At 68.0% G+C, this 54,096-nt stretch carries 60 protein-coding genes (2 of these 60 cut by a window edge); 44 read left to right on the forward strand and 16 right to left on the reverse strand.

The window, feature by feature from the left end; genetic code table 11:
- On the forward strand, window positions 1-1,093 hold the 3' portion of the coding sequence (locus ACTJI6_RS07725; protein WP_440799306.1) for a malonate--CoA ligase. It extends 419 nt beyond the left edge of the window; the window shows 1,093 of its 1,512 coding nt (coding positions 420-1,512); its start codon lies beyond the left edge, outside the window; the stop codon is at window positions 1,091-1,093.
- A 123-nt stretch (window positions 1,094-1,216) separates the two neighbouring features.
- Window positions 1,217-1,879 carry a metal-binding protein ZinT gene (locus ACTJI6_RS07730; RefSeq protein WP_440799308.1) on the forward strand — a complete coding sequence of 221 codons (663 nt, stop codon included), beginning with the start codon at window positions 1,217-1,219 and terminating at the stop codon, window positions 1,877-1,879.
- Between the two features lie 12 nt (window positions 1,880-1,891).
- On the opposite strand, the gene ACTJI6_RS07735 is transcribed toward ACTJI6_RS07730, so the two are convergent.
- The 4 genes from ACTJI6_RS07735 to ACTJI6_RS07750 all read right to left on the reverse strand — a co-directional run bounded on the left by ACTJI6_RS07735 (window position 1,892) and on the right by ACTJI6_RS07750 (window position 5,845).
- Window positions 1,892-3,472, reverse strand: coding sequence for a glucan biosynthesis protein (locus ACTJI6_RS07735; protein WP_440799310.1), 1,581 nt, complete (start codon window positions 3,470-3,472; stop codon window positions 1,892-1,894).
- Between the two features lie 176 nt (window positions 3,473-3,648).
- Window positions 3,649-4,386: a calcium-binding protein gene (locus ACTJI6_RS07740; protein WP_440799312.1), complete on the reverse strand. Its 738-nt coding sequence runs from the start codon at window positions 4,384-4,386 to the stop codon at window positions 3,649-3,651.
- A gap of 220 nt (window positions 4,387-4,606) precedes the next feature.
- Window positions 4,607-5,308, reverse strand: coding sequence for an anti-sigma factor family protein (locus ACTJI6_RS07745; protein WP_440799314.1), 702 nt, complete (start codon window positions 5,306-5,308; stop codon window positions 4,607-4,609).
- A 45-nt stretch (window positions 5,309-5,353) separates the two neighbouring features.
- A complete protein-coding gene (locus tag ACTJI6_RS07750) occupies window positions 5,354-5,845 on the reverse strand; it encodes an RNA polymerase sigma factor (RefSeq protein WP_440799316.1) in 492 nt (163 codons plus the stop codon).
- A gap of 92 nt (window positions 5,846-5,937) precedes the next feature.
- Here ACTJI6_RS07750 and ACTJI6_RS07755 point away from each other — a divergent pair, with 92 nt between their 5' ends.
- Window positions 5,938-7,218 (forward strand): S8 family serine peptidase, encoded by a 1,281-nt coding sequence (locus ACTJI6_RS07755; protein ID WP_440799318.1) that lies wholly within the window; start codon window positions 5,938-5,940, stop codon window positions 7,216-7,218.
- 40 nt (window positions 7,219-7,258) lie between these two features.
- A complete protein-coding gene (locus tag ACTJI6_RS07760) occupies window positions 7,259-8,299 on the forward strand; it encodes an endonuclease/exonuclease/phosphatase family protein (protein ID WP_440799320.1) in 1,041 nt (346 codons plus the stop codon).
- A 210-nt stretch (window positions 8,300-8,509) separates the two neighbouring features.
- On the opposite strand, the gene ACTJI6_RS07765 is transcribed toward ACTJI6_RS07760, so the two are convergent.
- Genes ACTJI6_RS07765 through ACTJI6_RS07805 form a run of 9 tightly spaced genes read right to left on the reverse strand, consistent with a single transcriptional unit; the run spans window position 8,510 to window position 15,310 of the window.
- Complete coding sequence (locus tag ACTJI6_RS07765) at window positions 8,510-8,878, reverse strand: hypothetical protein (protein WP_126153724.1); 369 nt, start codon at window positions 8,876-8,878, stop codon at window positions 8,510-8,512.
- Window position 8,879: 1 nt separating this feature from the next.
- Window positions 8,880-9,941, reverse strand: coding sequence for a flagellar type III secretion system protein FlhB (gene flhB / locus ACTJI6_RS07770; protein WP_440799322.1), 1,062 nt, complete (start codon window positions 9,939-9,941; stop codon window positions 8,880-8,882).
- Entirely contained in the window at window positions 9,938-10,693 is a 756-nt protein-coding gene (locus ACTJI6_RS07775) for a flagellar biosynthetic protein FliR (protein ID WP_440799325.1), read from the reverse strand. The genes flhB and ACTJI6_RS07775 overlap by 4 nt, the downstream gene beginning before the upstream one ends.
- Window positions 10,693-12,789, reverse strand: coding sequence for a flagellar biosynthesis protein FlhA (locus ACTJI6_RS07780; RefSeq protein ID WP_440799327.1), 2,097 nt, complete (start codon window positions 12,787-12,789; stop codon window positions 10,693-10,695). The genes ACTJI6_RS07775 and ACTJI6_RS07780 overlap by 1 nt, the downstream gene beginning before the upstream one ends.
- Window positions 12,786-13,064, reverse strand: a complete 279-nt coding sequence (locus ACTJI6_RS07785) for a hypothetical protein (RefSeq protein ID WP_126153728.1) — start codon at window positions 13,062-13,064, stop codon at window positions 12,786-12,788. Before ACTJI6_RS07785 ends, ACTJI6_RS07780 begins: the two co-directional genes overlap by 4 nt.
- The gene (gene motA, locus ACTJI6_RS07790; RefSeq protein ID WP_440799329.1) at window positions 13,064-13,930 is read right to left on the reverse strand and encodes a flagellar motor stator protein MotA; all 867 of its coding nucleotides are present in this window, start codon (window positions 13,928-13,930) and stop codon (window positions 13,064-13,066) included. Before motA ends, ACTJI6_RS07785 begins: the two co-directional genes overlap by 1 nt.
- A gap of 12 nt (window positions 13,931-13,942) precedes the next feature.
- Window positions 13,943-14,485 (reverse strand): MotE family protein, encoded by a 543-nt coding sequence (locus ACTJI6_RS07795; protein ID WP_440799331.1) that lies wholly within the window; start codon window positions 14,483-14,485, stop codon window positions 13,943-13,945.
- The gene (locus ACTJI6_RS07800) at window positions 14,478-14,837 is read right to left on the reverse strand and encodes a hypothetical protein (protein WP_126153731.1); all 360 of its coding nucleotides are present in this window, start codon (window positions 14,835-14,837) and stop codon (window positions 14,478-14,480) included. The genes ACTJI6_RS07795 and ACTJI6_RS07800 overlap by 8 nt, the downstream gene beginning before the upstream one ends.
- Window positions 14,834-15,310 carry a flagellar basal body-associated FliL family protein gene (locus ACTJI6_RS07805; RefSeq protein ID WP_440799334.1) on the reverse strand — a complete coding sequence of 159 codons (477 nt, stop codon included), beginning with the start codon at window positions 15,308-15,310 and terminating at the stop codon, window positions 14,834-14,836. Before ACTJI6_RS07805 ends, ACTJI6_RS07800 begins: the two co-directional genes overlap by 4 nt.
- Window positions 15,311-15,437: 127 nt before the next feature.
- On the opposite strand from ACTJI6_RS07805, the gene fliF reads away from it, so the two are divergent.
- The 11 genes from fliF to ACTJI6_RS07860 all read left to right on the forward strand — a co-directional run bounded on the left by fliF (window position 15,438) and on the right by ACTJI6_RS07860 (window position 24,545).
- Window positions 15,438-16,988 carry a flagellar basal-body MS-ring/collar protein FliF gene (fliF, locus tag ACTJI6_RS07810; protein WP_440799792.1) on the forward strand — a complete coding sequence of 517 codons (1,551 nt, stop codon included), beginning with the start codon at window positions 15,438-15,440 and terminating at the stop codon, window positions 16,986-16,988.
- Window positions 16,985-17,575, forward strand: a complete 591-nt coding sequence (locus ACTJI6_RS07815; RefSeq protein ID WP_440799337.1) for a hypothetical protein — start codon at window positions 16,985-16,987, stop codon at window positions 17,573-17,575. The genes fliF and ACTJI6_RS07815 overlap by 4 nt, the downstream gene beginning before the upstream one ends.
- Window positions 17,563-17,820, forward strand: coding sequence for a FliM/FliN family flagellar motor switch protein (locus ACTJI6_RS07820; protein ID WP_126153735.1), 258 nt, complete (start codon window positions 17,563-17,565; stop codon window positions 17,818-17,820). The genes ACTJI6_RS07815 and ACTJI6_RS07820 overlap by 13 nt, the downstream gene beginning before the upstream one ends.
- A complete protein-coding gene (gene fliP / locus ACTJI6_RS07825) occupies window positions 17,817-18,536 on the forward strand; it encodes a flagellar type III secretion system pore protein FliP (protein WP_241232689.1) in 720 nt (239 codons plus the stop codon). The genes ACTJI6_RS07820 and fliP overlap by 4 nt, the downstream gene beginning before the upstream one ends.
- 111 nt (window positions 18,537-18,647) lie before the next feature.
- On the forward strand, window positions 18,648-19,364 hold the full coding sequence (locus ACTJI6_RS07830) for an energy-coupling factor ABC transporter ATP-binding protein (RefSeq protein ID WP_440799341.1): 717 nt from the start codon (window positions 18,648-18,650) through the stop codon (window positions 19,362-19,364).
- Window positions 19,339-19,962, forward strand: a complete 624-nt coding sequence (locus tag ACTJI6_RS07835) for an energy-coupling factor transporter transmembrane component T family protein (protein ID WP_440799344.1) — start codon at window positions 19,339-19,341, stop codon at window positions 19,960-19,962. The genes ACTJI6_RS07830 and ACTJI6_RS07835 overlap by 26 nt, the downstream gene beginning before the upstream one ends.
- Before the next feature lie 3 nt (window positions 19,963-19,965).
- Window positions 19,966-20,511 carry a biotin transporter BioY gene (locus ACTJI6_RS07840; RefSeq protein ID WP_440799347.1) on the forward strand — a complete coding sequence of 182 codons (546 nt, stop codon included), beginning with the start codon at window positions 19,966-19,968 and terminating at the stop codon, window positions 20,509-20,511.
- 118 nt (window positions 20,512-20,629) lie between these two features.
- Window positions 20,630-21,754, forward strand: a complete 1,125-nt coding sequence (locus ACTJI6_RS07845; protein ID WP_440799349.1) for an extracellular solute-binding protein — start codon at window positions 20,630-20,632, stop codon at window positions 21,752-21,754.
- A gap of 52 nt (window positions 21,755-21,806) precedes the next feature.
- On the forward strand, window positions 21,807-22,871 hold the full coding sequence (locus ACTJI6_RS07850) for an ABC transporter ATP-binding protein (protein ID WP_440799352.1): 1,065 nt from the start codon (window positions 21,807-21,809) through the stop codon (window positions 22,869-22,871).
- A complete protein-coding gene (locus tag ACTJI6_RS07855; protein ID WP_440799355.1) occupies window positions 22,864-23,745 on the forward strand; it encodes an ABC transporter permease in 882 nt (293 codons plus the stop codon). The genes ACTJI6_RS07850 and ACTJI6_RS07855 overlap by 8 nt, the downstream gene beginning before the upstream one ends.
- Entirely contained in the window at window positions 23,742-24,545 is an 804-nt protein-coding gene (locus ACTJI6_RS07860) for an ABC transporter permease (protein ID WP_440799358.1), read from the forward strand. Before ACTJI6_RS07855 ends, ACTJI6_RS07860 begins: the two co-directional genes overlap by 4 nt.
- Here ACTJI6_RS07860 and ACTJI6_RS07865 read toward each other — a convergent pair.
- Window positions 24,523-25,467 carry a LysR family transcriptional regulator gene (locus tag ACTJI6_RS07865; RefSeq protein ID WP_126153743.1) on the reverse strand — a complete coding sequence of 315 codons (945 nt, stop codon included), beginning with the start codon at window positions 25,465-25,467 and terminating at the stop codon, window positions 24,523-24,525. The genes ACTJI6_RS07860 and ACTJI6_RS07865 overlap by 23 nt on opposite strands.
- 122 nt (window positions 25,468-25,589) lie before the next feature.
- Between ACTJI6_RS07865 and chvE (ACTJI6_RS07870) the strand changes: the two genes are divergently transcribed.
- The 25 genes from chvE (ACTJI6_RS07870) (at window position 25,590) to ACTJI6_RS07990 (ending at window position 49,412) form a co-directional block, all read left to right on the forward strand.
- Complete coding sequence (gene chvE, locus ACTJI6_RS07870) at window positions 25,590-26,645, forward strand: multiple monosaccharide ABC transporter substrate-binding protein (protein ID WP_440799361.1); 1,056 nt, start codon at window positions 25,590-25,592, stop codon at window positions 26,643-26,645.
- Window positions 26,646-26,710: 65 nt separating this feature from the next.
- Complete coding sequence (chvE, locus tag ACTJI6_RS07875; protein ID WP_440799364.1) at window positions 26,711-27,772, forward strand: multiple monosaccharide ABC transporter substrate-binding protein; 1,062 nt, start codon at window positions 26,711-26,713, stop codon at window positions 27,770-27,772.
- A gap of 52 nt (window positions 27,773-27,824) precedes the next feature.
- Window positions 27,825-29,357 (forward strand): multiple monosaccharide ABC transporter ATP-binding protein, encoded by a 1,533-nt coding sequence (gene mmsA, locus ACTJI6_RS07880; protein ID WP_440799367.1) that lies wholly within the window; start codon window positions 27,825-27,827, stop codon window positions 29,355-29,357.
- On the forward strand, window positions 29,354-30,562 hold the full coding sequence (mmsB, locus tag ACTJI6_RS07885) for a multiple monosaccharide ABC transporter permease (protein WP_440799370.1): 1,209 nt from the start codon (window positions 29,354-29,356) through the stop codon (window positions 30,560-30,562). The genes mmsA and mmsB overlap by 4 nt, the downstream gene beginning before the upstream one ends.
- A gap of 3 nt (window positions 30,563-30,565) precedes the next feature.
- Window positions 30,566-31,555, forward strand: a complete 990-nt coding sequence (gene araD1 / locus ACTJI6_RS07890; protein WP_440799373.1) for an AraD1 family protein — start codon at window positions 30,566-30,568, stop codon at window positions 31,553-31,555.
- Window positions 31,556-31,562: 7 nt separating this feature from the next.
- Window positions 31,563-33,305 (forward strand): L-arabinonate dehydratase, encoded by a 1,743-nt coding sequence (gene araD, locus ACTJI6_RS07895; protein WP_440799376.1) that lies wholly within the window; start codon window positions 31,563-31,565, stop codon window positions 33,303-33,305.
- Complete coding sequence (locus ACTJI6_RS07900) at window positions 33,305-34,216, forward strand: Gfo/Idh/MocA family protein (protein WP_440799379.1); 912 nt, start codon at window positions 33,305-33,307, stop codon at window positions 34,214-34,216. Before araD ends, ACTJI6_RS07900 begins: the two co-directional genes overlap by 1 nt.
- A gap of 10 nt (window positions 34,217-34,226) precedes the next feature.
- Window positions 34,227-35,741 (forward strand): aldehyde dehydrogenase (NADP(+)), encoded by a 1,515-nt coding sequence (locus tag ACTJI6_RS07905; protein WP_126153751.1) that lies wholly within the window; start codon window positions 34,227-34,229, stop codon window positions 35,739-35,741.
- A gap of 60 nt (window positions 35,742-35,801) precedes the next feature.
- Window positions 35,802-36,761 carry a galactofuranose ABC transporter, galactofuranose-binding protein YtfQ gene (gene ytfQ, locus ACTJI6_RS07910; RefSeq protein ID WP_440799382.1) on the forward strand — a complete coding sequence of 320 codons (960 nt, stop codon included), beginning with the start codon at window positions 35,802-35,804 and terminating at the stop codon, window positions 36,759-36,761.
- A 54-nt stretch (window positions 36,762-36,815) separates the two neighbouring features.
- Window positions 36,816-38,306, forward strand: coding sequence for a sugar ABC transporter ATP-binding protein (locus ACTJI6_RS07915; protein ID WP_440799385.1), 1,491 nt, complete (start codon window positions 36,816-36,818; stop codon window positions 38,304-38,306).
- The gene (locus ACTJI6_RS07920) at window positions 38,306-39,319 is read left to right on the forward strand and encodes an ABC transporter permease (RefSeq protein WP_440799388.1); all 1,014 of its coding nucleotides are present in this window, start codon (window positions 38,306-38,308) and stop codon (window positions 39,317-39,319) included. The genes ACTJI6_RS07915 and ACTJI6_RS07920 overlap by 1 nt, the downstream gene beginning before the upstream one ends.
- Entirely contained in the window at window positions 39,316-40,290 is a 975-nt protein-coding gene (gene yjfF, locus ACTJI6_RS07925) for a galactofuranose ABC transporter, permease protein YjfF (protein WP_440799390.1), read from the forward strand. Before ACTJI6_RS07920 ends, yjfF begins: the two co-directional genes overlap by 4 nt.
- Window positions 40,287-41,129: an SMP-30/gluconolactonase/LRE family protein gene (locus ACTJI6_RS07930; protein ID WP_440799393.1), complete on the forward strand. Its 843-nt coding sequence runs from the start codon at window positions 40,287-40,289 to the stop codon at window positions 41,127-41,129. The genes yjfF and ACTJI6_RS07930 overlap by 4 nt, the downstream gene beginning before the upstream one ends.
- A complete protein-coding gene (locus ACTJI6_RS07935) occupies window positions 41,126-42,094 on the forward strand; it encodes an aldose epimerase family protein (protein ID WP_440799396.1) in 969 nt (322 codons plus the stop codon). The genes ACTJI6_RS07930 and ACTJI6_RS07935 overlap by 4 nt, the downstream gene beginning before the upstream one ends.
- Window positions 42,091-42,969, forward strand: a complete 879-nt coding sequence (locus ACTJI6_RS07940) for a 2-dehydro-3-deoxygalactonokinase (protein ID WP_440799399.1) — start codon at window positions 42,091-42,093, stop codon at window positions 42,967-42,969. Before ACTJI6_RS07935 ends, ACTJI6_RS07940 begins: the two co-directional genes overlap by 4 nt.
- Window positions 42,966-43,598 (forward strand): 2-dehydro-3-deoxy-6-phosphogalactonate aldolase, encoded by a 633-nt coding sequence (locus ACTJI6_RS07945; RefSeq protein ID WP_440799402.1) that lies wholly within the window; start codon window positions 42,966-42,968, stop codon window positions 43,596-43,598. The genes ACTJI6_RS07940 and ACTJI6_RS07945 overlap by 4 nt, the downstream gene beginning before the upstream one ends.
- 93 nt (window positions 43,599-43,691) lie before the next feature.
- A complete protein-coding gene (locus ACTJI6_RS07950; protein ID WP_440799405.1) occupies window positions 43,692-44,249 on the forward strand; it encodes a hypothetical protein in 558 nt (185 codons plus the stop codon).
- Between the two features lie 132 nt (window positions 44,250-44,381).
- A complete protein-coding gene (locus tag ACTJI6_RS07955; protein ID WP_126153760.1) occupies window positions 44,382-44,996 on the forward strand; it encodes a ribonuclease D in 615 nt (204 codons plus the stop codon).
- 72 nt (window positions 44,997-45,068) lie between these two features.
- On the forward strand, window positions 45,069-46,013 hold the full coding sequence (locus tag ACTJI6_RS07960; RefSeq protein WP_440799408.1) for a KpsF/GutQ family sugar-phosphate isomerase: 945 nt from the start codon (window positions 45,069-45,071) through the stop codon (window positions 46,011-46,013).
- Window positions 46,014-46,017: 4 nt separating this feature from the next.
- Window positions 46,018-46,590 carry a hypothetical protein gene (locus tag ACTJI6_RS07965; RefSeq protein ID WP_440799411.1) on the forward strand — a complete coding sequence of 191 codons (573 nt, stop codon included), beginning with the start codon at window positions 46,018-46,020 and terminating at the stop codon, window positions 46,588-46,590.
- 17 nt (window positions 46,591-46,607) lie between these two features.
- Entirely contained in the window at window positions 46,608-47,084 is a 477-nt protein-coding gene (gene lptA / locus ACTJI6_RS07970; RefSeq protein ID WP_440799414.1) for a lipopolysaccharide transport periplasmic protein LptA, read from the forward strand.
- Window positions 47,084-47,833 (forward strand): LPS export ABC transporter ATP-binding protein, encoded by a 750-nt coding sequence (gene lptB / locus ACTJI6_RS07975; protein ID WP_440799417.1) that lies wholly within the window; start codon window positions 47,084-47,086, stop codon window positions 47,831-47,833. The genes lptA and lptB overlap by 1 nt, the downstream gene beginning before the upstream one ends.
- Window positions 47,834-48,031: 198 nt before the next feature.
- Window positions 48,032-48,607, forward strand: a complete 576-nt coding sequence (gene hpf / locus ACTJI6_RS07980; RefSeq protein WP_440799420.1) for a ribosome hibernation-promoting factor, HPF/YfiA family — start codon at window positions 48,032-48,034, stop codon at window positions 48,605-48,607.
- A gap of 91 nt (window positions 48,608-48,698) precedes the next feature.
- Window positions 48,699-49,160, forward strand: coding sequence for a PTS sugar transporter subunit IIA (locus tag ACTJI6_RS07985; RefSeq protein ID WP_126153766.1), 462 nt, complete (start codon window positions 48,699-48,701; stop codon window positions 49,158-49,160).
- Between the two features lie 63 nt (window positions 49,161-49,223).
- Complete coding sequence (locus ACTJI6_RS07990) at window positions 49,224-49,412, forward strand: hypothetical protein (RefSeq protein WP_440799424.1); 189 nt, start codon at window positions 49,224-49,226, stop codon at window positions 49,410-49,412.
- Window positions 49,413-49,643: 231 nt separating this feature from the next.
- Here ACTJI6_RS07990 and ACTJI6_RS07995 read toward each other — a convergent pair whose 3' ends face one another.
- The gene (locus ACTJI6_RS07995) at window positions 49,644-50,513 is read right to left on the reverse strand and encodes a branched-chain amino acid aminotransferase (protein ID WP_126153784.1); all 870 of its coding nucleotides are present in this window, start codon (window positions 50,511-50,513) and stop codon (window positions 49,644-49,646) included.
- A gap of 153 nt (window positions 50,514-50,666) precedes the next feature.
- Here ACTJI6_RS07995 and ACTJI6_RS08000 point away from each other — a divergent pair, with 153 nt between their 5' ends.
- Genes ACTJI6_RS08000 through ACTJI6_RS08010 form a run of 3 tightly spaced genes read left to right on the forward strand, consistent with a single transcriptional unit; the run spans window position 50,667 to window position 52,718 of the window.
- Window positions 50,667-51,179 (forward strand): MarR family winged helix-turn-helix transcriptional regulator, encoded by a 513-nt coding sequence (locus tag ACTJI6_RS08000; protein ID WP_241232692.1) that lies wholly within the window; start codon window positions 50,667-50,669, stop codon window positions 51,177-51,179.
- 10 nt (window positions 51,180-51,189) lie between these two features.
- Window positions 51,190-51,894, forward strand: a complete 705-nt coding sequence (locus tag ACTJI6_RS08005) for a response regulator (RefSeq protein WP_440799429.1) — start codon at window positions 51,190-51,192, stop codon at window positions 51,892-51,894.
- Window positions 51,891-52,718 carry a uracil-DNA glycosylase gene (locus ACTJI6_RS08010; RefSeq protein WP_440799795.1) on the forward strand — a complete coding sequence of 276 codons (828 nt, stop codon included), beginning with the start codon at window positions 51,891-51,893 and terminating at the stop codon, window positions 52,716-52,718. Before ACTJI6_RS08005 ends, ACTJI6_RS08010 begins: the two co-directional genes overlap by 4 nt.
- Here ACTJI6_RS08010 and ACTJI6_RS08015 read toward each other — a convergent pair.
- Window positions 52,715-53,488, reverse strand: a complete 774-nt coding sequence (locus ACTJI6_RS08015; RefSeq protein WP_440799432.1) for a protein-disulfide reductase DsbD domain-containing protein — start codon at window positions 53,486-53,488, stop codon at window positions 52,715-52,717. The genes ACTJI6_RS08010 and ACTJI6_RS08015 overlap by 4 nt on opposite strands.
- Before the next feature lie 103 nt (window positions 53,489-53,591).
- Here ACTJI6_RS08015 and ACTJI6_RS08020 point away from each other — a divergent pair, with 103 nt between their 5' ends.
- Window positions 53,592-54,096, forward strand: partial view of a YqgE/AlgH family protein gene (locus tag ACTJI6_RS08020; protein WP_440799435.1) — the 5' portion only. The gene runs 119 nt beyond the window's last position; 505 of the gene's 624 nt are visible here — the first part of the coding sequence; the start codon lies at window positions 53,592-53,594; the stop codon falls past the right edge of the window.

Raw genomic sequence — 54,096 nt, forward strand, 5'->3', positions numbered from 1 at the left:
AGCCGACGCCCCCGCCGGTTTCGCCACCGTGCCGCGCGATGCCGACGATCTGGCCGCGCTGCTGTATACGTCAGGGACGACGGGGCGGTCCAAGGGCGCGATGCTGACCCATGGCAACCTGGTGTCGAACACTCAGGCGTTGCGGGAGGCGTGGCGCTATACGGCGGATGACGTGCTGATCCACGCGCTGCCGATCTTCCATACCCACGGGCTGTTCGTGGCGACCAACGTCACGCTGTTTTCCGGCGCGTCGATGATCTTCCTGCCCCGGTTCGACCCGGACAGGATCATCGCGCTGATGGACCGGGCGACGGTGCTGATGGGCGTGCCGACCTTCTATGTCCGGCTGTTGCAGGACGACCGGCTGAACCGCGACACGACCGCGCCTATGCGGCTGTTCATTTCGGGGTCCGCGCCGCTGCTGGCCGAAACGCATCGCGAATGGCAGGATCGCACCGGCCACGCCATCCTGGAACGATACGGGATGACGGAAACCAACATGAACGCCTCGAACCCCTATGACGGCGACCGGGTCGCGGGCACCGTCGGCATGCCCCTGCCGGGGGTTCAGATCGTCGTGACCGATCCCGACACCGGCGCGGAACTGCCGCAGGGAGAGATCGGCATGATCGAGGTGCGCGGCCCCAACGTCTTCAAGGGCTATTGGCAGATGCCGGAAAAGACCGCCGCCGAACTGCGCGAGAACGGCTTCTTCATCACCGGCGACCTGGGGAAATTCGATGATCGCGGATATCTGCACATCGTCGGACGCGGCAAGGATCTGATCATCACCGGCGGCTACAACGTCTATCCCAAGGAAATCGAATCCGAGATCGACGCGCTGCCCGGCGTCGTCGAATCCGCCGTGATCGGCCTGCCGCACCGCGATTTCGGCGAGGGCGTGACGGCGGTGGTGGTGCCGGCCGGCGCGGACGCGATCTCCGAAGCCCAGGTGCTGGCGGCGCTGGACGGCCGGCTGGCAAAGTTCAAACAGCCCAAGCGGGTGCTGTTCATCGATGAACTGCCGCGCAACACCATGGGCAAGGTGCAAAAGAACCTGCTGCGCGACCGATACGGCGACCTGTATCGCTGACCGTTCCCACGCGCGGGGCAAGAGGGCGGGCTTCGACCTGCCCTTTGTCGTTTTCGGGCCTTGCCACCGTCAGGGTCGCACAGTAATGAGACGTAATAACATATCAATTACGGAGCGATGACGATGGAACAGATCTGGCAGATGGCGGCTGCGGCCTTTGTGGCGGCCCTGGCGATGGGCAGCCCGGCGATGGCCCATGACCACAAGCATGACCACAGCCACGACCACGCGCATCACCATTCCCAAGCGGAAAAATCGGTCCATGACGGCTATTTCGAGGATGCCCAGGTGCAGGCCCGGCCCCTGTCCGACTGGCAGGGCGACTGGCAGTCGGTCTATCCCTATCTGGCCGACGGGACGCTGGATCTGGTGATGGCGCACAAGGCCGAACACGGCGACAAGACCGCCGAGGAATACCGCGCCTATTACGAGACGGGCTACAAGACCGATGTGGACCGCATCGCCATCGACGGCGACAGCGTGACCTTCCATCGCGGCGATCAGGCCGCGACGGGCCGATACGCCAGCGACGGCCACGAGATCCTGACCTATGCCAAGGGCAATCGCGGCGTCCGCTTCATCTTCAAGAAGGTCGAGGGCGATGACGCCGCGCCGGACTTCATCCAGTTCAGCGACCACCGCATCGCGCCCGAGGCGTCGGACCATTTCCACCTGTATTGGGGCGACGACCGCGCCGCGCTGCTGGACGAGGTGACGAACTGGCCGACCTATTATCCGGCCTCGCTGGACGCGGACGGGATCGTGGCGGAGATGCTGGCTCACTGACCCCGGCAGGGATCAGGGCGTGCTGGCCAGCAGCGCGCGCAGTTGCGACGGGAACAGTTGCAGGATCAGCGTTTCCGTCATGGCCGCGCCCTTGCCGTCCACATAGGCGCGCAGGTCGATCGGATCGTCTCCGGGGCCGAAGGACAGGTCGAACAGCGCCCGCCAGTAATCCGTGCCCACCACCGGATAGACGGCGGTGTTCGACACCTGCGCCTGCGCCGTCGTCGCCGCGACGGTCAGCCCGTCCTCGCGCCCCAAGCCCGCGAGGTTCGGCCCGGCAAAGTCGCAGACGACCTTGACCACGCCCTTGGGGCGCGGCTGGCCCGGCACCCCGCCCGCGCCCAGGCGGACGGCGGTGAAATGGCCGATGGTGCTGACCGCCGGGTTGTCGCGCACCCAGTCCAGCCGATAGGCGAAATCGTGCTGCTGGCCCTTCGCGGTCGGCCCGGCGGGCTGCCAGAAGGCCACGATATTGTCGTGGATCTCGTCATCGGTGCGCAGCTCGGTCAGGACCACCGCGCCATCGCCCCAATCGCCCTGCGGCGTGACCCAGGCGCTGGCGCGGCGGTCGTAGAAAACCCCGTCGTCCTGGTACTGGGCGAAATCCCGTTCCCGCTGCATCAGCCCGAAACCCCTGACCGAGGGCGCGTGGAAGCTGTTCACCCGGGTTCCCGGCGGATTGTTCAGCGGCCGCCAGATGCGCTCGCCATTGCCTGCCAGGATCTCCAGCCCGTCGGAATCGTGGACCTCGGGGCGCCAGTCGGGGGCGATGTGGCGGTCCGTCTTGCCGAACCAGAACATCGAGGTCAGCGGTGCGATGCCCATCCGTTCCACGGCGTTGCGCAGGAACACCGTCGCGGTGATGTCCTGCGACACGCCGTTGCCGCGCCGTGAGACGATGCGATAGGCGCCCGTCGCGCGCGGGCTGTCCAGCAGCGCATAGGCGGTCAGGTCGCCGTTCTCGGCCGGTTCCAGCCAGAAATGGGTGAACAGCGGGAATTCCTCGGGTCCGTCGGGGATCGCGGTATCGATGGCCAGCCCCCGCGCCGACAGCCCGAACTGCCCGCTATAGCCCGAGGTCCGCCAATAGGAGGCGCCCAGGAACGCCATCCAGTCGATCTCGGTCTTGGCGTCCTGGACGCGGAAGCCTGCGAAACCCCTGGTCCGGGTCAGTTGCCGGGCCGGGTTGCCTTCGGGAATGTCGAACAGGTCCAGCGAAAACGGCACCTCGGTCGCCATGCCGTCCTGGACCGTGTGGATGCGCACGGGGTTGCGGAAATACATGCCCGGAAAGAACGGCTGCACCGGAGAGATCCGGCCCTGGCCGCGCCACAGGCTGCGGTCGGCGCGGAAGCGGACCTGGTTGTGGCGGTCGTAATCCACCTGGTCCAGGATGTCGGCATCGGGAATGTCGTCGGGGACATGGGGACGGGTGGCCATGTCGCGGGCCATGTCGCGCAGCCGGTCGAAGGAAAACGGCTGGCCTTCGCCGGATGCGCCTTGCGCGCGGCCCAGATGCGGCAGCAGGAAGAACGCGCCGCCGCCTAGGGCGGATTGCAGCAGGCGGCGGCGGTTGAAACGGTCGATGGTCATGGAAACCCGGATGGCTGGCCTTTGGCGGCATCAAATGTTTGCTTCTGCCGCAAATGCAAGGCCATGCGCGGGGTTCGGCGGTCCCTTGCCGCCGAATTGCCCGATCTGTCGCGCCATTGCCATGGCGATGGCCAGGCCGCGCAAGGCGCCCCGGCCCCCCATGTTGCCAGATGAAGTCACCAGATGAAGTCGTCCGCATCCAGTTCGCGCAGCCGGGTGTCCTGGATCACCAGCGAATGACTGCCCGCGCGGATGACGACATCCGACCCGCTCTGGCTGGCGGCGGCGCGGATGCTGGAAAAGCTGGTGAAGGCGGAAAAGGCCGACAGGTCGATCTGATCGTCGCCGTTCTCGAAATCGGTGATCCGGTCGCGACCGCTGTTGAAGATGAAGCGGTCGGCGCCTTCGCCCCCGGCCATCACGTCGTTACCCCGGCCGCCGTTCAGGATGTCGTTGCCCTCGCCGCCGCTGAGGCCGTCATTGCCCGCCTCGCCCAGCAGCACGTCGTCGCCCTCGCGGCCCCACAGCTTGTCGTGGCCCGCGCCCGAGCGCACGCTGTCATTGCCCTCTCCGGCGTCGATGCTGTCATTGCCCGTCAACGAGACGGCGGAATCGTTGCCCTCGCCCAGGACGATATGGTTGTGCCCTGCGCCGGCGCTGACGATGTCGTTGCCCTCTCCGGCGTTGATGCGGTCGCTGCCGTTGCCGGCCCAGATGCGGTCGTTGCCTTCGCCGCCGCTCAGCACGTTGTTGCCTTCGCCGCCGTGGATCTGGTCGTTGCCCTCGCCGCCGTGGATGGTGTCGTTGCCGCCGCCGCCCGACAGGGTGTCGTCGCCGGACCGGCCATAGATCAGGTCCGCCACGCTGGTCCCGTTATAGCGGTTGTCGCCGTCGTTTCCACGATAGGTCGCCATGTCGTCTTCTCCTGCAAGGGCGGTAAAGGGGAAGGGGCCGCGCCGCCCCGCCCATGGCCGCCGCGCCCGCCAGGCGGGGCGGGGCCGTGTGCCCCTCCGCCTGATGCAGCGTTTACGGGCGGGAGAGGGGGTTATTCCCGGCGGGACGGATCTTTTCCATCGCGGCAGCAAAAAGGCCCCCGAGCCGGGGGCCTTTCGAAGGATGGTGTCGGACAGCGTGCTATTCGGCCAGGGCGGCCGCCTCGTCCTCGGGGGTCAGCGGATCGCCCGCGCCGGTCCGGGCCAGCCAGTCGTCCAGGGCCGCGATGTCGCCCGATGCCGGGACATAGCCGTCGGTCGCCGTCATGACGCTGGCGAATTGCCGCTGCCAGCCGCCGTCGTCGCGGCAGGCGACGCTGACCGTCACGCGGGCGTCCTGGGCGGTTTCGTATTCCCGGCAGAACATCCCTTCGGCCGTGCGATAGGAGGCGATCATCGTCAGGTCGCGCCCATCGTCCAACATCGCCGCTTCGCCCGAGGGCAGGCTGTCCAGGGCCGCGATCTCGGCCTGTTCAAGACCGGCGGGCGCGCCGCCCATCTGCCACCAGCCCAGCCCCACCAGGGCCGCCGTCAGCCCGGCGGCAATGGCCGCCCAGGGCGCGCGGTTCCGGTTGGCCGCCCCCGCCGGAGTTGCCGGGGCAGGGGCCACGGGCGCCTGCGCGGGGATGCTGGCCGCGCGGATTCGCGCGATCAGGTCGTCGTCGCTGCTCTGTCCGGCCGGGGCCGCCGACAGCGCGCGCAGCCGCGCCCGCGTTTCGGTGAACCGGCGCAGCCGGGTCTGGGCTTCGGGATCGTCGGCAATCGCGGCCTGGACGCGCGCGGCTTCGGCCCCGTCCAGCTCTCCGTCCGCCAGGGCCATCAGGGTTTCATCGTCAATCTGCACGGCCGGCTCCTTTCGAACGGGTGTAGGGGGGATACGCCTGGCGCGTCATCTTATTCCCAGCTTTTCCGCAAGCGCCAGCCGGGCGCGGGACAGGCGGCTCATCACCGTGCCCTTGGGGATGTCCAGGACGGCGGCGGCTTCGGCATAGCTGAGTTCCTCGATGCAGATCAGGTGCAGGATCTCGGATTGTTCCGGCGGCAGGGCCTGCATGGCGTCCTGGGTGGCGCGCAGCATCAGCCGCGCCTCGACCGCGCGGTCGCCGTCGTCGGCCAGGGCCTCGGGCATGTCGAAGACATCGACCTGCACGCCTTCGGTGCGCTGCCGCCGCGTCATGTCGATGAAGGCGTTGCGGGTGATGCGGAACAGCCACGGCTCCAGCCGCGCGGCCGGATCATGGCTGTCCGCCGCGCGGATCGCCCGTTCCACGGTGGTCTGCACCAGGTCGTCGGCCAGATCCGGGCGGCGGGCCAGCGACATCGCATAGCGGCGAAGATTGGGCAGAAGCCGGATCAGGGCTTCGCCGAAAGCTGCGTCCATGCCACTCCTCTTGGATTTTTCCTGCGGCGGGGGAATATTTGCGGGTCTGGGGCGTCATTGTCCAGAAACGAACTGCCCAAAGGAAACCGGCCATGCCAAGGCTTCTGCTGTTTCTTGCCGTCATCCTTCTGGCCCTGGCCAGCCATCCGCGCCTTCAGCCCGAAGGCTGGTCGCTGGTCGCCGCCGCCCAGGCGGACGATGACGACGATGATGATGACGACGATGATGATGACGACGACGATGATGACGATGACCGGGTGATCCGCCGCGCCCGCCCCGCCCCGGCGGCCCCCGCGCCCCTGCCGACCCGCGCCGAGAACGAGGTTCTGGCCCGCGGTCTGACCGATGACGATCTGGCCGTCCTTCTGGCCGAGGGGTTCGATCTGCTGCAACGGCGCGACCTGTCGGATGGCGACAGCCTGACGCGGCTGCTGAAGCCTGCATCCCTGACCATGAACCAGGCCCGCGACCGGGTGCGTGGTCTGGTCACCGAGGATCGGGCCGATTTCAACCATTTCTATCGCAGCGAACAGGCCGGTTCGGGGGCGCGCTGCGAGGGCGCCGATTGCCTGGCGCGCGACATGATCGGCTGGCCCGCCGGTCTTGCGGGCTGCGCCGCCCTGCCGCGCATCGGCATGGTCGATACCGGGCTGAACGCCGATCACGCCGCCCTTGCGGGGGCGCGGATCCGCGTCCATCGGATCGACACGCAGGCGCCGCCCTCGGACCTGCTGCACGGGACCGCCGTCGCCGCGCTGCTGGTGGGGAACGGGGACAGCCGCAGCCCCGGCCTGGTTCCGGGGGCCGAGCTGGTCGCCGTCGACGCCTTCCAGAAGGTCGCCCAGGATCAGCGCGCCGACGCCTTCGCGCTGATCGAGGCGCTGGATTACCTGGCCGCTCAGGACGTGCGCATCGTCAACCTGTCGCTGGCCGGGCCGCATAATGCGGCGCTCGACGCCCAGATCGCCGAGATGGCGGCGGCGGATATCCTGCTGATCGCGGCGGCGGGCAATGGCGGACCCCGCGCCGCGCCCGCCTTTCCCGCCGCCCATGACGCCGTGCTGGCGGTCACGGCGGTTGACCGGCGCGGCCAGATCTATCGCCGCGCGAACCGGGGCGACCATATCGACCTGGCGGCGCCGGGGGTGAATGTCTGGACGGCGGCGTCGATCAGCGGCGTGCGCACCAAGACCGGCACCTCCTATGCGGCGCCCTTCGTGACGGCGGCGGCGGCTTTGGCGTGGCAGCGCGATCCGGCGCTGACGGCGGCCGACCTGCGCGGCAGGCTGCGCGCCGCTGCCCGCGACCTGGGACCGGACGGGCCGGACGCGATCTTCGGCGCGGGCCTGATCGCCCCGCCGCCGCCCTGCTGAGGGCTTGGCAAGGCCGTGCGCGCCATGCCACATCTGGCGGATGATCCGTTTTGTCTGGATGATTTTCCTGTGCCTTGCCTGTCCTGCCGCCGCGCGGGATCTGCGCATCGCCACTTATGATCCCGGCCTGTCTCGGTCGGGACCGGGGCTGCTGCTGCGCGACATCCGCCGCGCCGACCCGCAGGTGCTGGCGGCGGCCCAGGTGATCGCGGCGGCGGCACCCGACGCGATCCTGCTGACCGGCTTCGACTGGGATCATGACGGGCTGGCGCTGTCGGCCTTTGCACAGGTGCTGGAACAGGCGGGGCATCCGATGCCGCACCGCTTTGCCGCCCGCCCGAACAGCGGGATGCCGACCGGACTGGATCTGGATGGCGACGGCCGTACCGGCGGGGCCGGGGATGCCCAGGGCTTCGGCCAGTTTTCCGGCCAGAACGCGATGGCGATCCTGTCGCGCCTGCCGCTGGGTCCGGTCACGGATCACACGGCCTTCCTGTGGCGCGACCTGCCCGGCGGCCTGATGCTCGCATCCGTGCCCCAGGGGCAGCGCCTGTCGTCGACCGCGCATTGGGACGTGCCGGTGCTGACGGATCGGGGACCGCTGCACCTGCTGGCCTGGTCCGCGACCCCCCCGGTCTTCGACGGACCCGAGGATCTGAACGGCCGCCGCAACCATGACGAGGCCGCCTTCTGGCTGGACCACCTGCCCGCCACGCCCTTCGTGCTGCTGGGCAATCCGAACCTGGATCTGGCGGACGGAGACGGGCGCGCGCAGGCGATGACGGCCCTGCTGGATCACGCCCAGGATCCGCGGCCCAAGGGGGCTTTCCAGCCGGACCAAGCGGGCGCCAATGCCCGGCAAACGGGCGATCCCGCCCTGGATACGGCGGTCTATGATCCTGCCGGGCCGGGCAATCTGCGCGTCGATTACGCCTGGCCCGCCAAAGGATTGCGCGTGACCGCCAGCGGCGTGATCTGGCCCGCGCCGGGCGATCCGCTGGCCGCCGCGGTCGAGGCTGCGTCGAACCATCGCCTGGTCTGGGTGGATATCGATTTGGACTCGCTGGAAGCCGCGCGCTAGCGTCGCGGGGATCGCTGGCGGGCTGGTCCGCCCTGCTGGATCGGGTGATCCATCGTCGGGGCGGATCCCGGCCGCAGCGCAGGCCGAGGAAACGCCGGTGCATTCTTGTCCCGCCCGGCACCCTGTCATGGCGTGAAGCACGAAGGGCGATCGCCCTTGTCTGATGCAACCATGCCCAGCCCGCAAGGGCAGGATCCCCGGAACGGCTTCTCAGTATCGCGGCGCGTCTTCCTCGGCGCGGTGCAGCGCTGACAGATTCAGCAGCACCTCGGCCCGGCCGAATTCGCGTGCCGCGTCGCGGCGGGCGGCGTCGAAGCGCGGCTGCATCCGTGCGACCTCGGCCTCGGCCTGGTGCAGTTCGCGGGCGCTGCGGCCTGCCTGGGCATTGGCGATCCGCGCCTCGGCCACCGACAGGGGCGCCGTGCTGCGATAGCTTTGGTCAAGCGCGGTGCGCATCGCGTCCGCACGGGTCTGCGCCTGCGTCATATGCACGCTGAAGGCCGCGAACCGCTTGAGTTCGCGTTCCGCCTTGATCCGCGCGATGCGCTCCAGTTGCGCCAGCTTGTCGCTGTCCTTCATGTCACCACCCCGCCCTGGCCTTTTCACGCATCTTTTCCGCGAAGCGGATCGCGGCCGCGACGGCGGCGAACTGTTCGCGGCGGATTTCCTGACCGATCTCGACCGTAGCATGGATGGCGCGGGCGCAGGGCGGATCGGAAAAGATCGGCACCTTGCTGTCGCGCGCGCGTTCTCGGATCCGGGCCGCGACCTCGTCGGTGCCTTTGGCCAGGCAGACCGGCGCCCGGCCACTGCCGCGTTTCCATTGCAGCGCCACGGCATAGTGGGTGGGGTTCACGATCACCACGTCCGCTTTCGCCACATCAGCCAGCATCTGCCTGGTGGCGATTTCCACGGCGCGCTGGCGGCGGGCGGCCTTGAAATGCGGATCTCCTTCGGAATCCTTGTATTCGTCCTCCATCTCCTTGCGGGACATGCGGTTCTTGCGGCGGTGGTCGAACCATTGCCAGCCCATGTCCAGCCCCGCGAACAGGACCGAGATCGCCAGCGCCAGGGCCAGCACCCGGCCCAGCAGCGCGCCCAGATCGGCGATCCAGCGGTCGCCCGCCAGCGGGCTGGCCATCAGATGCCCCAGAAAGCTGCGGAACAGGAACCAGCCGCCCGCGCAGACAAGCGCCACCTTGCCCAGCGAAATCCCGAAATTCACCAGCCCCGACTTGCCGAACTTCTGCCCGGCGGTCTTCATCGGGTTGATCCGGTTCAGGTCGAAGGCCAGTTTCTGCGGCGCAAAGACCAGACCCCGTCCCGCGATCAGCGCCACCAGGATCACCAGCGACGGCACCGCCGCCAGGGCCAGCACCGCCCAGCCCGCGTAATGGCTAAGCGCTTCGGCAATCGCCCCGGTGGCGCCGGGCGCCCAGCCCTCGGCGCCCAGGGCGCGGGTCGCCATCGACAGCCAGGCCTTGACGGCAAAGCCCGCGCCCACGGCAAAGGCCAGCCAGGCGCCCAGATACATCGCCGCCACGTTCAACTCGGCCGAACGCGGGATGTCGCCCTTCTCTCGCGCCTTGCGCAGCTTCTGCTCGGACGCCTCGAAGGGCTTGTCGTCGTTTTCCTCGCTCATGGCGCCCCCGGCAGGACATGGCCCAGGATCGCGTCGGCCCACAGCCCGATCAGCACCGGCGCCAGCAGCGCCAGCGCCGCCAGCGCCAGCATGATCGCGGCAGGAGAGCCGATGAATATCACCGGCAGCGCGGGCATGACGCGGTTGATCACCCCCGACAGCGCCTGGAACATGAAGCCGCCCAGCGTGAAGGGCGCGGCCAGAAGCATGGCGATCCAGAAGCTGCGGGCGATCAGGCGGATCGCCTCGGCGGCCAGGCCGTCGGCGTCGGGCCAGCCGCCGGGAGGCCACAAGGCCAGGCTGTCTGCCATCAGCTGCACCAGCAGGATGGGCAGGCCCAGGGCCATCAGCACCGCCAGCCCGGCCAGATGGATCATGTTGCCGATGGGATGGGGCGCGGCCTCGTTCTGGCCGCCGACCAGCTGCGACAGGGATGCCGTGGCCGCGATGGCCGAGGTGGCGATGTCCAGAGACAGGGCCAGCAGGCGCAGGCCCATCCCGGCCGCCAGACCGATCAGCGTTTCACCGGCCGCCTGGCCCAGCGTCGTCAGCGTGTCGGAGGGCGGCAGGGCGGGCGGCGCCAGACCCGCCAGCATCGGCGTGACGGCCATGGCCGCCGCCGCGCGGACCCGGACCGGGATCACCCGTTCCCCGATGCCCGGCAGGACCAGCATCAGGGCCTGCACGCGCAGATAGACCAGAACCCAGGTCCAGCCGAATCCGGGCAGAAGCTGGGAAAGCTGGTCCCACATCAGCCGACCTCGATGGTGCCGATCAGGCGCAGGTCGGCGCCGGGGTCGATTTCCTCCAGCCCCAGGACCGGCATGGCGATGCCGTTCGATCCCAGGACCGCGCGCAGCATCCGCCGCCGGTGGTCGGGCGCCACCAGCACGGTCTGGAGCGCGGGCTCCACCGCCCCGATGGCGCGGCGCGCGGCGTCCAGCAGCTTGCGCGACAGCGCGGGCGTCATCGCCCCGCCGCCCGCGCGGCCCGTTTCCGCGTCGGCGCGGACGAACTCGGCCTCCCATGCCGGGTGCAGTTGCAGGGCCGAGATGTGGCCTGCGGGATCGCTGTATTGCTGGGTGATCTGGCCGCGCAGCCGCTTGCGGACCAGTTCATAGACCGTTTCCACCGATTCGATGCTGCGGAATTCAGCCATCGCATCGACGATCAGCGGCAGGTTTCGGATCGAGACCTTTTCGTCCAGCAACGCGCGCAGCACCGCCAGCAGCGTCTCGGGCGAGACCTTGTCGGGGATCATGCTGTCGAAATAGCGCCGGTTGCGTTCGGCCCGCGCGCTGTCGGACAGGGTCTTCAGCTCCTCGATCTGGCGCTGCATCGCGCCCAGCGTCAGGAGCGAGGAGAGGTTGGCCCGCACGACCTCCATCAGATGCGTGGACAGGACCTCCATCGGGGTGACGACGGTGGCGCCCTGGGTGGCGGCGTCATCCTGGGCGTCGCGGTCGATCCAGCGGGCGGGGCTGAGATAGACGGGTTCGCGCACCGCGTCGCCCGTCAGGCCTTGCAGCACGGTGTCGGGGCCAAGCGCCAGGATCGCGCCGGGCCGCAAGCTGCCGCGTCCCCGCACGACGCCGTGGATGCGGATCTGATAGTCGCCGGGATGCAGGTCGTCGGTGTCGGTGATGCGCACGTCGGGCAGGATCAGGCCATAGGCGCGGGCGATATGGATGCGCAGGTTGGTGATCCGGCTGCCCAGTCCCCGCGCCTGGTCAAGCGCGATCAGCACCAGGTCCGATCCGATTTCCACGCTGATCTCGTCTGTGTCCAGCACGTCGCCGATGCGGGCGGCGGGGCGCGGGGCGGCGGCCGATTCGGCCGGCAGATCGGGCAGGACGGTGGCGGCCGAAACCGCCTTGCGATGCAGGCTCCAGGCGCCGAAGGCCATGGCGGCGGCGATCACCAGGAACAGCAGGCGCGGCATCCCCGGCACGAAGGACATCAGCAGCATTGCCGCCGCGACCACGGCGGCGGGCTGCCAGCCCCGGATCAGCTGGCTGGACAGAAGCCGCGCCGTCGTGTCGGTCGCGCCCCCCCGCGACAGCAGCAGCGCCGCCGCCATCGAGGTGATGACCGCCGGGATCTGGCCCACCAGCCCGTCGCCGATGGTCAGGTGGGAATAGCTGGCCATCGCCTCGCCCACGGGCATTCCATGGGCGACGATGCCGATGCCTAGGCCCACCAGCAGGTTGACCAGGGTGATGACGATGCCCGCCACCGCGTCGCCCTTGACGAATTTCGACGCCCCGTCCAGCGACCCGAAGAAATTGATCTCCTGCTGGTCGCGGGCGCGGCGGCTCTTGGCCTCCTGGTGGTCGATGGCGCCGGCGTTCAGATCGGCGTCGATGGCCATCTGCTTGCCCGGCAGCGAATCGAGCGCGAAGCGCGCCGCGACCTCGGCCATGCGGCCCGAACCCTTGGTGATGACCATGAAGTTGACGATGGAGATGACGGCGAAGACCGTCAGCCCGACCATCAGCGACCCGCCCGCGACGAAGCTGGCGAAACCGTTGATGATATGGCCCGCCGCGTCCGTGCCGGTATGGCCCTGGGTCAGGATCAGCCGGGTCGAGGACACGTTCAGCGACAGCCGGATCACCAGCGTCATCAGAAGCAGCATCGGGAAGGCCTGGAAGTCGGTGGGCCGTTCCACCAGCGACGCCATGACCAGGATCAGGACCGCCGCCGCGATCGACAGCGCAAAGCCGAAATCCAGGACCGCCGGCGGCAGCGGGATGACCATCGAGATGACGATCAGCACCAGGCCCCCGGTGACAAGCACCGAGGTGTCGAGGGATTTCAGGCGGTTGGTGCGTCGGGCTGCGGTCATTCGGCACCTTCCTGCGCCGGGGCGGGATCGAGGATATCGGACAGCGTCCAAGGCTCGCTGGTCAGCAGCCCGGCCCGGCGCAGGAAGACCAGGGCCTGAAGCCGCGCCTCGGGCGACATGGCCATCAGCCGCGCGCGATAGTCGGCGGGCAGCGATTCGCCCTCCAGCAGCCAGCCTGTCGCCTCGTCGGCCAGGGCCGCAGCGTCGGGCAGCAGGGCCGGATCGGCCGGGGCGCTGCCGGACAGCGCGATCACCATCACCATCGCCCCGATCATCACGCGGCCTTCTTCAGGTCGCGCAGCGCGGCTTCCAGCGTGTTGAAGCTGGGGCGGACATGATCGGGCACGGCCTGGCGCCCGACCTCGACGCACAGGTTGGTGGCGTGCTGGTGCAGGCCCGCGATCAGCACCGACTTGATGACATCGAAAAAGGCCAGATCCTGCTTGACGACGCCGCCCAGGCGGCCTGCGAGGGGCGCCACGAAGCCGTAGGCCAGGAACACCCCCAGGAAGGTGCCGACCAGGGCGCCGCCGATCATGCCCCCCAGCACGGCGGGCGGCTGGTCGATGGCGCTCATGGTCTTGATCACGCCCAGGACGGCGGCGACGATGCCCAGGGCGGGCAGGGCGTCCGCCATGTTCTGCAAGGCATGGGGGACATGCATGGAATCCTCGCGCAGCCCGGCCAGGCGGCGGGCCAGGATCTCCTCGACCTGGTAGGGATCGTCATAGTTCAGGCTGGCCGAACGCAGCGTGTCGGCGATCAGCGAGACGACCTCGTGATCGGCCAAGAGGCGCGGATAGGCGGTGAAGAGCGGCGATTCCGTCGGGTTCTCGATATGCTGCTCCAGGGCGACGGGGTTTTCGCGCGCCACCTTCAGCAACTGGAACATCAGGCACAGCACGTCCTGATGGTCCGATTCCTTCCATTGCGGCCCCTTGAACGCCCGGATGATGCCGCCCGGCGTCTGTTTCAGCGTATGGCCGTCGTTGGTCAGCAGATAGGATCCGATGGCGGCGCCCCCGATCATCATCATCTCGAACGGCAGAGAGTGCGTGATCACACCCATCTTGCCCCCGGCAAGGGTATAGCCGCCGAAGACCATGGCGAAGGTGACGACGATGCCGACGATGCCGAACATGGGCTTTCTCCTTCAGTCGTTCTGGATGCTGCGGGCGCCCATCTGGGCGGTCAGCAGCGCCGCCTGGCGCGGTTCGACCGAGGCGATGATGCGGGCTCCGGTCTCGGGCTGGACGCGCATCAGGATCTCGGCCGCGAAATCGGGGGGCAGGTTGGTCAGCACCGCCGCCGCCTCGGCGGGCTTCATCTGGTCATAGACGGCGACCAGGCGGTCGATATCCTCGCGCACCGCCTGGGATGCGGTGTCGCGCCGCGACTGGATGCCGGATTTCTGCTGGCGCAACTCGGTCGCGCGGGCGCGCAGCGCGGCCTCGGCGGTGGCGATCTCGGCCTTGCGGGTCTCCATCGCCTCCATATAGCGTTCGATCCGCAGGGCGCGGTCGCGCAATTCGGTCGCAAGCGCCACCGCCTCGGGCACGTCGGTGCAGCCTTGCAGCAGGTCGCCCGAACTGGCCGAGGCCGCGAAGAAGCGCGACAGATTCCCGCCCTGCCAGATCGCGGCCCCGGCGGGGACGGCGAAGGCCAGCGTCAGCATGGTCAGGACGGATTTACGCATCGCCGTTCACCACCCGCTTGCGCAGCCTGCGCATGGGAATGACGGGCGCGGGCTGGGCCATGGGCGCCTGGGCTTGGGTGATCTTCTGGCGCAGATCCCACAGCGCGCGTTCCTTGCGCGCCGAGGCGATTTCGGCCGACAGCGCCTCTCCGGCGGCCGTCGCCTCGGCCTTGGCGTCGCGGATGGCGCGGTCCAGGCGGTCCACCTCGGACGCCATCACGGCGATGGCCCCGCCGAGGCCCGTTTCCAGGTCGTTGAGCCTGCGCAGACGGCGCGACAGCATCAGGCAGAACCCCCCAAGGCCCAGCGAGGCCGCCAGCAGCGCGGCCTGAAAGACGTGTTCCAATGTCATTTGAAGCGAAACTCCGTGATGAGCAGATCCTTGATGGCGCTTTCGCCCAGGACATAGCGGGTGCGCGTCAGAAGCTCGGCCCGGATGATTTCCAGGACACCGCGCTTGTCATAGGCCGCGGGGTCGATGCCCGACAGGAAGCTGGTGAACGCGTCCGAGACGCGCGGCATCAGATGCGCGACCTCGGCCTGGTGGGCGCTGTCGGTTTCCAGGCTCGCGGACAGCACCAGGTTGCGGCCCGATCCGCCGGGGATGATCAGGTCGACCGTCGGCACCGTCACGAACACGGCCGAGGGCAGGGCCGGCGCCTCCTCTTTCGCGGCCAGCAGGGCCATGGGCGACCACAGCCCCAGATAGGTCGAGGCGAAGCCGCCCCCGGCCAGCAGGACGGCGGCAAGGATCGGCACCAGCTTCTTCTTGCCGGATGCCTTTTCGGGCGGATCGAGGGCCTGATCGGCGGTCGCATCGGTCATGGTGATTCTCCGTCGTGACAAGACGGAATTAGCACCCCGCGACTAACCAAATCTTAACGCCGCCCATGTCATCAACGGCGGGACGAAGGAACCTGACGCTGATTCGAAAGGGCCGGTTTTGCAAAAATTGCAGGACTACTGGACAGAGCGAAGCTCACAACAGAAAGCCATCCTGGTGGCGGCGTTTCTGGCAACATTCATGGCCATCGCGGGCTTTGCCTGGGTGGCCAACCGCCCCTCGATGAGCCTGCTTTACGGCGGACTGGATTCGGCCCAGGCGGGCGAGGTCGTGGCCGGGATCGAACGCGCGGGGGTGGCCTACGAGGTACGGGGCGATTCGATCTGGGTCGATGCCGCCAGTCGCGACAAGCTGCGCATGGATCTGGCCGCGCAGGGCCTGCCTGCGGCGGGCGGGGCCGGCTACGAACTGCTGGACGGCATGTCGGGCTTCGGCACGACCTCGCAGATGTTCGATGCCGCCTATTGGCGCGCCAAGGAAGGGGAACTGGCGCGGACCATCCTGGCGCTGCCCAACGTCAAGACCGCGCGCGTCCACCTGGCCATCGAGACCGGGCGCGGCTATCGCCGCGACGGCCAGGGCAGTGCGTCGGTGACGATCGGCACCAACGGCCAGGGCGTCAGCCGCGACCAGGCGGCGGCGCTGAAATACCTGATCTCGTCGGGGGTGCCGGGCATGGCGCCCGAATCGGTGACGGTGATCGACACCAAGACCGGAATCGTCGCCTCGGGCGAGGATGAGCCGGGCGCCGATCGCGCCGCCGAGATGAAGCGCAATGTCGAACGCATCCTGGAACCCCATGTCGGCATCGGCAACGCCATCGTAGAACTGAACCTGGATCTGGTCACGGAAAGCGAACAAGTGACCGAACAGCGCTTCGATCCCGACAGCCGGGCGATGATTTCCCAGGTGACCGAGGAAACCACCGATCAGAGCAACAGCACCGGGTCGGGCGCGGTCACGGCGGCCTCGAACCTGCCGGACGGCGATCAGGCGCAGGGCGACCGGACCGAGGCCAATCGCCAGGAAACCCGTCAGCAGGCCAATTACGAGGTGACCCGAGTGACTCGCGAAGTGTCCCGCCAGCCCGGATCGACCCGGCGCCTGACGGTGGCGGTGCTGGTCAACGGCGTGGCCGAGCAAAACGCCCAGGGCGAGACGCAGATGGTGCCGCGCCAGCAGGCCGAACTGGACGTGCTGCGCGAACTGGTGGCCTCGGCCGTGGGCTATGACGAAACGCGGGGCGACCTGATCACCGTCAAGTCGCTGCCCTTCGCGGGCCTGGGCGAGGGCGGGACGGCCGCGGCCCCCGGCTGGATGGACCGGCTGGAGCTGAACGGCCTGGCGCGGATCCTGCTGATCGGGCTGTTCGCCCTGGCGGTGGTGTTCCTGGTGCTGCGTCCGGTCCTGAAGGGCCGCGCCCGTCCGGCGCTGGACACCAGCCGCCCGGCCCTTGACGCGCCCGTTCTCAGCGGGACCGTCCTGCCCGCCGCCGAAGTCCTGCCCGAGCCGATGGCCGCGCCGCCGCGCGCGCCCGAACAGCTTGCGCTGCCCTCGGGCGATCCGGTGGCCCGGCTGCGCAACATGATGAAGGAACGCCATGACGAAAGCGTCAAGATCCTGACCGGCTGGATCGACAACAAGGAGAACGCGCATTGACCCTTGCAGTATTCAAGCTCGAATCCTTCGGCGCGGCGATGGCGGCGCAGGGGGCGGCCCTGACCTTCAGCCGCGAGGCGGTGGACCAGGCCTTCGCCGATGGGCTGGCGGAAGGCATGGCTCGCCAGGCGGACGAACAGGTCCGCACGCTGAATGCCGGACTGGACCGCCTGGCCCGCGCCCTGGCCGATGACGAGGCGCGCCGTGCGGACCTGCGCCGCGAGGCCGTCGAAGCCCTGGCCCCGATCCTGACGCAGATCCTCGATTGCCTGGCCCCGGTTGCCGAATCGCGCCGTCTGGAAGCCGCCCTGACCGAGGAGCTGCTGCGCCTGTCGCGCACCGCCGCGCCGCTGCGCGCCAGCGTCGCCTGCGGACCGGCGCTGCGGGCGATGGTGGACCGCTGCCTGGCCGATTGCGGGCTGGACGGGATCGAGGTCACGACGACCGAATCCGACCGCATTTCCCTGTCCCTGCAAGGCGGCCGGATCGACCTGGATCCAGGCCGTGTGGCCGAGGACATCCGCGCGCTGCTGAGCGAAATCAACCGGCCGAAACCGAACGGAGACGAGGCATCATGGACGCATTGAACCACCTGATCGACACCGACGCCATCCAGGTCGAGGTGACCGTGCGGCTGGGCCGGACCCGCCAGACCGTCGCGCAGCTTTCCTCGCTGCGGGCCGACGACATTCTGCTTCTGGACCAGTCCATCGACGAGGGGGTCGAGATCTGCGTGGGCGACAAGGTGATTGCGCGCGGCGAACTGACCGCCGACGCCAGCGCCGAGGATCGGCTGTGCGTGCGCATCCTGCCCGCCCCCGGCGCGGCATGATCCTGCGCGCAGCGCTGGGGGCGGCGCTGGCCGCGATGCCTGCCGCAGCCCTGGCGCAGGACCAGCTGGGCCAGATCGCCGGGCAGATGGGCGCGGGGCTGGGGCAGAACGCGGTATTGCTGGTCGCGGCGCTGACGGCGCTGTCGCTGGCGCCCGGCATCGCGATCATGGTGACCTGCTTTCCCTTCATCGTCACCGTGCTGTCGATCCTGCGCCAGTCGATCGGGCTGCAATCCTCGCCTCCGAACATGCTGATCGTCAGCCTGGCGATGTTCCTGACCTGGTTCATCATGGATCCGGTATTGCGCGAGGCCTGGGCCGTCGCGGGCGCCCCCTTGCAGGACGGCACCATCACCCTGGGCGAGGCGATCCAGCGCGGCATCGTGCCTTTCCAGGACTTCATGGCTGCGCGCACCGATCCCGACACCCTGGCGGGCCTGGCCGAGATCGCGCCCGGCACAGGCGACCGCTCGGCCCAGTTGTCCGTGCTGATCCCATCCTTCATGCTGTCCGAAATCCAGCGCGCCTTCGAGATCGGCTTCCTGATCGCGCTGCCCTTCCTGATCATCGACCTGGTGGTCTCGGCCGTGCTGATGTCGATGGGCATGATGATGGTGCCGCCGGTGGTCGTGTCGCTGCCCTTCAAGCTGGCCTTCTTCGTCGCGGTGGACGGCTGGTCGATGATCGCGGGGGCCTTGGTGCGCAGCTATCAGTGACGCGCGACTTGCGCGGCGGCGCCGTTCCGGGGCAGATGCGCGCCAGGGCGTCGAGAGGCTTTGCGCGATGGCATCACGATCCGAACGGCACACTGTCGGGACAGGCGGACGATGAGCGTGGACCTGCGCGACATCGGCGTGACGCTGGCCGGACGTCCTGTGCTGCAAGGCGTTTCGGCCCATCTGGCCGAGGGGCGGGTCGGCATTGTCGGGCGCAACGGGTCGGGCAAGACGACGCTGGCGCGGGTGATCGCGGGACTGATCGCACCCGATTCCGGGACCGCCCGGATCGGCGGCATCGACATGGCGCGCAACCGCCGCGCGGCCCTGGCAAGCGTCGGACTCATTTTCCAGAATCCCGATCACCAGATCATCTTCCCGACTGTCCTGGAGGAAATCGCCTTCGGCCTGACCCAGCAGGGCCGCCGCCCCGGCGAGGCGGAGGCCGCGGCCCAGGCCATGCTGGACCGTTTCGGCAAGGGGCACTGGGCGGGCGCGGCGACGCACAGCCTGTCGCAGGGGCAGAAGCAGCTTCTGTGCCTGATGGCGGTGCTGGCGATGCGGCCGGGGGTGGTCGTGATGGACGAGCCGTTCTCGGGCCTGGACATCCCGACGCGGATGCAGCTGATGCGCTATCTGGGCGGGATCGCGGCGCAGGTGGTGATGGTGACGCATGATCCGGGCCAGCTTCGCGGCTTCGACCGGATCCTGTGGCTGGATCAGGGAGGGTTGGTCGCGGACGGCCCGCCGGGCGAGATCCTGCCGCGATTTGAGGCGCAGATGCTGGATTGGGGGCGTCTCGATGATCTCGCTGACCTCACCGACTGAGACCTGGGCGCATCGCCTGCCTGCCGGGACCAAGCTGTTGATCCTGTCTGCGCTGACCGTGGCGCTGTTCCTAGCCGACCGTCCGTGGATGCTGGGGGTGGGCTTGCTGGCCATCGCGGCGCTGTATCTGACGGCGGGCGCGGTCTTCCTGCGGCAGGGGCTGCGCCATCTGCGGATGCTGTGGCCGTTCCTGCTGCTGATCGCGGTCTGGCACGGGCTGACCGGGCAGGTGCAGGCGGGCTTGATCATCGCCCTGCGCCTGCTGGCGGCGCTGGCGCTGGCGAATTTCGTGACCATGACCACGCGGCTGACCGAGATGATCGCGGTGCTGACCTGGCTGCTGGCGCCGCTGCGCCGGATCGGCCTGTCCACCCGCGCGGTGACGCTTGCCATCGCCATGGTGCTGCGCTTCACCCCGATGCTGGTGGAAAACGGCAACAGGCTGTCGATGGCTTGGCGCGCCCGGTCGCACCGGCGGCCGAACTGGCGGATTGTCATGCCGATGGCCGCCTTGGCACTGGACGACGCCGATCATGTCGCCGAAGCTCTGCGCGCGCGGGGCGGGATTCTGCCCGATACCGGATCAGGGAGGGACTGACGGATGGAACGCAACATGACCCGGATCGCGCTGTTCGCCGCGCTGATCGCCGCCCTGGGGCTGATCCCCAGCCTGACGCTGGGCTTCGGCGTGCCGATCAGCGCGCAGAGCATGGGCGTGATGCTGGCGGGCGCGATCCTGGGCGCGCGGCGCGGCGCGCTGGCGGTGCTGCTGCTGATGGCGCTGGTGGCGCTGGGCCTGCCGCTGCTGGCGGGCGGGCGCGGGGGCCTGGGGGCCTTCGTCGCGCCGACCTCGGGCTTCTTCATCGGCTGGCCGGTCGCGGCCTTCGTCACCGGGCTGATCGTCGAACGCTGGCGCGGCGCGCCCCTGGCGGTGACGGCGACGGCGGCCTCGGTCATCGGCGGGATCGTGGTGCTGTATGCCTTCGGCATCGTCGGCATGTCCATCGCGCTGGGCAAGACCTTGGCCGAATGCGCGGTTCTGGTGACGGCCTTCATCCCCGGCGACCTGATCAAGGCGGTGCTGACCGGGCTGATCACCCAGGCCCTGGCGCGGTCGCGCCCCGACAGCCTGCTGTCGCGGCACTGAGGGGGCGGCTGATTTTCGATGAAAGATCAGACAAGTCTTTGACCTGTCACAGGGCCGGTCTATGCTTGGCGCCGATTGACCACCGCCCCGGCGGGGCGGCCTTATCGGGGGACGACACATGACCACATTCCATCGCCGCGGGCTTTTGAAGGGTGCCGCGGCAACCGCGGGCCTGACACTGGCCGCGCCGCTGATCGCGCGGCCGGGATTTGCCCAAGGGTCGGGCACGCTGAACATCTTCGCCTGGGCGGGCTATCTGAACGACGAGATTCTGGGCGCGTTCGAAAAGGCCACCGGGATCAAGCCGCAATACACCCCCTATGCCACCAACGACGAATTGCTGAACCAGTTGCGTGCCAACAACGGCGCGGGCTTCGACCTGATCTGGCCGACCGTGGACCGGGTGCCGAACTATGTCGAATTCGACCTGGTGCAGCCGCTGGACGAAGCGAAGATCGAGGTGGCGAAGGTGCTGCCCTCGGCCTGGGAAAATTCCACGAACCTGGGCGCGGTGGTGGACGGCAAGCGCTATCAGGTGCCGACCGACTGGGGGACCGAGGCGGTGGCCTTCGACCGCGACCAGATGCCGCTGGAATACGGCAGCGCCTCCTATGGCGACATCTGGGGCGAGGCCGCGGCGGGCAAGGCCACCGTGCGCGCCCATTCCGCGCTGGTGGGCCTTGGCCTGTGGCTGGAATCCGAGGGCAAGCTGCCCCGTCCGCTGCTGGACGCCTTCAAGACCCCCGAGGCCCAGGTCGAGATCTTCGACGTGATCGTCGCCGAGGCGATCGCCCGCAAGGGCAACATCATCCAGTTCTGGAACAACGAGAACGAGGCCCAGGGCGCCTTCCGCGTCAACGGCGCGGCCATCGGCCAGACCTGGGATTCGACCGCCGCCGCGCTGGCCAAGGAAGATCTGCCGGTGGGCTTCATCGCGCCCAAGGAAGGCGCGCTGGCCTGGATGGAGGGGCTGTCGATCCCCAAGGGCGCCGCGAACCTGGACGCCGCCTATGCCTTCATCAACTGGTTCCTGACGCCGGAAGCGGGGGCGATGTACAGCAACGCGACCTCGATCAACTCGACCGCCGTGGGATCGGCCGATCTGCTGTCGGATCAGGCCAAGGCCTTCTTCGCCGCCGCCTATCCGGGCGACGCGCTGGACAAGCTGTGGTGGTGGCCGATCCAGGAAAACTGGTATGTGACCAAGCGCAACGAATACCAGGACCGCTTCCTGTCGGCCTGAGGACCAACCGGGACAAGGGAGCCAACCCCTGTCCCTCACCAACGGGGGACGGATGTCGCATTCGGTGGAGCTTGACGGGATCGGGATGCGCTTCGGCACGACGCAGGCGGTCAGCGGCGTGTCCTTCACGGTCCAGCCGGGCGAGTTCTTCTCGATCCTGGGACCGTCGGGCTGCGGCAAGACCACCATCCTGCGGATGATCGCCGGGTTCATCCAGCCGACCGAGGGACGGGTGCTGATCGGCGGCGAGGACATGGCCGGGCTTGGCCCGAACCAGCGGCCGACGGCGATGATCTTCCAATCGCTGGCCCTGTTCCCGCTGATGCCGGTCTGGGAAAACATCGCCTTCGGGCTGGAAGCGCGGGGCATGGGCCGCGCGGAACGCCGCAAGCGGGCGGACGATCTGCTGCGTTTGATCGCATTGGAAGGATACGGCGACAGGATGCCCGGCGAGTTGTCGGGCGGACAGCGCCAGCGGGTCGCCATCGCCCGCGCCCTGGCCGTGGAACCGGGCGTGCTGCTGCTGGACGAGCCGCTGTCGGCGCTGGATCTGAAGCTGCGCCAGCATATGCGGGCGGAACTCCGCAGCCTTCAGAAGCGCACGGGCGTCACTTTCATCTATATCACCCACGATCAGTCCGAGGCGCTGGCCATGTCCGACCGCGTGGCCGTGATGTCGGCGGGTGTGTTGCAGCAGACAGCCACCCCGCGCCAGCTTTACGACAATCCCGCCACGCCCTTCGTCGCGCGTTTCGTGGGTGAAACCAACGCGATCGCCGGCCGGGTCAGCGCCGTGGGCGACGGCATGGCGCGCGTGGATACCGCCCTTGGTCCGCTGCACGGGCGCGCGCAGGGCGCCGTCGCCATCGGCCAGGCCGCCACGCTTTATGTCCGCCCCGAGGCGCTGATGCCCGGCGTCGGCGCCAATACCCTGCGCGCCCGTGTCGGCCGCATGGATTTCGAAGGGGCCTTCGCCCTGATCCACGGCCAGTTTGCCGACGGCGCGGCGCTGACGGCGGCGGTGCCCTCGACCCGGCTGTCGGATGCGCCCGCGCCGGGGACGGATGCCAGCTTTTCCTTTGCGCCGGAACATGCGGTGGTGCTGGCCGATGCGTGATCTTTATGCGCGCTTTGGCGGCGGCCTGGCGACGATCTTTCTGTCGCTGGTGCTGGTCTGGCTTGCGGCGATGGTGCTGGCGCCGAACCTGATGATGATCGACTATGCGCTGCGGCCGAACCTGCCGCCCGCGCAGGTCGGCGGGCCGCAGGACATATGGTCGGCGGACAATTTCCTGTATCTGGCGAACGAAGGCGTGCATCGCGCGATCTTCTTCAAGACGGTCTGGGCCAGCGCGCTTGTGGCCCTGCTGACGCTGGTGGTCTGCTATCCCATCGCCTTCTGGATGGCGCAGCGCGCGACGCCGGGGCAGCTGTCCATCGCGCTGATGCTGGTCATCATCCCCTTCTTCATCAACGAGGTGCTGCGCACGCTGGCCTGGTTCATCCTGCTGGCCTATCGCGGGCCGCTGAACGCGGTCTTGCAGGGGATCGGGTTGATCGACGCGCCGATCCGCTGGCAGGGCGATGGCGGCGTGCTGGCGGGGATGGTCTATGCCTATATCCTGTTCATGCTGCTGCCGATCTATAACGCCATAGAATCCTTGGACAAAGCGCAGCTGGAAGCCGCGCGGGATCTGGGTTCGCCCGCCTGGCGGACGCATTGGCGCATCGTCATCCCGCACGCCAAGGCGGGCATCGCCACCGGCTGCGTCTTCACCTTCATGCTGGCCGCCGGATCCTATGTCGCCCCCGCGCTGCTGGGGTCGCCCGGCAGCCGCTGGTTCACCGAGATCATCTATAACTGGTTCTTCGAGGGCGGCGACTGGAACCGGGGCGCGGCCTATGCGCTGACGCTGCTGGTCCTGTGCCTGGCCGTGGTGCTGGTCACGCTACGCGTCTTCCGCGTGAACCTGACGGACGTGGCGAAATGACGCCTGACCGGATCTTTCGCGGGCTGTTCGTGCTGTATCTGCTGGCCTTCGTGGCCTATCTGTTCATGCCGCTGATCATCATGGGCGCCGCCGCCTTCAACACCAGCCGCTTTCCCACGGTGATCCCCTGGCAGGGCACGACGCTGGACTGGTTTTCGGCGATGTGGGCGGATGCGGCGATGTGGCGGGCGCTGTGGACCTCGGCCATCGTGGCGTTCTTTGTGGTGCTGGTGGCGTTGCCGGTCGGCACCGCCGCAGCCCTGGTGCTGACCACGCTGCATGCGCGGGCGCGCAGCTTCGCCTATGCGGTGATGGTCTCGCCCCTGCTGACGCCGGGGGTGGTGATCGGGATTTCCACGCTGATCCTGTGGCGGCAGGTGGGCGTGGGCGGAGGCATCGCGCTGATCGTGGTGGCGCAGACGACCTTCATCATCTGCTATGTGATGCTGATGGTGATGGCGCGGCTGCAACGCTTCGACCGCACGCAAGAGGAGGCGGCCCTGGGCCTGGGCGCGTCGCGGCTGATGGTGTTCCGCCGGGTGCTGCTGCCCTTCCTGCGGCCCGCGCTGCTGGCATCCGGGGGGCTGGCGGTCCTGCAATCGGTGGAAAACTACAACACCACGCTGTTCGTGCGCGGGTTCGAGACGCCGCTGACCGTGTTCATCGCCACCAAGGTCCGCACCGGCCTGACGCCTGCCGTCAATGCCCTGGCCTTGGTCATCATCGCCGTCACGGTGATCGGCGCGGTGGCATACGAGATCGCCCGGCGCAGGCAACTCAGCGCGCGTCCGCGTTCCTGATCGGGCTGCGCGACATCTGCGCCACCGCGTCGCGCAGGCGTTTTGCCAGCGGCGACAGCGGGCGGCGTTTCAGATCCAGCAGGAAATAGGGCGACACCCGGATCGGCTGCGGCGTCGGGATGATCGTGAACCCGGCCCCGACCGGCGGGCGGATCAGCAGTTCGGCGACCTCTTGGGACACCGGAGTGATCGCATTGGTCTGCGCCAGATAGGCGATGGTCAGCAGCAGCGACGGGCTGTTGACGATGTTGTCGGGTTCCGACAGCCCGACGCCCGCGAAGGCGGCCAGCGTCGCCTCGCGGATCGGGGCGCCGCGCTGCTGCATGATCCATTCCTGCCCGGCCAGTTCGGTCAGCGTGACCAGTCTGGCGCGGGCCAGCGGATGATCGGCCCGCGCCATCAGCGCCACCTTTTCATCCGACATCGGCAGGATGTTGAAGGCGTCGCTGTCGAATTCCGGCAGGATCCGGCCCAGAACGAAATCCATCTCTCCACCCGACAACTGCATCAGCAGATCGCGCGAGGGCATCACGTCCACGGTGATGTCGGCGCCGGGGCTTTCCTCCTTGATCTGGCGGATCGCGCTGACAAGATAGCTGATCGCCGGTCCTGTCACCGCCCCCACCCGCACCGAACCGGCATAGCCGCCGCGCAGGGCGCGCACGTCCGATTCGATGCTGGCCATCTCGCGCAGGATCACGCGGGCGCGGCGCAGCACGGCGGTGCCGATCTCGGTCGGCTCCATCCCCTTGGGCTGGCGGAGGAACAGGGCCGCGCCGACATGGCGTTCCGCCTCGGCCAGCATCCGAGAGGCGGCGGGCTGGGTCATGGCCAGCGCTTCGGCCGCCATCTGCAACTGTCCGTGCAGGGCGATTTCGTGGATCAGGCGCAGTTGCGGCGGCTTCAGGGCGCGTATGGACATATCATTTTCGGTATGAAGATTGCCTATTTTATCATTTTACCGGCATGATAACCGTTTGCTACATCTTTTCTCATCTATTCGGAGGATGCGTGGCCCATGTGCCGCGCAAGGGGAGGATACAGATGAAGTTCAGAACCGCTGCGGTCGCGCTGGCGATCGGGGTCTCGTGGCTGGCGACCGGCGCCATGGCGGAAACCATCGGCATCGCGATGCCCACCAAATCGTCCGCCCGCTGGATCGACGACGGCAACAACATGGTCAAGCAGTTGCAGGAAGCCGGTTACGACACCGATCTGCAATATGCCGAGGACGACATCCCGAACCAGCTGGCCCAGGTGGAAAACATGATCACCAAGGGCGTGAACGTCCTGGTGATCGCCGCCATCGATGGCACCACCCTGTCGAACGCGCTGGAAAACGCCGCCGCCGCCGACATCAAGGTGATCGCCTATGACCGCCTGATCCGCGGGTCCGAGCATGTGGACTATTACGCGACCTTCGACAACTTCAAGGTCGGCGTCCAGCAGGCGACCACGCTGGTCGACGGGCTGAAGGAACGCTTCCCGGACGTGAAGCCCTGGAACGTGGAACTGTTCGGCGGCAGCCCCGACGACAACAACGCTTTCTTCTTCTATGACGGCGCGATGTCGGTTCTTCAGCCGCTGATCGACGATGGTTCCATCGTGATCGGGTCGGGCCAGACCGGCATGGAAAAGGTCGGCACGCTGCGCTGGGATCCGGCGGTGGCGCAGGCGCGGATGGATAACCTTCTGTCCTCGAACTATGGCGACAAGCAGGTCCATGGGGTGCTGTCGCCCTATGACGGGCTGTCCATCGGGATCCTGTCGTCGCTGAAGGGCGTGGGCTATGGGTCGGGCGACATGCAGATGCCCATCGTCACCGGCCAGGACGCCGAGGTGCAGTCGGTGAAATCCATCGAGGCGGGCGAGCAGTATTCGACCATCTTCAAGGACACCCGCGAACTGGCCCGCGTCACCGTGGGCATGGTGGACGCCGTTCTGAAAGGGACCGAGCCGGAAATCAACGACACCGAGACCTATGACAACGGCGTCAAGGTCGTGCCCTCCTATCTGTTGGAGCCGGTGCCGGTGACCAAGGCCAACATCAAGGAGGCTCTGATCGATTCCGGTTACTACACCGAAGATCAGCTGAAGTGATCCTTGCGGGGCGGGCCGAAGGGTTCCGCCCCCAGATCGACCGGCACCTTGGGGAGGGGATGCGAATGACGAAGCTGAGACATATCCTGACTGTCGCGGCCATGGCGATGACGGTCCCGCTGGCCGCAATGGCAGCCGATGAAAAGGTGGGCATCTCGATGCCCGAAAAGATCACCGCGCGCTGGGTCGCAGACGGTGAGAACATGGTCAAGCAGTTCCAGGAGGCCGGGTATCAGACCGACCTGCAATACGCCAATGACGACATCCCGGCGCAGCTGAGCCAGATCGAGAACATGATCACCACGGGCGCGAAGGTGCTGGTGATCGCGGCGCTGGACGGCACGACCCTGTCGAACGCGCTGGAAAACGCCAAGGCGGCGGACATCAAGGTCATCGCCTATGACCGCCTGATCCGCGACACGCCGAATGTCGATTATTACGCGACCTTCGACAACTTCAAGGTCGGCGTCATGCAGGGCACCTCTCTGGTCGAGGGCCTGAAGGAACGCTTCCCGGACCAGAAGCCTTGGAACGTCGAGCTGTTCGGCGGCAGCCCGGACGACAACAACGCCTATTTCTTCTATGATGGCGCGATGAGCGTCCTTCAGCCGCTGATCGACGCGGGCAACATCGTGGTCCCCTCGGGGCAGACGGGCCTCGACAAGGTCGGCACGCTGCGGTGGGACGCGGCCACAGCCCAGTCGCGGATGGACAACATCCTGTCCGCGAATTACGGCGACAAACAGGTTCATGGCGTGCTGTCGGCGAATGACGGGCTGGCCCGCGGCATCATCTCGTCCGTGAAGGGCGTGGGCTACGGATCGGGCGACCTGAAGATGCCGATCATCACCGGGCAGGACGCGGAAATCCCCGGCATCAAGGCGATCATCGACGGCGAACAGTATTCGACGGTCTTCAAGGACACGCGCGAACTGGCCAAGGTCACGGTGGGGATGGTCAACGCCATGCTGGAAGGCAAGGAACCCGAGGTGAACGACACCAAGACCTATGACAACGGCCAGAAGGTCGTGCCGTCCTTCCTGCTGGAGCCGGTCGCGGTCACGGCGGCGAACTGGAAAGAGGTTCTGGTGGATTCGGGTTATTACACCGAAGACCAGTTGAAGTGATCCCCTGCGGTTCCGGCGCAGACCGGGGCTGCTTCACCAAGGGAGGACCGCGATGACCGCCATTCTGGAAATGCAGGGCATCACCAAGACGTTTCCCGGCGTGCGTGCGCTGAGCAACGTCAACCTGTCGGTGCGCGAAGGCGAAATCCACGCCATCTGCGGCGAGAACGGCGCGGGGAAATCGACGCTGATGAAGGTGCTGTCGGGCGTCTATCCCCATGGCAGCTACGAGGGCGAGATCCTGTATGACGGCAAGCCTGCGCGCTTCCGCGACATCCGCGACAGCGAACATGCGGGCATCGTCATCATCCACCAGGAACTGGCCCTGGTGCCGCTGCTTTCGGTGGCCGAGAACCTGTTCCTGGGCAACGAGGTCGCCAGCGGCGGGGTCATCAACTGGCCCTTGGCCTATCAGAAGACCGAGGCGCTGCTGCGCAAGGTCGGCCTGACCGAGGCGCCGACCACCAAGGTGGAAAAGCTGGGCGTGGGCAAGCAGCAGCTTGTGGAAATCGCCAAGGCGCTGGCCAAGAACGTGCGTCTGCTGATCCTGGACGAACCGACCGCCGCGTTGCAGGAAAACGACAGCCAGAAGCTGCTGGACCTGATGCTGGAGCTGAAGGAACAGGGCGTCACCCAGATCATCATCAGCCACAAGCTGAACGAGATCCGCCGCGTCGCCGACCGCGTGACCGTGATCCGCGACGGCTCCACCGTGTCCACCCTGGACCGCAGCGAAATCACCGAGGACCGGATCATCCGCGACATGGTGGGCCGCGACATGGCGCATCGCTATCCCGACCGGACGCCCCGGATCGGCGAGGTGCTGATGGAGGTGCGGAACTGGTCCGTGATGCACCCCGACCAGCCGCGCCAGGTGATCCGGGACGTATCGATGACCGTCCGCAAGGGAGAGATCGTCGGCATCGCCGGCCTGATGGGGTCGGGCCGCACCGAATTCGCCATGAGCCTGTTCGGCCGCAGCTATGGCCGCGACATCCGGGGCGAGGTGACGCTGGGGGGCGCCCGGCCCGACCTGTCCACCGTGTCGCGCGCCATCGACGCGGGGCTGGCTTACGTCACCGAGGACCGCAAGGTCCTGGGCCTGATCCTGGACGAGCCGATCCTGCGCAACATCTCCTTGGCGAATCTGGAAGGCATTGCCAAGGGCGCGGTGCTGTCGCGGGGCCGCGAACAGCAGGTGGCGGAACGATACCGCAAGGCCATGAACATCCGCACGCCCAGCGTGTTTCAGCGGGTCGTGAACCTGTCGGGCGGCAACCAGCAAAAGGTCGTGCTGTCGAAATGGCTGTTCACCGATCCCAAGGTGCTGATCCTGGACGAACCCACGCGCGGCATCGACGTGGGCGCCAAGTTCGAGATCTACAACATCATGAACGACCTGGCGGGCCAGGGGCATGGCGTGGTCATGATCAGTTCGGAAATGCCCGAGCTTTTGGGCATGTGCGACCGCATCTATGTCATGAACGAAGGCCGGATCGCCGGTGAACTGACCCGCGATCAGGCCAGCCAGGAACGGATCATGGCCCTGATCCTGCAAGACGGAATGAAGGGAGAGGCCGCATGAGCACGGCTGACGCGAACAAGCCCGCCACCGCGACGGGCATCGGCGCCCATCTGGGCAGCCACCTGCGGGAAAACGGCATGATGTTGGCCCTGGTCGCCATCGTCCTGTTCTTCTTCGTCATCGTGCGCGCGGTCCAGGGGGTCGATTTCCTGTCGGCGCAGAACATCACCAACCTGTTTTTGCAAAACAGCTATGTCATCATCATGGCCTTGGGGATGCTGCTGGTGATCGTGGCGGGCCATATCGACCTGTCGGTCGGATCGGTCGCGGCCTTCACCGGGGCGGTGGCGTCCATGCTGCTGGTCAAGATGCAACTGCCGATGCTGGTTGTGGTCCCCATGGTGCTGGTCGTGGGCGGGCTGATCGGCGCGGCCCAAGGGTACTGGATCGCCTATTGGCGCATCCCGTCCTTCATCGTCACGCTGGCCGGGATGCTGGTGTTCCGGGGTCTGACCCTGTGGCTGCTGGGCGGCCAGAACATCGGCCCGTTCGAGCGGTCCTTCCAGGCGCTGTCCACCGGCTTCATCCCCGACCTGTTCGGCCCGGACAAGCCCAACTTCACCGCGCTGATCCTGGTCGCCGTGGCCGCCGCCGCCATCGTCTGGGCGGGCATCCGCGGCCGCGCGAGAGAGGCCGAATTCGGCATCGCCCCCGAACCCGCCGGGTTCTTCTGGGCGCGCAACGCGGTGGTGGTGATCGCGCTGTTGTTCGTGGGCTGGAAGCTGGCCAGCTTCCGGGGCCTGCCGAACGTGCTGCTGATCATGTCGGTGCTGATCGTGCTCTATGCCTTTTTCACCGAATCCACGACCACCGGGCGGCGCATCTATGCCCTGGGCGGGAACGAGAAGGCCGCGAAGCTGTCGGGCATCAAGACCGAACGGCTGGTCTTCTTCACCTTCGTCAACATGGGCGTTCTGGCGTCCCTGGCCGGCATGATCGTCACCGCGCGTCTGAACAGCGCCACCCCCAAGGCGGGTGTCGGTTTCGAACTGGACGTGATCGCGGCCGTCTTCATCGGCGGGGCCTCGATGGCCGGGGGGTCGGGACGGATCATCGGCGTGGTGGTCGGCGCGCTGATCATGGGCGTGATGAACAACGGCATGTCGATCATGGGGATCGGCATCGACTATCAGCAGGTGATCAAGGGGCTGGTGCTTCTGGCCGCCGTCATCTTCGACGTTTACAACAAGACCAAGCAGGGCTGACCCATGTTTCTGTCGCAACTGAAAAGCCCCGGCGGCGACCGGGCCGTCGCCGCACGGACCGACGACGGCGCCTGGATCGTGCCCGGCGCGCGGACCACCCGCGATCTGGCCCTTGCCGCCATCGCCGCCGGGCGCGGCCTTGAAGCCGAGGTGACGGCACGGGGCAGGGGCGAAGCGGTCGATCTGGCCGCAGCCCTGGCAGATGGCCGTGTCCTGCTGCCGCTGGACCATGACGACCCGGCGCATCTGCACCTGACCGGCACCGGGCTGACGCATCTGGGCAGCGCCGCCACCCGCAATTCCATGCACGCCAAGGCGGATGCCGAGGCGCTGACCGACAGCATGAAGATGTTCCGCATGGGGCTGGAGGGCGGCAAGCCGCAGGCGGGCGCGGCGGGCGTGCAGCCCGAATGGTTCTACAAGGGCAACGGCGTCAACGCTGTGGCGCCCGGCGCGGCTCTGGTGTCCCCAGGCTTTGCCCTGGACGCGGGCGAGGAACCGGAAATCGCGGGGCTTTACCTGATCGGCCCGGACGGCACGCCCTTCCGGCTGGGCTTTGCCTTGGCGAACGAGTTTTCCGACCATGTGACGGAACGCGGCAACTACCTGTGGCTGGCCCATTCCAAGCTGCGCCCCGCGAGCTTCGGCCCCGAAATGCTGGTCGGCGATCTGCCCCAGCATGTCGAGGGCACCAGCCGGATCCTGCGGGGCGGTGCGGTGATCTGGGAAAAGCCCTTCCTGTCGGGCGAATCCAACATGTCGCACAGCCTTGCGAACCTGGAGCATCACCACTTCAAGTATGCGCTGTTCCGCCAGCCGGGCGACGTGCATGTGCATTTCTTCGGCACCGCCACGCTGTCCTTCGCCGATGGCGTCAAGGCGCAGGCGGGCGATGTCTTCCAGATCGAATCCCCGGCCCTGGGTTTGCCCTTGGCGAACCCGCTGGACCAGCAGCCGGACGGCGGCACCCCCGTCGCCGTCGCCACCCTCTGAGGCTATCATGACGTTCACACCCGCCCCCTGGCTCCGCCAGCTTCGTTCCCAGCATTGGTATGGGGGCACCTCGCGCGATGCGATCTATCACCGCGGCTGGATGAAGAATCAGGGCTATCCGCACGACCTGTTCGACGGCCGCCCGGTGATCGGCATCCTGAACACCTGGTCCGACCTGACCCCCTGCAACGGCCACCTGCGCGAACTTGCCGAAAAGGTGAAGGCCGGCGTCTGGGAGGCAGGCGGCTTCCCGGTCGAGGTGCCGGTCTTCTCCGCATCCGAGAACACCTTCCGCCCGACCGCGATGATGTTCCGCAACCTCGCCGCGCTGGCGATTGAGGAAACCATGCGCGGCCAGCCGATAGACGGCGCGGTGCTGCTGGTCGGCTGCGACAAGACCACACCGTCGCTGCTGATGGCGGCGGCATCGACCGACATCCCCTCCATCGTCGTGACGGGCGGGCCGATGCTGAACGGATATTTCCGGGGCGAACGTGTGGGGTCGGGCACGCATCTGTGGAAGTTCAGCGAAGCCGTGAAGGCCGGCGAGATGACGCAGGACGAGTTCCTGGAGGCCGAGGCGTCGATGTCCCGTTCCACCGGCACCTGCAACACGATGGGCACGGCCTCCACCATGGCGTCCATGGCCGAGGCGCTTGGCATGGCGCTGTCGGGCAATGCCGCGATCCCGGCGGTGGATTCGCGCCGCCGCGTGATGGCGCAGCTTTCGGGGCGGCGGATCGTGCAGATGGTCAAGGACGACCTGAAGCCCAGCGACATCCTGACCAAGCCCGCCTTCGAAAACGCCATCCGCACCAACGGCGCCATCGGCGGGTCCACGAATGCGGTCATTCACCTGCTGGCCATCGCGGGGCGGGTGGGCGTCGATCTGACGCTGGACGACTGGGACCGCTGCGGGCGCGACGTGAAGACCATCGTGAACCTGATGCCCTCGGGCGCGTACCTGATGGAGGAATTCTTCTATGCGGGCGGGCTGCCGGTGGTCCTGAAACGGCTGGGCGAGGCCGGGCAGTTGCACAAGGACGCGCTGACCGTCAGCGGCATGACCATCTGGGACGAGGTTCGCGACGTGGTGAACTGGAACGAGGACGTGATCCTGCCCGCTGACCGCCCGCTGACCGAACAGGGCGGCATCGCCGTGCTGCGCGGCAACCTGGCTCCCAAGGGGGCGGTACTGAAACCCTCGGCCGCCAGCCCGCATCTGCTGGTCCATCGCGGCCGCGCCGTCGTGTTCCAGGATATTGACGACTACAAGGCCCGGATCAACGACGAGGCGCTGGACATCGACGAGACCTGCGTGATGGTGATGAAGAACTGCGGACCCAAGGGCTATCCCGGCATGGCCGAGGTCGGAAACATGGGCCTGCCGCCCAAGGTTCTGCGCAAGGGGATCACCGACATGGTGCGGATTTCCGACGCGCGGATGTCGGGAACGGCCTACGGGACGGTGGTGCTGCACACCTCGCCCGAAGCCGCCGCCGGTGGTCCGCTGGCGGTGGTCCGTGACGGCGATTTCATCGAACTGGACGTGCCGAACCGGCGGCTGCATCTGGACATTCCCGACGCCGAACTGGCCGCGCGACTGGCCGAATGGCGGCCTTTGCCCGACCAGCCGACAAGTGGTTACGCCTGGCTGCATCAGGCCCATGTCGAGGGCGCGGATACCGGAGCGGACCTGGACTTCCTGAAAGGCTGCCGGGGCAATCCGGTCGGAAAGGACAGCCACTGATGAAGATCGCGTTAGTCGGCATCGGCAAGATCGCCCTGGACCAGCATGTGCCCGCGCTTGCTGCCAGCCCGGACTGGGATCTGGCCGCGACCGTCAGCCGCCATGGCAGGGTGGAAGGCGTCGAGGCCTTCACCGACATCCATGCCATGCTGGAGGCGCGGCCCGATATCCCGGTCGTCAGCCTGTGCCTGCCGCCCGTGCCGCGCTTCGAGGCGGCGCTGGCGGTGCTGCGCGCGGGCCGACACCTGATGCTGGAAAAGCCCCCCGGCGCCACCCTGGCCGAGGTGCATATCCTGTCCGATCTGGCGCAGGCGCAGGGCGTCACGATCTTCGCCACCTGGCATTCGCGCATGGCGATGGCGGTGGCCGCCGCCCGCGATTGGCTGGCGGGCCGGACCATCCATTCAGGGCGCATCACCTGGCGCGAGGATGTGCGCAAATGGCATCCAGGCCAGGACTGGATTTTTGAAGCAGGCGGCATGGGCGTCTTCGATCCCGGCATCAACGCCCTGTCGATCCTGACTGAGATCCTGCCCGAACCCCTGCGCCTGCTTTCGGCCGACCTGGACTTTCCCGCCAACCGGCAGGCCCCCATCGCCGCGCGGCTGCAATTCAGCCAGCAGATCGCGGCGGATTTCGATTTCCGCCAGGAAGGCCCGCAGACCTGGGACATGGAATTCCAGACCGATGGCGGCGTGCTGGCGCTGCGGATGGGCGGCAACCGGCTGGAGATCGACGGCCGTCATGTCCAGGGCGCAGACGACATCATGGGCGAATATCCGGCGCTTTATGCGCGCATGGCAGGGCTGATTGCCGCAGGAAAGCGGGAAACGGACCTTGCGCCCATGGTGCTGGTGGCCGATGCCTTCACCCTCGGGCGGCGGAATACCGTCGCGGACTTCCATTTCTGAGGATACAGCAATGACCTTCACCCCCCATGGTAAACATCTGATCGCCGGCGAATGGCTGACCGGAGAGGGGACGTTCCGTTCCGCCCCCGCTCATGGCGCGCCGCACGACTTCAGCGGCGGAACCGTGGATCTGGTGAACCGCGCGGCCGAAGCCGCCGAGGAAGCCTTCGCCGATTATGCCGCCACCTCGCGCGAGGATCGCGCCCTGTTCCTTGAGGCCATCGCCGACCAGATCGAGGCCCGCGCCGAGGCGATCACCGCCATCGGCAGCGCCGAGACCGGCCTGCCCGAGGCGCGGCTGAACGGCGAACGGGGGCGGACCACCGGCCAGTTGCGGCTGTTCGCGGACCATATCCGCAAGGGCGATTACCTGGACCGCCGCCACGACCCGGCGCTGCCCGACCGCCAGCCCCTGCCGCGCCCCGACCTGCGGCTGATGCAGCGGCCCATCGGTCCGGTCGCGGTGTTCGGCGCCTCGAACTTTCCGCTGGCCTTTTCGACGGCGGGGGGCGACACGGCATCCGCGCTGGCCGCGGGCTGTCCGGTGGTGGTCAAGGGCCATCCCGCCCATCCCGGCACCGGCGAGATCGTGGCCCAGGCGATCCACGCCGCCATCCAGGCGACGGGGATGCCCGCCGGGGTGTTCAGCTTCATCCACGGCGACAGCCATGCGGTCGGCGCGGCCCTGGTCCAGCATCCGCTGATCAAGGCGGTGGGCTTCACCGGCAGCCTGCGCGGCGGCCGGGCGCTGTTCGACCTGTGTGCCGCCCGCCCCGAGCCGATTCCCTTCTTCGGCGAACTGGGCAGCATCAATCCCGGTTTCGTCCTGCCCAAGGCGCTTGCCGCGCGCGGCGCCAAGCTGGCCGAGGGCTGGGCGGGCAGCCTGACCATGGGCGCGGGCCAGTTCTGCACCAATCCCGGCCTGATCGTGATGCCCAAGGGGGTGCTGGCCGACGCCTTCGCCACGGCGGCGGGCGACGCTCTGGCCAAGATCGCCCCGCAGGCGATGCTGACCGACGGCATCGCCGAGGCCTATCGCGCGGGCGCCGAACGCGCCGCCGGGGTGGCGACGCCGGTCTTCGAAGGCGTCAGCGAAGGCCGCAACGCGCTGCCCGCCGTCTACAAGACCACGGCCGAGGAGTTCCTGCGCGACCATACCCTGGCCGAAGAGGTGTTCGGCCCGCTGGGCGTGATCGTCACCGTCACGGGCGAGGACCAGATGCTGGAGGTGGCCCAGTCGCTTGAGGGCCAGTTGACCGCCACGCTGCACCTGGACGACGGCGACATGGATCTGGCGCGCCGCCTGATGCCGGTCCTGGAACGCAAGGCGGGCCGGATCCTGGCCAACGGCTGGCCCACCGGGGTCGAGGTCGCGGACGCGATGGTCCATGGCGGGCCTTACCCGGCCTCGACCAACTTCGGCGCGACCAGCGTGGGGACCATGGCGATCCGCCGGTTCCTGCGCCCGGTCAGCTATCAGAACATCCCCGAGGCGCTGTTGCCCGAGGATCTGCGGGGCGTCTGACGCCCCGTACCATCGCCCGGCGGGAGGGCCGGGCGATTTTAACGCAACGGGAGGATTACCATGACCATCAAGACCCTGCTCGGCACCGCCGCGCTTTTGGCGGTGACCGCCACCGGCGCGCTGGCCGAGGGCGAAACCGTCGGATTTTCGCAGATCGGTTCGGAATCGGGCTGGCGGGCGGCGGAAACCACACTGACCCGGCAGCAGGCCGAGGAGCGCGGCATCCAGTTGCAATTCTCGGACGCGCAGCAGAAGCAGGAAAACCAGATCGCCGCGATCCGGTCCTTCATCGCGCAGGGGGTGGACGCGATCCTGCTGGCCCCGGTCGTCGCCACCGGCTGGGATTCCGTCCTTCAAGAGGCGAAAGAGGCCGAGATCCCCGTGGTCCTGCTGGACCGCCAGGTGGACAGCGCCGACGACCTGTATCTGACCGCCGTGGGGTCGAACCTGGTCCATGAAGGCGAGGTCGCGGGCGAATGGCTGGCGAACGAAGTCGGCGACCGCGAATGCCGCATCGTCGAATTGCAGGGCACCACCGGATCCAGCCCCGCCATCGACCGCAAGACCGGCTTTGAAAACGCCATCAAGGACCACCCGAACCTGACCATCGTGCGCAGCCAGACCGGCGATTTCACCCGCGCCCTGGGCAAGGAGGTGATGGAAAGCTTTCTCCAGGCCGAGAACGGCGGCAAGGACATCTGCGCGCTTTACGCCCATAACGACGACATGGCGGTGGGCGCGATCCAGGCCATCAAGGAGGCCGGGCTGAAACCGGGCAGCGACATCCTGGTCGTCTCGATCGACGGCGTGCCCGATCTGTTCCAGGCGATGGCTGCCGGAGAGGCGAATGCCACCGTCGAACTGACGCCCAACATGGCCGGTCCCGCCTTCGACGCCTTGGCGGCCTATTGGAAGGACGGCACCACGCCGCCGAAGTTCATCCAGACGGAATCGAAGCTGTACACCCAGGCCGACGATCCGGCGGGCGAATACGAACGCCGCAAGGGCCTGGGCTACTGATCGCCTGCGCCGGGCCGCATCCGTGGCCCGGCATTCCTGACGAAAGGGGGCGTCATGCTGCTGTCCATCCGGTCGCTGACCAAGACATTTCCGGGCACCCGCGCGCTGGACGGCGTGGATTTCGACCTGCGCGCGGGCGAGGTCCATGCCCTGCTGGGCGAAAACGGCGCGGGCAAGTCGACGCTGATCAAATGCCTGACCGGTGCCTATTGCCGCGACGGCGGCACGATGATGCTGGAGGGCGCGGCCATCGACCCGCGTTCCACCGCCCATGCGCAGGAACTGGGCATCGGCACGGTGTATCAAGAGGTCAACCTGCTGCCCAACCTGACCGTGGCGCAGAACCTGATGTTCGGACGGGAACCGCGCCGGTGGGGCCTGATCCAGACCCGCGCCATGCGGGCGCAGGCGCAAGCGATGCTGGCCGAATACGGGCTGGATCTGGACGTGGACCGCGACCTGGGCGCCTATTCCGTGGCGATCCAGCAGATCGTCGCCATCGCCCGCGCGGTTACCCTGTCGGGCAAGGTGCTGATCCTGGACGAACCCACCGCCAGCCTGGACGCGGCCGAGGTGCGGATGGTCTTCGACGTGGTGCGGGGCCTGCGGGAACGCGGCCTGGGCATCGTCTTCGTGTCGCATTTCCTGGATCAGGTCTTCGACCTGACCGACCGCGTGACGGTGCTGCGCAACGGCCGCAAGATCGTCACCACCGACACTGCCAGCCTGGATAGGGTGCGCCTGATCGAACACATGCTGGGCCGCGAACTGGAAGATGCGACGACCCATCACGCCGCCGCGCGCGGCCCCCGCCCGCCGATGCTGGAGTTCCAGGGCATGACCCGGCGCGGCGTGATCGAACCCTTTGACCTGGCCGTGGGGCAGGGCGAGGTCGTGGGCCTGGCAGGTCTGTTGGGATCGGGCCGGACCGAATCCGCCGAATTGCTGTTCGGTCTGCTGGGCGCGCATTCGGGGCAGGCGCGCGACCAGGAAGGCCCGCTGGACCTGCGCAGCCCGCGCGCGGCCATCGCGGCAGGCTTCGGCTTCGTCCCCGAGGAGCGCAAGACCGACGGCATCGTCGCCGACCTGTCCATCCGCGAGAACATCATCCTGGCCTTGCAGGCCCGGCGCGGCTGGGCGAGGCCGATCCCGCGCGGGGATCAGAACCGGCTGGCCGACGACTATATCCGGCGGCTGGACATCCGCACGGCGGGCCGGGACAAGCGCATCGGCGAATTGTCGGGGGGCAACCAGCAAAAGGTGATCCTCGCCCGCTGGCTGGCGATGAACCCGCGCTTCCTGATCCTGGACGAGCCGACGCGCGGCATCGACGTGGGCGCCCATGCGGAAATCGTCCGGCTGATTCACGACCTGGTGGAACAGGGCATGTCCCTGCTGGTCATCAGTTCGGAAATCGACGAGCTGATCGCGGTGTCCGACCGGGTGATCGTGCTGCGCGACCGCCGCCATGTGGCCGAACTGACCGGCGATGACATCGCCCCCGCCCGCATCGTCCAGGCCATCGCCGCGACCGAGGCCGCGTGATGGAGATGCTGAAACGCCTTGCCCCGCAACTGATCGCCCTGGCCGCCCTGGCCGCCGTGGTGACGGCCTTCTATCCGGGGTTCCTGTCGGTCCAGATGAACGATGGGCGGCTGGTCGGGCCTGTCATCGACGTGCTGAAGCGATCCGCCCCGGTGGCGCTGCTGGCAGTGGGCATGACGCTGGTGATCGCCACGCGCGGCATCGACCTGTCGGTCGGCACGATCATGGCGATCTGCGGCGCGGTCGCGGCATCCGCCGTCGCGGCCGGCTGGGGCCTGCCCGCCGCGATCCTGCTGGCGCTTGGCGCAGGCGTGCTGGCGGGGCTGTGGAACGGCGCGCTTGTCGCGGTCGTCGGCATCCAGCCCTTCGTCGCCACGCTGATCCTGATGACGATGGGGCGCGGCATCGCGCAACTGATCACCGAGGGGCGGATCCTGACCTTCACCGATCCCGGCTTCGGCTGGATCGGGTCGGGCACGGTCGCCGGGCTGCCGGTGCCCGCCTGGATCTGGATCGCCACCGCCATCGCCACGGCGGTGCTGATGCGCCGCACCGCCCTGGGCCTGCTGGTCGAGGCGACCGGCGTCAACCGCCGCGCCAGTGCCCTGGCCGGGGTCAACGCCACGGTGCTGCTGATCGCGGTCTATGCCGCGTCGGGCCTGTGCGCGGCATTGGCCGGGCTGATCGTCACCGCCGACATCCGCGGCGCCGACGCCAACAACGCGGGCCTGTGGCTGGAGCTTGACGCGATCCTCGCCGTGGTCATCGGCGGAAATTCCCTGCTGGGCGGGCGGTTCTCCATCGCCGCGTCGGTGATCGGCGCGCTGATCATCATGACCATCAGCATCGGTATCCGGCTGATCGGCTTTCCGTCCGAGTACAACCTCATCATCAAGGCCGGGCTGGTGCTGGTGATCCTGGTGCTGCAATCGCCGCGCGTCAGCGCCGAATGGCGGCTGTGGCGCGACAGCCACCGCGCCAGCCGCGAAGCCAGCTTGCGGAGACAGGCATGAACACCCGCGCGCTGCCCCTGTATGTCACCATCGGCATCTTCCTGCTGGCCTATCTGGTCTTCTGGCTGCAATTCCCGAACATCCTGTCCACCCGCGTCATCGGCAACCTGCTGACCGACAACGCCTATCTGGGGATCGTCGCGGTCGGCATGACGCTGGTGATCCTGTCGGGCGGCATCGATCTGTCGGTCGGATCGGTGATCGCCTTTTCCGGCGTGTTCATCGCCGTGCTGCTGCGCGACACGTCGCTGCATCCGCTGGCGGTCTTCGCGATCCTGCTGGCGCTGACCACGGCCTTCGGGGCGGGCATGGGCTTTCTGATCGACCGGCTGGCGATGCCCGCCTTCATCGTCACGCTGGCGGGCATGTTCCTGGCACGCGGCGCGGCCTATATCCTGTCCATCGATTCCGTGCCGATCCAGCATCCGTTCTATGACTGGCTGCAATCGCTGTATTGGCTGATGCCGGGCAAGGGGCGGCTGCGGCTGATCGGCATGGTGATGGTCGCCACCTTCATCCTGGGCATGATCGTGGCGCACAAGACCCGCTTCGGCGCATCCGTCTATGCCCTGGGCGGGGGCGAGGCCACAGCGCGGCTGATGGGCGTCCGGCAGGGGCGGACCACGGTGCTGGTCTATGCGTTTTCCGGCGCGATGGCGGGGCTGTCGGGGATCGTCTTTTCGATCTATACCGGGTCGGGCTATTCGCTGGCGACGGTGGGGACCGAACTGACCGCCATCGCCGCCGTGGTGATCGGCGGCACGCTGCTGACCGGGGGGGCGGGATACATGTTCGGCACCTTCGTCGGCGTGCTGACCATGGGGCTGATCCAGACCTATATCGTCTTCGACGGCAGCCTGTCGTCCTGGTGGACGAAGATCGTCATCGGCGTCCTTCTGCTGGCCTTCATCCTGCTGCAAAAGGCCCTGCTGAAACTGTCGCGGATGCGGCTTGCGAAAGGGATATCATGATCCACGACCACCGCCGTTGCGAACTGGGCGAGGGGGCGTTGTGGCACCCCGAACGCCGGCAGTTCTTCTGGTTCGACATCCTGGGCATGCGGCTGCTGTCGCAGGACGCGGATGGCACGCCGCTGGAATGGCCGCTGGGCCGCATCGCTTCGGCGGCGGGCTGGATCGACCGCGACCGGCTGCTGGTCGCCACGGAAACGGGGCTGGCGGTGCTGTCGCTGGCCGATGGCAGGCTGACCGATGTCGCGGCCGTCGAGGCCGACAACCCGGACACCCGGTCGAACGACGGGCGCGCCGACCGGCAGGGCGGGTTCTGGTTCGGCACCATGGGCAAGAAGGCCGAAAAGGGCGCGGGCGCGATCTATCGTTTTTATCGGGGCGAGGTGCGCAAGCTGGTGGATCCGATCACCATCCCGAACTCGATCTGTTTTTCGCCCGACGGGGGAACGGTGCATTATTCGGACACCGACCGCAGCATCGTCTGGCGACAGGATCTGGATGCGGACGGCTGGCCCGTGGGGGAACCGCAGATCTATCTGGATCTGTCCGCGCAAGGCTGGTCGCCCGATGGCGCGGTGATCGACGCCGGGGGCGGCTTCTGCTGCGCGGTCTGGGGGCAGGGGGCGGTGATGCGCTTCGATGCGGATGGTCAACGGACCCATGACTGGAAGGTCGGCGGGCGGCATTCGTCCTGCCCTGCCTTCGGCGGACCGGATCTGTCGCATCTGCTGGTCACGACCGCGCGCGACGGGATCGAGGCGCCCGACGACGCGCAGGGCAAGACCTATCGCCTTGAACCGGGCCTGACCGGCCTGGCCGAACCCCGTGTGATCCTGTGACCTGGACCCTGCCCGACGGACGCCGCGTGGACCAGCTGACGCTGACCGGCGGCGGGCTGACCGCGCAGGTGCTGACCCTGGGCGCGACGGTGCAGGATCTGCGGCTGGAGGGCATCGGGCATCCGCTGGTTCTGGGCTGCCCCGATCCGGCGGATTATCTGGACAGGGGCCTTTATCTGGGCGCCATCGTCGGGCGGTTCGCCAACCGTATCGGCGGGGCGCGGTTCACGCTGGACGGAAAGGAATACCGTACCGACCCGAATTTCCGCGGCCGCCACACCCTGCATGGCGGATCTTGCGGGACGAACCGGCATGTCTGGACGGTCGAGGATGCGCAGGACGACAGCGCTACCCTGATGCTTTGCCTGCCGGACGGGGACATGGGCTTTCCCGGCACCATGACCATCCGCGCCGAGATTGCCCTGCGCAATGGCGCGCTGGTCTTCGACCTGTCGGCCACCTCGGATGCGCCGACGCCCTGCAACCTGGCGCATCACGGCTATTTCGACCTGGACGGCAGCGGCGATGTGCGCGGCCACCGGCTGCGGATCGCGGCGGATCGTTACCTGCCGGTGGACGGCGATCTGATCCCGCTGCCGGGCAAGGCGCCGGTCCAGGGCACGCGTTTCGATTTCCGGCAGGCGCGGCCCATCGCGCCGGGGGAATACGACCATAATTTCTGCCTGTCGGATGGTCCGGTTGCCCGACGTGTCGTGGCCGAGCTGACCGGGCAAACGGGGCTGCGGATGCAGATCGAAACCGACCGACCCGGATTGCAGCTTTACGATGGCGTGCATTTCGACGGACTGCCGGGGCTGGATGGCCGCCGCTATGGCCGCTTTGCCGGGGTGGCGCTGGAAACCCAAGGCTGGCCCGATGCGCCGAACCGGCCGGATTTCCCCGACGCGATCCTGCGGCCCGGCCAGACCTATCGCCACCATGTCGCCTACAGGTTCAGCCAATGACCGCGCTGATCGGCATCGACTGGGGCACGACCTCGTTCCGCGCCTGGCGGATGGGCGCGGGGGGTAAGGTGTTGGAAGCCGTCGGCGATGGCCCCGGCATCCTGGCGGCAGGCGCCCTGCCGGGCGGGTTCCGCCAGGCCCTGCAAGACCGGATCGGCGGCTGGCTGGACGGCGCGCCGGCCATCGCCTCGGGCATGATCACCAGCCGCAACGGCTGGGTGGAAACGCCTTACCTGCCCTTGCCGCTGGACGCCGCCGCGCTGGCCGACAGCCTGACCCTGCATGACGGCATCCATTTCGTGACCGGCGCGGTCAGCGACCCGGACGGCCCCGCCCCCGACGTGATGCGCGGCGAGGAAACCGAGATCATCGGCCATCTGGCGGGCGGGGGCGCCGACGGGCTGTTCGTCCTGCCCGGCACCCACAGCAAATGGGCGCGGGCACGGGGCGGGCGGATCACCGCCTTTCGCACCGTCATGACCGGCGAAGTCTTCGCGGTCCTGCGCGACCATTCGATCCTGGGCCGGCTGATCCAGCCGGGACCGGGCAATGAGGACGCCTTCCGCCGTGGGGTCGAGGCGGGGTGGCAGGATGGCGCGCTGCTGGGGCGCATCTTCAGCGCCCGGACGCTGGCGCTGCTGGACCGGCTGGCGCCCCAGGACATCGCCGATTACCTGTCGGGCCTGCTGATCGGGGACGAGGTCGCCCAGGGTGCGCGGGACGCGGGCGGCCCGGTCACGATCATCGGGCGGGGCGATCTGGCCGCGCGATATCGCATCGCGCTTGACATGATGGGCATCGCCGCCGTGATCGCGCCGCCGGGCATGGCGCGGCGGGGACTGTGGGAAATTGCCCGGATCAAGGGGCTTTCATGACCGATTTCGATACCGCCTTCGCCGCGAACCCGCTGATCGCGATCCTGCGCGGGCTGCGCCCGGACGAGGCCGCCGCGACCGCCGCCGCGTTGATCGGCGCAGGCTTCACGATCCTGGAGGTGCCGCTGAACTCTCCCCAACCGCTGGACAGCATCGCCCGGATGGCCGACGCGGCCCCCGATGCGATCATCGGTGCGGGCACGGTGCTGCGGCCCGAACAGGTCGGCGCGGTGGCCGAGGCCGGGGGCCGGATCATCATCGCCCCGAACTTCGACCCTCGCGTCGCGTCCGAGGCGCGGCGGCTGGGCCTGGCCTATTGCCCCGGCGTCGGGACCGTGACCGAGGCTTTCGCCGCGCTTGAGGCCGGGGCCGCCGCCCTGAAGCTGTTCCCGGCCGAGATGATCCCCCCCGCCGCTGTCAAGGCAATGCGCGCCGTGCTGCCGCGAGACGCCCGGCTGTTGCCGGTGGGCGGCATAGACCCGGCGGCGATGGCAGGATACCGCATGGCGGGGGCGGATGGCTTCGGCCTGGGATCGGCGCTGTATCGGCCCGGCCAGGACGCGGCCGTCACCGGCGACCGGGCCTGCGGCTTCATGGCGGCCTGGCAGGCCCTGCTGGCCATGACATAAGTTAAGCCGGTCGGGCTTGGGGGAACATTGCCGGAAGGGGCGCGTTTCGGGCGATGCGCCGGTGGGAGGCGTATCACATTCCGGGAGGATCAGATGAAAGCCACATTCACTTGGGTGGCCGGCGGCGCATTCCTGGCGTTGACGGCGGTTTCCGCGCAGGCCGACTGCGCCGCCGAACTGGCGCGCCTGACCGAGGGCGGCGCGGCGGCGGAAGGAATCTCGAAGGACGGTTCGCTTGCGCCGCTGGAAGGGGCGCCGGACGCGGCGACCGGCTCGGATGCCGCCGCGACCGAGGCTGCGGATACGGCCGAGGCCGCGGGCATGAACAGCGCGGCGCCGACGCCCGAGGGCGCGGCTGACGGCGCGGCATCCACCGATACTGCCGGGGCCGACGGGGGCGAGGGGATCGCCAAGGACGGAACCCATGTGCCGCTGGAGGACGCGTCGGGCCAGCAGGCAGGCGTGGCCATGTCGGGCGCCGATGCCCAGGCCCAGCAGGAGGGCCAGCCCACCGCAGCCGAACAGGCCAGCGGCGGCGCCACCATGGACCATTCCGGCCGCGACGCCCATATCCAGGCCGCGCGCGACGCGCTTGCCGCCGGGAACGAGGACGCCTGCATGGAAGCGGTGAAGGCCGCTCAGTCGTCCTGAGCTCTGTTTGGCCGGGGCCAGCGTCCCCGGCCATCCGCCGCGTTGCCGCCGGGCATGCGAAAAGACTGGAATGCCGCGCCGCTTTCTGGTGAGAGAGGCGCCATCACAGCCTGGCCCCGGATGGACGACGCGATGAGCATACATCTTTACCCCAACGACCTGCCCGACGACCTGACCCTTGGCCCGGTCGTCGCCATCGACACGGAAACGATGGGGCTGGATCCCCGGCGCGACCGGCTGTGCCTGGTGCAGTTGTCGTCGGGCGACGGCGATGCGCATCTGGTCCAGATCGAACGCGGCCAGACCGAGGCGCCGAACCTGTGCCGGATGCTGACCGATCCCAAGGTTCTGAAGCTGTTCCATTTCGGCCGCTTCGACATCGCCGCCCTGGAAAACGCCTTCGGCGTGGTGACGGCGCCGGTCTGGTGCACCAAGATCGCCTCGAAGCTGGTGCGCACCTATACCGACCGACACGGGTTGAAATACCTGCTGAGCGAACTGGTCGGCGTGGATGTCTCCAAGCAGCAGCAGACCAGCGACTGGGGCGCGGCCGACCTGACCGATGCGCAGCTGGAATATGCGGCATCCGACGTGCTGCATCTGCACAAGCTGAAAGAGGCTCTGGAAGACCGGCTGCGGCGCGAGAACCGCATGGGGCTGGCCCAGGCCTGCTTCGACTTCCTGCCCGCCCGCGCCCATCTGGATTTGCTGGGCTGGGGGGATGAAAACGACATCTTCCGGCACTAGATGTCGGGCAGCCGGGGGCTTCGCGCCCCCGGACCCCCGCGGGATATTTGGACCAAGGCAAAGGCAGGCGGTTTGAACGATTATCTGGAAACGGCGCGGCGTGTCATCCTGGCCGAGGCGCAGGGGCTGGCCCTTCTGGCCGAGGGGCTGAACGGCGATTTCGCCCGCGCGGTGGATCTGATCCTGGGGGCGCGGGGCCGGGTGATCGTGTCGGGCATGGGCAAGTCGGGCCATGTCGGGCGCAAGATCGCGGCCACCTTCGCATCCACCGGGACGCCCGCGCAATTCGTCCATCCGGCCGAGGCCAGCCATGGCGACCTGGGCATGGTCACGCAGGCCGACGTGGCCCTGGTCTTGTCCAACAGCGGCGAGACGCCGGAACTGGCCGACCTGATCGCCCATACCCGCCGGTTTGGGATTCCGCTGATCGGCGTCGCGTCGCGCCCCGAATCCACGCTGCTGCGCCAGGCGGATGTGGCGTTGGTTCTGCCCGCCGCGCCCGAGGCCTGCGGCAGCGGCATCGTGCCGACGACTTCAACCACCATGACGCTGGCGCTTGGCGATGCCCTGGCCATTGCGCTGATGGAGCATCGGAAGTTCACCCCCGAGCATTTCCGCACCTTCCATCCCGGCGGCAAGCTGGGCGCGCGGCTGGCCAAGGTGGGCGACCTGATGCACCGCGACATGCCTCTGGTGCCCGAGGATGCGCCGATGACGGACGCGCTGCTGGTCATCAGCCAGAAGGGGTATGGCGTGACCGGCGTGACCGACCGGGCAGGGCATCTGGTCGGCATCATCACCGACGGCGACCTGCGGCGGCACATGCAGGGCCTGCTGGATCGCCGCGCGGCCGAGGTGATGACCCCCGGTCCCCGCGTGATCGCGCCCGACGCCCTGGCGGAAACCGCGTTGGCGCAGATGCAGGACCGCAAGATCACCTGCCTGTTCGCGGTGGCCGAGGGGATGCCGCAGGGCATCCTGCATATCCACGACTGCCTGCGGGCCGGGATCGTCTAGGGCGATGAACCGCACCCGGATCGTCCGCTGGCTGCGTGTCCTGCTGCCCCTGACGGCGCTGGCGATGCTGTCGGTGCTGTTCCTGTTCTCGCGCCAGGGCGACGGGGAATCGCAGATCCCCTATGCCGATGTGGACGCGCAGTCGATGGCCCGCGACCCGCGGCTGGTGGCCCCCGAATATGCGGGCGTGACGGCGGATGGGGCGCAGCTGGTCCTGCGCGCGACCGAGGCCGCGCCGGCCGGGGGAAGCGGCGGCAAGGCTCGCGATCTGCAACTGGACTGGCAGCGCCCAGACGGCCTGCGCGCCGATCTGACCGCGCCCCAGGCCGGGGTGGACGGTGGCGCGATCCGGCTGGGCGGGGGGGTCAGGATGACCACATCCTCGGGCTGGACGGTCGATGCGCCCAGCGTCGAGGCCGCGACCGACCGATCCCGGATCGCCGCCGAGGACGGCGTGCAGGCCCAGGCGCCCTTCGGCAGCCTGTCCGCCCGGCGGATGGAGCTTGCGCCGGACGCGGCGGGGGACGCTTCGATCTTGAATTTCTCGGGCGATGTCCGTCTGATATACCAGCCCTGACCCAAAGGACCGAACCGATGCTGCGCCCCCTGCTGACAGCCCTGATCCTTGCCGCCACCCCGGCTGTCGCGCAGAACGTCGCCTTCGGGGGGATGCGCGCCGATATCACCGCCCCGGTCGAGGTCCGGGCCGACAATCTGTCCGTCAACCAGGCTGACGGCAGCGCGGTTCTGACCGGCAATGTCGTGATCGGCCAAGGCGGCATGCGGCTGTCCGCCGACAGGGTGACGATCATCTATGCCGAAGGGGACCAGAACCGCATCCGGTCGCTGGACGCCGTCGGCAATGTGACGCTGGTGTCCGGTCCCGACGCGGCCGAGGCCCAGGCCGCCACCTATGACGTGGCCGGGGGCAATGTCACGCTGACCGGCGACGTGGTGCTGACGCAGGGGCAGAACGTGCTGACCGGCGACACGATGCAGGTGAACCTGGGCACCGGACAGGCCCAGGTCCAGGGCCGGGTGCGGTCGGTGCTGCAACCGGGCGGCAACTGATGCGGGGCGCGGCGGGACGGTCGGGCGACGGGCTGCGGGTCCGGGGGCTGCGCAAATCCTATCGCAACCGTCCGGTGATCCGCGACGTGTCGGTCGATCTGGCGCGCGGAGAGGTCGTGGCCCTGCTGGGGCCGAACGGATCGGGCAAGACCACCTGCTTTTACTGCATCGCCGGGCTTGTGCCGCCCGATGCCGGGCAGGTTCTGATCGACGGGCGGGACGCTACGCGCCTGCCGATGTTCCGCCGCGCGCGGATGGGCATCGGCTATCTGCCGCAGGAGATGTCGATCTTCCGTGGCCTGACGGTCGAACAGAACATCATGGCCGTGCTGGAGGTCGTGCACGAGGATCCCCGCCACCGCCGCGACCGGCTTGAGGAGTTGCTGGGCGACTTTTCCATCGAGCATCTGCGCGCCGCCCCCGCCCTGGCCCTGTCGGGCGGCGAACGCCGCCGGGCCGAGATCGCGCGCTGCCTGGCCTCGGATCCCAGCTTCCTGCTGCTGGACGAGCCCTTCGCGGGCGTCGATCCCATCGCCGTGGGCGAGATTCGCGGCCTGGTCCATGACCTGAAATCGCGCGGCATCGGCGTGCTGATCACCGATCACAACGTGCGCGAGACGCTGGGCATCGTCGACCGTGCCTATATCCTGCATGACGGGCATGTGCTGATGTCCGGCACCACCGACCAGATCGTCGCCGATCCCAAGGTGCGCGAGGTCTATCTGGGCGAAGGCTTCCGCATGGCGTGACAGATCGCCGCGTGGCCTTGCGGAACCGTCGCGGTGAAATCGGTTGCCGCCGACCCGCACCCCGTTGACAGAAGCGATCCGCTGTCACCAGATTGATAGATGCGGGTGCGGCAGGAACCGCATCCCGCCATCCCCGTTTCCGCCCTGTGCCGGCAGACGGGCCGGCGCATGGAAGACGGGCAACCGAGAGGAAAGACGATGCGCTATACCATCAGCGGAAAACAGATCGATGTCGGCGATGCGCTTTCGACGCATGTGAAGACGCAAGTGGGCGAAACGGTCGGCAAGTATTCGCAGCGCCCCACGGATGCGACGGTCACCTTTTCCAAGGATGCCCATCAGTTCCTGTGCGACGCCGTGGTGCATCTGTCCACCGGGCTGAACGTGACGGCCCGCGGCTCTGCCACCGAGATCTATGCCGCTTTCGAGGCCTGCCGCGAAAAGATGGACAAGCAGCTTCGCCGCTACAAGCGCCGCCTGAAGGATCACCACAAGGACAGGTCCGAGCCGGTTGAATTCGGGCAGGCGGGCATGTATGTGCTGGCCGCCGACGAGGATGAATGGGAAGCGCAGGACAGCGGCCTGCAACCGATCATCATCGCGGAAATGGAAACCCGCGTGCCCACGCTGTCGGTGGGCGATGCGGTGATGCAGATGGAACTGTCGGGCACCCCGCTTCTGGTGTTCCGCAATGAAAAGCACGGGGGCGTCAATGTGGTCCACCGCCGCGACGACGGCAATGTGGGCTGGATCGACCCGCGCGGCAATGGCTGAGGCCGCCGCGCGGAACGCCTGACGAACGAGAGTTGACGCGCCCCCGGCATTCTGCGCGGGGGCGCTTGAGCCTTTGGGAAAGACGCCAGCCATGCAGTTGACCGAAATCCTCAAGCCCGGAGCCGTACGGTCCCTGGGGCAGGTAACCTCAAAAAAGCGCCTGTTTCAGGAGCTTGCGGATCTGGCCCATGCCGAATACGGCCTGAACGCGACCGAGGTTCTGGACGCGTTGCAGGAACGCGAAAGCCTGGGGCCGACCGGCGTCGGCCAGGGCGTGGCGCTGCCCCATGCGCGGCTGCACGGGCTGCACACGGTGGTGGGTCTGTTCGTGCGGCTGGAAAAGCCCCTGGATTTCGACGCGGTGGACCGCCAGCCGGTCGATCTGGTCTTCGGCCTGCTGGCGCCCGAATCCAGCGGCGTCGATCACCTCAAGGCGCTGGCGCTTGTGTCCCGCACCCTGCGCGACGCCGACCTGCGCGCCAAGCTGCGCGCCAATGACGATCCGGTCGCGCTGCACGCCGTTCTGGCCGCGCAGGGCATCAAGGCCGCCTGAGGGTTTGATCCAAGGCGATTCGGTCCTATATTGACGCTCTCTCTGTCCTAGAGGAGGCCGGATATGAGCAAGCATATTATCGACCAACCCCGAGAGAACAGCGGCACGCGCCTGCGGGAATTCGCCCGTTACGAACGCGAATCGGGCACCCATCCCGCCATCGAAACCCTGCACAGCCGTCCGCAGATGCGGGCCGAGGACAATCGCCTGGCGGCCGAATTCCTGCGCATCGAACGCGAACAGATGCGTTAGCCGATTCTGAACGGTAGCCGGGAATGCGATCCGCCCGGATCGGCCACGGCGTGAACCCGCAGCCGACTGGTCGGCGCCGTCGCCATACTTGGGGTGGTGCCCGCCAGCATATAGGTCGGCACCGGCGCCAACTTGCGCGCCGCGTCGATGATGGGCCTGAAAAAGGGGCGCAAGACAGCGAAGGGCCGCCCTTTCGGACGGCCCTTCTGGGTTGTGGTTGTAACGCGCGGATCAGGCGCGGACCAGCCGTTCATAGTCCTCGCTGATCTTCCGCGTCGTGTTGCCGACCTGGAAATGCCAGTCGCCGATCTGGCCGACCGGGGTCACCTCGGCCGCCGTGCCGGTCAGGAAGCATTCCTGGAAATCCTCCAGTTCCTCGGGGCGGATGCGGCGTTCGTGGACCACGGTGCCGTTGTCCTTCAGCATCTGGATGATGGTCTGGCGGGTGATGCCGTTCAGGAAGCGGTCGGCTTGGGGGGTGTGGACCTCGCCGTCCTTGATGAAGAAGATGTTGGCGCCGGTCGCCTCGGCCACATAGCCTTCCCAGTCCATGAACAGCGCGTCGGAACAGCCCTTCGCCTCGGCCGCGTGCTTCGACATGGTGCAGATCATGTACAGACCGGCGGCCTTGGCGGCGGTGGGGATGGTTTCCGGCGACGGACGCTTCCATTTCGCCACGTCCAGCTTGGCGCCCTGCCATTTCGCGTCGCCGTAATAGCTGCCCCATTCCCAGCAGGCCACGGCCATGCGGACCTTGTTGCGCGCCGCCGACACACCCATGTCGGGGCCCGAGCCGCGCCACATCACCGCGCGGACATAGGCGTTGGTGAAGCCGTTGGCCTTCAGCACGGCTTCCTTCGCGGCATCGATTTCCTCGGCGGAATAGGGCGACTGCATGTCCAGCAGGCGGGCCGATTCGATCAGCCGCAGCGAGTGGTCGTGGCCCTTGAAGATCTTGCCGTCATAGCACCGCTCGCCCTCGAAGACCGAGCTTGCGTAATGCAGCGCATGGGTCAGGATATGCACATTCGCGTCGCGCCAGTCGACCAGTTCGCCATCCATCCAGATCTTGCCGTCGCGATCGTCATAGGCCGCCGTCATCATTCTCTCCAATCCCGCCGGGCTTTGCGATTCTTGCGCCAGTTCGCCCGGAACCAAACCTTTTGTTGCGCGAAGTGCTTGACGCCTAGCAATCGAATCTTGGAAAGTCAACAACACTGCCCTATCAAGGGGCGAACCGGGAAAGGAGTGGCGATGGCCGAGACGATGCGCGTTCATACCCTGATGGGCGAGGATCTGCTGTTCCTGACCGACGACAAGCTGCGTCGCGGGATCGAGGCGATGTTCTTCGCCTATCGCGCCTTCACCGCCGATCCCGACCTGATCCTGGCGGGGCTGGATTACGGCCGCGCCCATCACCGGGCGCTGCATTTCATCCACCGCGATCCGGGTCTGACGGTCACGGCGCTGCTGGACGTGCTGGGCGTGACCAAGCAGTCGCTGAACCGCGTGCTGCGCACCCTGATCGAGGACGGGCTGGTCGAAAGCCGCGTCGGCCGCCGCGACCGGCGCGAACGCCACCTGCATCTGACGGAAAAAGGCGCGGCCCTGGAACGGCGGCTGTCCGAAGCGCAGCGCGCGCGGATGCGTCAGGCTTACCGCGCCGCAGGACCGCAAGCGGTGGCGGGCTTTCGTCAGGTGCTGGAGGCGATGATGGACCCCGAGACGCGGGCGCAGTATCAGTCGATGAAGGATCTGCCCGAATAAGGCCCGCGACATGAGCCAGTCTGACGTCCATCTGCTGATCGTCGATGACGACGAACGCATCCGTGCGCTGCTGGGCCGGTTCCTGCGCAAGAGCGGATTTCTGGTCACGCTGGCCCGCGACGCGGCCCAGGCCCGCCGGTTGCTGGCCGGGCTGGACTTCGACCTGATCGTGATGGACGTGATGATGCCGGGCGAGGACGGATTCGCGCTGACCCGGTCCTTGCGCGAAAGGCTGACCACGCCGATCCTGTTGCTGACCGCGCGCGGAGAGACCGAGGACCGCATCACCGGGCTGGAAGTCGGCGCCGACGATTACCTGCCCAAGCCCTTCGAGCCGCGCGAATTGCTGCTGCGCATCAACGCGATCCTGCGCCGCATTCCCGCGCCCGAGGTTCACCAGCCGAAATTCCTGACCCTGGGGGCGCTGCGATACGACATCGACAAGGGCGAATTGTGGCAGGGCGAAAGCCATCTGCGTCTGACCGGCACCGAACAGGCGCTGCTGCGCCGCCTGGCCGCCAGCCGGGGCGAGCCCGTCAGCCGCGCCGATTTGATCGACGATCTGGGCCGGGGCGGCGGGGACGAAGGCGACAATTCCGAACGCGCCATCGACGTGCAGATCACCCGGCTGCGCCGCAAGATCGAACCCGATCCCCGCGAGCCGCGCTTCCTGCAAACCGTGCGCGGCACGGGCTATATGCTGGTGGTGGACTGACGGTGGACAGGCCGATCTGGCAAGGGGCCGAACTTGATGCCGGCACGGCGCTGGCGCTGCTGGAATGGCAGGCCGAGATGGGCGTGGACGAACCCATGCTGGACGCCCCGGTGGACCGCTTCGACCTGGCGGCCCCCGCCGCCCCGCCGCAGATCCCGCCGGCCCCCCCGGCGGCGCCCTCGCTGTCCCTGACCGCCGACGGTGATGACGACCTGCCCGCCCGCGTGGCCCAGGCCGAGGCCTTGGCGGCGGCGTCCGATACGCTGGGCGCCCTGGCCGCCGCGCAGGAGGGTTTCGACGGGATCGAGCTGAAGAAGGGCGCGCGGAACTTCTGTTTCGCCGACGGCAATCCCAAGGCGCGCGTCCTGATCCTGGGCGAGGCGCCGGGCGACGAAGAGGACCGCCAGGGCCGCCCCTTCGTGGGCCGCGCGGGGCAGTTGCTGGACCGCATGTTCGACGCCATCGGCCTGTCGCGCCGGGCGGTGGATGCGGAAAAGGCGTTCTACATCACCAATGTGCTGACCTGGCGACCCCCCGGCAACCGCGACCCCCGCCCGGATGAGATCGCCGTCAGCCTGCCCTTCGTGCGCCGCCATATCGACCTGGTGGCCCCCGATCTGATCGTGCTGATGGGCAATATCGCCTGCGACGCGGCCATCGGACGGCGCGGCATCCTGCGGCTGCGCGGGAACTGGGTGCAGGCCTTCGGCCGCCCGGCGCTGCCGATGACCCATCCCGCCTATCTGCTGCGCAACCCCCCCGCCAAGCGGGAAGCCTGGGCAGACCTGCTGTCGCTGGCCGCGCGGCTGGAGGGGTCGGCCTAGCCTTCGCAGCCCCGCATCTCGACCGCGCCCTGGTCGTCGATCAGGGTAAAGACCAGCCGGTCGCGGGGCAGATCGAAAGGCGCGGCCTGGGGCGGGACGAAATCGGCCGTCAGCGTCGTGACGCCGCCTTCTGTCCGCAGTTCGGCGCCCGAGGTCCAGACCTCGGCCTCGGCCAACTCCATCGCCGCCAGGGCGACGGGGCGGGGCAGGGTGGCGGTGACGCGCATTCCGTCGGCGATCGGCCGGATCGCGCAATCGGGACTGCCGGGGGCGGTGCGGGGCACCTGGTCCATCGCGGCAAGGATCTGGGGATCCGGCGCGGTCCCCGGCGCGTCCGCCGTCAGGGTGACATGGGCCGGGACGCAGATGTTCTTGCACAGCCCGAAATCGACCGTCACAGCCAGGTCGACGCCGCTGCCGGGGGCTGAAGGGGTCGCGGTAAAGGGCAGGACCAGCCGGTCGTGATAGCCAAGCGCCGTCCCGTCGTCCGAGGGGATCGCCTGCGGCGCGGGCCAGTGCAGCGTCACGCGGTCCAGGTTGCCCGATTCCGACCAGTCGAAGACCGGCGGCAGGCCGCTGTCGCCGGGGCTGCGCCAATAGGTCTTCCAGCCGGGCTCCAGCCGGAACTCTATGGCGGCGATGCGGCTTCCATCCGACTGGGTCCAGCCGGGCAGGATGCGAACGCCGGCCAGGCCGGGGGTGGGGGCCTCTGCGGCAAGCGGCGACGCCGTCAGGCACAGGCAGGAAAGGGTCAGGGCGGCACGGATCATGGCCCAGCGATAGCGACAGGCGGCGCCCGGATGAAGTCACAATTGCGCGCAGGGCTTGCAACACAGGACGCTTATGCCGATTTTGGAGGAATAAGGAGAGCAGATGAGCAGTCCCCACAGTCACGGCAGCCGCCCTGCCGGCATTCCGTCCGGCGCGGCAGAGCAGTCCAACCTGACCGGCAAGATCCTGATCGCGATGCCGGGCATGTCCGACCCGCGCTTCGAACGGTCGGTCGTGCTGGTCTGCGCCCATACCGACGAGGGCGCGATGGGCCTGGTCCTGAACCGGCCTCTGCCAGAGATCGACTTTGGCGACCTGCTGGAACAGCTTGGCATCGAGACCGACGCCGCCGCCCGGCGGATCGAGGTCCGCTTCGGCGGGCCGGTCGAACCGGGGCGCGGTTTCGTGCTGCACAATGTCCCCGAACATGGCGACGACCCCGAGGGACGGCTGCGCATCGGCCGCACTCTGGCGATGACCACGACGCGCGATATCCTGGAGGATCTGGCCAACGGCCACGGCCCGGCCTCGGCGGTGCTGGCGCTTGGCTATGCCGGATGGGGTCCGGGGCAGCTGGAAGACGAGATGCTGCAAAACGGCTGGCTGA

The organism is Paracoccus sp. 22332 (assembly GCF_052045125.1).
Classification (GTDB): Bacteria; Pseudomonadota; Alphaproteobacteria; order Rhodobacterales; family Rhodobacteraceae; genus Paracoccus; species Paracoccus haematequi_A.

Excerpts from the sequence above, each read along its gene's own strand:
- ACTJI6_RS07730 (WP_440799308.1), top strand. The coding sequence starts at position 1,217 with ATGGAACAGATCTGGCAGATGGCGGCTGCGGCCTTTGTGGCGGCCCTG.
- ACTJI6_RS07735 (WP_440799310.1), bottom strand. The coding sequence starts at position 3,472 with ATGACCATCGACCGTTTCAACCGCCGCCGCCTGCTGCAATCCGCCCTA.
- ACTJI6_RS07740 (WP_440799312.1), bottom strand. The coding sequence starts at position 4,386 with ATGGCGACCTATCGTGGAAACGACGGCGACAACCGCTATAACGGGACC.
- ACTJI6_RS07750 (WP_440799316.1), bottom strand. The coding sequence starts at position 5,845 with ATGGACGCAGCTTTCGGCGAAGCCCTGATCCGGCTTCTGCCCAATCTT.
- ACTJI6_RS07755 (WP_440799318.1), top strand. The coding sequence starts at position 5,938 with ATGCCAAGGCTTCTGCTGTTTCTTGCCGTCATCCTTCTGGCCCTGGCC.
- ACTJI6_RS07760 (WP_440799320.1), top strand. The coding sequence starts at position 7,259 with ATGATCCGTTTTGTCTGGATGATTTTCCTGTGCCTTGCCTGTCCTGCC.
- ACTJI6_RS07765 (WP_126153724.1), bottom strand. The coding sequence starts at position 8,878 with ATGAAGGACAGCGACAAGCTGGCGCAACTGGAGCGCATCGCGCGGATC.
- flhB (WP_440799322.1), bottom strand. The coding sequence starts at position 9,941 with ATGAGCGAGGAAAACGACGACAAGCCCTTCGAGGCGTCCGAGCAGAAG.
- ACTJI6_RS07775 (WP_440799325.1), bottom strand. The coding sequence starts at position 10,693 with ATGTGGGACCAGCTTTCCCAGCTTCTGCCCGGATTCGGCTGGACCTGG.
- ACTJI6_RS07780 (WP_440799327.1), bottom strand. The coding sequence starts at position 12,789 with ATGACCGCAGCCCGACGCACCAACCGCCTGAAATCCCTCGACACCTCG.
- ACTJI6_RS07785 (WP_126153728.1), bottom strand. The coding sequence starts at position 13,064 with ATGATCGGGGCGATGGTGATGGTGATCGCGCTGTCCGGCAGCGCCCCG.
- motA (WP_440799329.1), bottom strand. The coding sequence starts at position 13,930 with ATGTTCGGCATCGTCGGCATCGTCGTCACCTTCGCCATGGTCTTCGGC.
- ACTJI6_RS07795 (WP_440799331.1), bottom strand. The coding sequence starts at position 14,485 with ATGCGTAAATCCGTCCTGACCATGCTGACGCTGGCCTTCGCCGTCCCC.
- ACTJI6_RS07800 (WP_126153731.1), bottom strand. The coding sequence starts at position 14,837 with ATGACATTGGAACACGTCTTTCAGGCCGCGCTGCTGGCGGCCTCGCTG.
- ACTJI6_RS07805 (WP_440799334.1), bottom strand. The coding sequence starts at position 15,310 with ATGACCGATGCGACCGCCGATCAGGCCCTCGATCCGCCCGAAAAGGCA.
- ACTJI6_RS07820 (WP_126153735.1), top strand. The coding sequence starts at position 17,563 with ATGGACGCATTGAACCACCTGATCGACACCGACGCCATCCAGGTCGAG.
- fliP (WP_241232689.1), top strand. The coding sequence starts at position 17,817 with ATGATCCTGCGCGCAGCGCTGGGGGCGGCGCTGGCCGCGATGCCTGCC.
- ACTJI6_RS07830 (WP_440799341.1), top strand. The coding sequence starts at position 18,648 with ATGAGCGTGGACCTGCGCGACATCGGCGTGACGCTGGCCGGACGTCCT.
- ACTJI6_RS07835 (WP_440799344.1), top strand. The coding sequence starts at position 19,339 with ATGATCTCGCTGACCTCACCGACTGAGACCTGGGCGCATCGCCTGCCT.
- ACTJI6_RS07840 (WP_440799347.1), top strand. The coding sequence starts at position 19,966 with ATGGAACGCAACATGACCCGGATCGCGCTGTTCGCCGCGCTGATCGCC.
- ACTJI6_RS07845 (WP_440799349.1), top strand. The coding sequence starts at position 20,630 with ATGACCACATTCCATCGCCGCGGGCTTTTGAAGGGTGCCGCGGCAACC.
- ACTJI6_RS07850 (WP_440799352.1), top strand. The coding sequence starts at position 21,807 with ATGTCGCATTCGGTGGAGCTTGACGGGATCGGGATGCGCTTCGGCACG.
- ACTJI6_RS07855 (WP_440799355.1), top strand. The coding sequence starts at position 22,864 with ATGCGTGATCTTTATGCGCGCTTTGGCGGCGGCCTGGCGACGATCTTT.
- ACTJI6_RS07860 (WP_440799358.1), top strand. The coding sequence starts at position 23,742 with ATGACGCCTGACCGGATCTTTCGCGGGCTGTTCGTGCTGTATCTGCTG.
- ACTJI6_RS07865 (WP_126153743.1), bottom strand. The coding sequence starts at position 25,467 with ATGTCCATACGCGCCCTGAAGCCGCCGCAACTGCGCCTGATCCACGAA.
- chvE (WP_440799361.1), top strand. The coding sequence starts at position 25,590 with ATGAAGTTCAGAACCGCTGCGGTCGCGCTGGCGATCGGGGTCTCGTGG.
- chvE (WP_440799364.1), top strand. The coding sequence starts at position 26,711 with ATGACGAAGCTGAGACATATCCTGACTGTCGCGGCCATGGCGATGACG.
- mmsA (WP_440799367.1), top strand. The coding sequence starts at position 27,825 with ATGACCGCCATTCTGGAAATGCAGGGCATCACCAAGACGTTTCCCGGC.
- mmsB (WP_440799370.1), top strand. The coding sequence starts at position 29,354 with ATGAGCACGGCTGACGCGAACAAGCCCGCCACCGCGACGGGCATCGGC.
- araD1 (WP_440799373.1), top strand. The coding sequence starts at position 30,566 with ATGTTTCTGTCGCAACTGAAAAGCCCCGGCGGCGACCGGGCCGTCGCC.
- araD (WP_440799376.1), top strand. The coding sequence starts at position 31,563 with ATGACGTTCACACCCGCCCCCTGGCTCCGCCAGCTTCGTTCCCAGCAT.
- ACTJI6_RS07900 (WP_440799379.1), top strand. The coding sequence starts at position 33,305 with ATGAAGATCGCGTTAGTCGGCATCGGCAAGATCGCCCTGGACCAGCAT.
- ACTJI6_RS07905 (WP_126153751.1), top strand. The coding sequence starts at position 34,227 with ATGACCTTCACCCCCCATGGTAAACATCTGATCGCCGGCGAATGGCTG.
- ytfQ (WP_440799382.1), top strand. The coding sequence starts at position 35,802 with ATGACCATCAAGACCCTGCTCGGCACCGCCGCGCTTTTGGCGGTGACC.
- ACTJI6_RS07915 (WP_440799385.1), top strand. The coding sequence starts at position 36,816 with ATGCTGCTGTCCATCCGGTCGCTGACCAAGACATTTCCGGGCACCCGC.
- ACTJI6_RS07920 (WP_440799388.1), top strand. The coding sequence starts at position 38,306 with ATGGAGATGCTGAAACGCCTTGCCCCGCAACTGATCGCCCTGGCCGCC.
- yjfF (WP_440799390.1), top strand. The coding sequence starts at position 39,316 with ATGAACACCCGCGCGCTGCCCCTGTATGTCACCATCGGCATCTTCCTG.
- ACTJI6_RS07930 (WP_440799393.1), top strand. The coding sequence starts at position 40,287 with ATGATCCACGACCACCGCCGTTGCGAACTGGGCGAGGGGGCGTTGTGG.
- ACTJI6_RS07940 (WP_440799399.1), top strand. The coding sequence starts at position 42,091 with ATGACCGCGCTGATCGGCATCGACTGGGGCACGACCTCGTTCCGCGCC.
- ACTJI6_RS07945 (WP_440799402.1), top strand. The coding sequence starts at position 42,966 with ATGACCGATTTCGATACCGCCTTCGCCGCGAACCCGCTGATCGCGATC.
- ACTJI6_RS07950 (WP_440799405.1), top strand. The coding sequence starts at position 43,692 with ATGAAAGCCACATTCACTTGGGTGGCCGGCGGCGCATTCCTGGCGTTG.
- ACTJI6_RS07955 (WP_126153760.1), top strand. The coding sequence starts at position 44,382 with ATGAGCATACATCTTTACCCCAACGACCTGCCCGACGACCTGACCCTT.
- ACTJI6_RS07965 (WP_440799411.1), top strand. The coding sequence starts at position 46,018 with ATGAACCGCACCCGGATCGTCCGCTGGCTGCGTGTCCTGCTGCCCCTG.
- lptA (WP_440799414.1), top strand. The coding sequence starts at position 46,608 with ATGCTGCGCCCCCTGCTGACAGCCCTGATCCTTGCCGCCACCCCGGCT.
- lptB (WP_440799417.1), top strand. The coding sequence starts at position 47,084 with ATGCGGGGCGCGGCGGGACGGTCGGGCGACGGGCTGCGGGTCCGGGGG.
- hpf (WP_440799420.1), top strand. The coding sequence starts at position 48,032 with ATGCGCTATACCATCAGCGGAAAACAGATCGATGTCGGCGATGCGCTT.
- ACTJI6_RS07985 (WP_126153766.1), top strand. The coding sequence starts at position 48,699 with ATGCAGTTGACCGAAATCCTCAAGCCCGGAGCCGTACGGTCCCTGGGG.
- ACTJI6_RS07990 (WP_440799424.1), top strand. The coding sequence starts at position 49,224 with ATGAGCAAGCATATTATCGACCAACCCCGAGAGAACAGCGGCACGCGC.
- ACTJI6_RS07995 (WP_126153784.1), bottom strand. The coding sequence starts at position 50,513 with ATGACGGCGGCCTATGACGATCGCGACGGCAAGATCTGGATGGATGGC.
- ACTJI6_RS08000 (WP_241232692.1), top strand. The coding sequence starts at position 50,667 with ATGGCCGAGACGATGCGCGTTCATACCCTGATGGGCGAGGATCTGCTG.
- ACTJI6_RS08005 (WP_440799429.1), top strand. The coding sequence starts at position 51,190 with ATGAGCCAGTCTGACGTCCATCTGCTGATCGTCGATGACGACGAACGC.
- ACTJI6_RS08015 (WP_440799432.1), bottom strand. The coding sequence starts at position 53,488 with ATGATCCGTGCCGCCCTGACCCTTTCCTGCCTGTGCCTGACGGCGTCG.